General features: G+C 66.6%; 54 protein-coding genes (2 of these 54 running past the window's edge). 25 read left to right on the top strand and 29 right to left on the bottom strand.

Annotated elements, in window-relative coordinates; translation table 11 throughout:
- From ASE52_RS24490 to trpE, 9 genes are all read right to left on the bottom strand, one after another.
- Nucleotides 1-627: the 5' portion of a uracil-DNA glycosylase gene (locus ASE52_RS24490; RefSeq protein ID WP_057230082.1), read on the bottom strand. The gene continues 90 nt to the left of window position 1, outside the view; the window shows 627 of its 717 coding nt (coding positions 1-627); the start codon lies at nt 625-627; its stop codon lies off the left edge, out of view.
- 69 nt (nt 628-696) lie between these two features.
- Nucleotides 697-1,497: an indole-3-glycerol phosphate synthase TrpC gene (gene trpC / locus ASE52_RS24495; RefSeq protein WP_057229955.1), complete on the bottom strand. Its 801-nt coding sequence runs from the start codon at nt 1,495-1,497 to the stop codon at nt 697-699.
- A gap of 68 nt (nt 1,498-1,565) precedes the next feature.
- Nucleotides 1,566-2,192 (bottom strand): hypothetical protein, encoded by a 627-nt coding sequence (locus tag ASE52_RS25880; RefSeq protein WP_140426334.1) that lies wholly within the window; start codon nt 2,190-2,192, stop codon nt 1,566-1,568.
- Between the two features lie 115 nt (nt 2,193-2,307).
- Entirely contained in the window at nt 2,308-3,339 is a 1,032-nt protein-coding gene (gene trpD / locus ASE52_RS24500; protein ID WP_057229958.1) for an anthranilate phosphoribosyltransferase, read from the bottom strand.
- Between the two features lie 17 nt (nt 3,340-3,356).
- On the bottom strand, nt 3,357-4,022 hold the full coding sequence (locus tag ASE52_RS24505; protein WP_057229961.1) for a LysE family translocator: 666 nt from the start codon (nt 4,020-4,022) through the stop codon (nt 3,357-3,359).
- A gap of 8 nt (nt 4,023-4,030) precedes the next feature.
- A complete protein-coding gene (locus ASE52_RS24510) occupies nt 4,031-4,537 on the bottom strand; it encodes a DinB family protein (RefSeq protein WP_057229963.1) in 507 nt (168 codons plus the stop codon).
- Nucleotides 4,534-5,118, bottom strand: a complete 585-nt coding sequence (locus ASE52_RS24515) for an aminodeoxychorismate/anthranilate synthase component II (RefSeq protein ID WP_057229964.1) — start codon at nt 5,116-5,118, stop codon at nt 4,534-4,536. The genes ASE52_RS24510 and ASE52_RS24515 overlap by 4 nt, the downstream gene beginning before the upstream one ends.
- On the bottom strand, nt 5,115-5,450 hold the full coding sequence (locus ASE52_RS24520; protein ID WP_010466386.1) for a chorismate mutase: 336 nt from the start codon (nt 5,448-5,450) through the stop codon (nt 5,115-5,117). The genes ASE52_RS24515 and ASE52_RS24520 overlap by 4 nt, the downstream gene beginning before the upstream one ends.
- On the bottom strand, nt 5,447-6,946 hold the full coding sequence (gene trpE, locus ASE52_RS24525) for an anthranilate synthase component I (RefSeq protein WP_057230083.1): 1,500 nt from the start codon (nt 6,944-6,946) through the stop codon (nt 5,447-5,449). Before trpE ends, ASE52_RS24520 begins: the two co-directional genes overlap by 4 nt.
- Before the next feature lie 366 nt (nt 6,947-7,312).
- Here trpE and ASE52_RS24530 point away from each other — a divergent pair, with 366 nt between their 5' ends.
- Nucleotides 7,313-7,900, top strand: a complete 588-nt coding sequence (locus tag ASE52_RS24530; protein ID WP_010466388.1) for a chalcone isomerase family protein — start codon at nt 7,313-7,315, stop codon at nt 7,898-7,900.
- A 263-nt stretch (nt 7,901-8,163) separates the two neighbouring features.
- Complete coding sequence (locus ASE52_RS24535) at nt 8,164-9,813, top strand: methyl-accepting chemotaxis protein (RefSeq protein ID WP_057229966.1); 1,650 nt, start codon at nt 8,164-8,166, stop codon at nt 9,811-9,813.
- Between the two features lie 25 nt (nt 9,814-9,838).
- Here the strand turns inward: ASE52_RS24535 and gph are convergent, their stop codons facing one another.
- The 3 genes from gph to ASE52_RS24550 form a co-directional block, all read right to left on the bottom strand.
- Complete coding sequence (gph, locus tag ASE52_RS24540) at nt 9,839-10,543, bottom strand: phosphoglycolate phosphatase (protein WP_057229968.1); 705 nt, start codon at nt 10,541-10,543, stop codon at nt 9,839-9,841.
- A 138-nt stretch (nt 10,544-10,681) separates the two neighbouring features.
- Nucleotides 10,682-12,202 carry a hypothetical protein gene (locus ASE52_RS24545; RefSeq protein ID WP_057229969.1) on the bottom strand — a complete coding sequence of 507 codons (1,521 nt, stop codon included), beginning with the start codon at nt 12,200-12,202 and terminating at the stop codon, nt 10,682-10,684.
- Nucleotides 12,203-12,204: 2 nt separating this feature from the next.
- Nucleotides 12,205-13,554 (bottom strand): SPFH domain-containing protein, encoded by a 1,350-nt coding sequence (locus ASE52_RS24550; RefSeq protein WP_057230086.1) that lies wholly within the window; start codon nt 13,552-13,554, stop codon nt 12,205-12,207.
- 228 nt (nt 13,555-13,782) lie between these two features.
- On the opposite strand from ASE52_RS24550, the gene ASE52_RS24555 reads away from it, so the two are divergent.
- The 3 genes from ASE52_RS24555 to ASE52_RS24565 all read left to right on the top strand — a co-directional run bounded on the left by ASE52_RS24555 (nt 13,783) and on the right by ASE52_RS24565 (nt 17,173).
- Nucleotides 13,783-14,481 (top strand): response regulator, encoded by a 699-nt coding sequence (locus ASE52_RS24555; protein WP_057229971.1) that lies wholly within the window; start codon nt 13,783-13,785, stop codon nt 14,479-14,481.
- Complete coding sequence (locus ASE52_RS24560) at nt 14,478-16,652, top strand: HAMP domain-containing sensor histidine kinase (protein WP_057229972.1); 2,175 nt, start codon at nt 14,478-14,480, stop codon at nt 16,650-16,652. The genes ASE52_RS24555 and ASE52_RS24560 overlap by 4 nt, the downstream gene beginning before the upstream one ends.
- A gap of 128 nt (nt 16,653-16,780) precedes the next feature.
- Entirely contained in the window at nt 16,781-17,173 is a 393-nt protein-coding gene (locus ASE52_RS24565; protein ID WP_010466395.1) for a hypothetical protein, read from the top strand.
- Between the two features lie 68 nt (nt 17,174-17,241).
- Here ASE52_RS24565 and rpe read toward each other — a convergent pair whose 3' ends face one another.
- A complete protein-coding gene (gene rpe / locus ASE52_RS24570; protein ID WP_010466396.1) occupies nt 17,242-17,922 on the bottom strand; it encodes a ribulose-phosphate 3-epimerase in 681 nt (226 codons plus the stop codon).
- Between the two features lie 88 nt (nt 17,923-18,010).
- On the opposite strand from rpe, the gene apaG reads away from it, so the two are divergent.
- The 4 genes from apaG to ASE52_RS24590 all read left to right on the top strand — a co-directional run bounded on the left by apaG (nt 18,011) and on the right by ASE52_RS24590 (nt 23,131).
- Nucleotides 18,011-18,418 (top strand): Co2+/Mg2+ efflux protein ApaG, encoded by a 408-nt coding sequence (gene apaG, locus ASE52_RS24575; protein ID WP_010466397.1) that lies wholly within the window; start codon nt 18,011-18,013, stop codon nt 18,416-18,418.
- 162 nt (nt 18,419-18,580) lie between these two features.
- Complete coding sequence (locus ASE52_RS24580) at nt 18,581-20,596, top strand: site-specific recombinase (RefSeq protein ID WP_057229974.1); 2,016 nt, start codon at nt 18,581-18,583, stop codon at nt 20,594-20,596.
- A gap of 161 nt (nt 20,597-20,757) precedes the next feature.
- Complete coding sequence (locus ASE52_RS24585) at nt 20,758-22,017, top strand: cation:proton antiporter (protein WP_010466399.1); 1,260 nt, start codon at nt 20,758-20,760, stop codon at nt 22,015-22,017.
- Complete coding sequence (locus ASE52_RS24590) at nt 22,007-23,131, top strand: YbdK family carboxylate-amine ligase (protein WP_010466400.1); 1,125 nt, start codon at nt 22,007-22,009, stop codon at nt 23,129-23,131. The genes ASE52_RS24585 and ASE52_RS24590 overlap by 11 nt, the downstream gene beginning before the upstream one ends.
- A 24-nt stretch (nt 23,132-23,155) precedes the next feature.
- Here the strand turns inward: ASE52_RS24590 and ASE52_RS24595 are convergent, their stop codons facing one another.
- Both ASE52_RS24595 and ASE52_RS24600 read right to left on the bottom strand, forming a co-directional pair.
- Nucleotides 23,156-23,554: a tautomerase family protein gene (locus ASE52_RS24595; RefSeq protein WP_057229976.1), complete on the bottom strand. Its 399-nt coding sequence runs from the start codon at nt 23,552-23,554 to the stop codon at nt 23,156-23,158.
- Nucleotides 23,536-23,760: a hypothetical protein gene (locus tag ASE52_RS24600; protein ID WP_140426335.1), complete on the bottom strand. Its 225-nt coding sequence runs from the start codon at nt 23,758-23,760 to the stop codon at nt 23,536-23,538. Before ASE52_RS24600 ends, ASE52_RS24595 begins: the two co-directional genes overlap by 19 nt.
- Nucleotides 23,761-23,921: 161 nt before the next feature.
- Here ASE52_RS24600 and ASE52_RS24605 point away from each other — a divergent pair, with 161 nt between their 5' ends.
- The 5 genes from ASE52_RS24605 (at nt 23,922) to ASE52_RS24625 (ending at nt 27,347) form a co-directional block, all read left to right on the top strand.
- Nucleotides 23,922-24,830 (top strand): LysR family transcriptional regulator, encoded by a 909-nt coding sequence (locus ASE52_RS24605; RefSeq protein WP_057229980.1) that lies wholly within the window; start codon nt 23,922-23,924, stop codon nt 24,828-24,830.
- A 45-nt stretch (nt 24,831-24,875) separates the two neighbouring features.
- Complete coding sequence (gene thiL, locus ASE52_RS24610; RefSeq protein WP_057229982.1) at nt 24,876-25,859, top strand: thiamine-phosphate kinase; 984 nt, start codon at nt 24,876-24,878, stop codon at nt 25,857-25,859.
- Nucleotides 25,860-25,982: 123 nt separating this feature from the next.
- A complete protein-coding gene (locus ASE52_RS24615) occupies nt 25,983-26,186 on the top strand; it encodes a DUF2892 domain-containing protein (RefSeq protein ID WP_010466405.1) in 204 nt (67 codons plus the stop codon).
- 174 nt (nt 26,187-26,360) lie between these two features.
- On the top strand, nt 26,361-26,897 hold the full coding sequence (locus ASE52_RS24620; protein WP_057229984.1) for a sigma-70 family RNA polymerase sigma factor: 537 nt from the start codon (nt 26,361-26,363) through the stop codon (nt 26,895-26,897).
- Between the two features lie 96 nt (nt 26,898-26,993).
- Nucleotides 26,994-27,347 (top strand): hypothetical protein, encoded by a 354-nt coding sequence (locus tag ASE52_RS24625; RefSeq protein WP_010466407.1) that lies wholly within the window; start codon nt 26,994-26,996, stop codon nt 27,345-27,347.
- 34 nt (nt 27,348-27,381) lie between these two features.
- On the opposite strand, the gene ASE52_RS24630 is transcribed toward ASE52_RS24625, so the two are convergent.
- Complete coding sequence (locus ASE52_RS24630; RefSeq protein ID WP_010466408.1) at nt 27,382-28,356, bottom strand: TRAP transporter substrate-binding protein; 975 nt, start codon at nt 28,354-28,356, stop codon at nt 27,382-27,384.
- A 420-nt stretch (nt 28,357-28,776) separates the two neighbouring features.
- On the opposite strand from ASE52_RS24630, the gene ASE52_RS24635 reads away from it, so the two are divergent.
- Nucleotides 28,777-30,570, top strand: a complete 1,794-nt coding sequence (locus tag ASE52_RS24635; RefSeq protein ID WP_082607007.1) for a pectate lyase — start codon at nt 28,777-28,779, stop codon at nt 30,568-30,570.
- A 174-nt stretch (nt 30,571-30,744) separates the two neighbouring features.
- On the opposite strand, the gene ASE52_RS24640 is transcribed toward ASE52_RS24635, so the two are convergent.
- The 3 genes from ASE52_RS24640 to ASE52_RS24650 all read right to left on the bottom strand — a co-directional run bounded on the left by ASE52_RS24640 (nt 30,745) and on the right by ASE52_RS24650 (nt 34,474).
- Nucleotides 30,745-32,061, bottom strand: a complete 1,317-nt coding sequence (locus tag ASE52_RS24640; protein ID WP_057229987.1) for a ferric reductase-like transmembrane domain-containing protein — start codon at nt 32,059-32,061, stop codon at nt 30,745-30,747.
- 153 nt (nt 32,062-32,214) lie between these two features.
- Nucleotides 32,215-33,396: a hypothetical protein gene (locus ASE52_RS24645; RefSeq protein WP_057229989.1), complete on the bottom strand. Its 1,182-nt coding sequence runs from the start codon at nt 33,394-33,396 to the stop codon at nt 32,215-32,217.
- Between the two features lie 37 nt (nt 33,397-33,433).
- Complete coding sequence (locus ASE52_RS24650) at nt 33,434-34,474, bottom strand: NAD-dependent epimerase/dehydratase family protein (RefSeq protein WP_057229990.1); 1,041 nt, start codon at nt 34,472-34,474, stop codon at nt 33,434-33,436.
- 142 nt (nt 34,475-34,616) lie between these two features.
- Between ASE52_RS24650 and ASE52_RS24655 the strand changes: the two genes are divergently transcribed.
- The 7 genes from ASE52_RS24655 to ASE52_RS24685 all read left to right on the top strand — a co-directional run bounded on the left by ASE52_RS24655 (nt 34,617) and on the right by ASE52_RS24685 (nt 42,454).
- The gene (locus ASE52_RS24655) at nt 34,617-35,501 is read left to right on the top strand and encodes a LysR family transcriptional regulator (protein WP_010466413.1); all 885 of its coding nucleotides are present in this window, start codon (nt 34,617-34,619) and stop codon (nt 35,499-35,501) included.
- Nucleotides 35,502-35,840: 339 nt separating this feature from the next.
- Nucleotides 35,841-37,505, top strand: coding sequence for a DUF4139 domain-containing protein (locus ASE52_RS24660; RefSeq protein WP_241777098.1), 1,665 nt, complete (start codon nt 35,841-35,843; stop codon nt 37,503-37,505).
- Between the two features lie 164 nt (nt 37,506-37,669).
- The gene (locus ASE52_RS24665; protein ID WP_057229995.1) at nt 37,670-38,200 is read left to right on the top strand and encodes a phosphatidylglycerophosphatase A; all 531 of its coding nucleotides are present in this window, start codon (nt 37,670-37,672) and stop codon (nt 38,198-38,200) included.
- Nucleotides 38,197-38,724 (top strand): CinA family protein, encoded by a 528-nt coding sequence (locus tag ASE52_RS24670; protein ID WP_057229997.1) that lies wholly within the window; start codon nt 38,197-38,199, stop codon nt 38,722-38,724. The genes ASE52_RS24665 and ASE52_RS24670 overlap by 4 nt, the downstream gene beginning before the upstream one ends.
- A 146-nt stretch (nt 38,725-38,870) precedes the next feature.
- Nucleotides 38,871-39,776 (top strand): alpha/beta hydrolase, encoded by a 906-nt coding sequence (locus tag ASE52_RS24675; RefSeq protein ID WP_057229998.1) that lies wholly within the window; start codon nt 38,871-38,873, stop codon nt 39,774-39,776.
- A 217-nt stretch (nt 39,777-39,993) separates the two neighbouring features.
- The gene (locus ASE52_RS24680; RefSeq protein ID WP_057230000.1) at nt 39,994-41,880 is read left to right on the top strand and encodes a cyclic nucleotide-binding and patatin-like phospholipase domain-containing protein; all 1,887 of its coding nucleotides are present in this window, start codon (nt 39,994-39,996) and stop codon (nt 41,878-41,880) included.
- A gap of 85 nt (nt 41,881-41,965) precedes the next feature.
- Nucleotides 41,966-42,454, top strand: coding sequence for a nuclear transport factor 2 family protein (locus tag ASE52_RS24685; protein WP_057230002.1), 489 nt, complete (start codon nt 41,966-41,968; stop codon nt 42,452-42,454).
- Between the two features lie 154 nt (nt 42,455-42,608).
- Here the strand turns inward: ASE52_RS24685 and ASE52_RS24690 are convergent, their stop codons facing one another.
- From ASE52_RS24690 to ASE52_RS24700, 3 genes are all read right to left on the bottom strand, one after another.
- Complete coding sequence (locus tag ASE52_RS24690) at nt 42,609-43,046, bottom strand: hypothetical protein (RefSeq protein ID WP_140426337.1); 438 nt, start codon at nt 43,044-43,046, stop codon at nt 42,609-42,611.
- 144 nt (nt 43,047-43,190) lie between these two features.
- Nucleotides 43,191-44,753 (bottom strand): SulP family inorganic anion transporter, encoded by a 1,563-nt coding sequence (locus ASE52_RS24695; RefSeq protein ID WP_057230006.1) that lies wholly within the window; start codon nt 44,751-44,753, stop codon nt 43,191-43,193.
- A 130-nt stretch (nt 44,754-44,883) separates the two neighbouring features.
- Complete coding sequence (locus ASE52_RS24700; protein WP_057230008.1) at nt 44,884-45,741, bottom strand: YecA family protein; 858 nt, start codon at nt 45,739-45,741, stop codon at nt 44,884-44,886.
- Nucleotides 45,742-45,957: 216 nt separating this feature from the next.
- On the opposite strand from ASE52_RS24700, the gene ASE52_RS24705 reads away from it, so the two are divergent.
- The 3 genes from ASE52_RS24705 to ASE52_RS24715 are packed head-to-tail and all read left to right on the top strand — an operon-like array spanning nt 45,958 to nt 48,951.
- Nucleotides 45,958-47,700: an FMN-binding glutamate synthase family protein gene (locus tag ASE52_RS24705; RefSeq protein WP_057230010.1), complete on the top strand. Its 1,743-nt coding sequence runs from the start codon at nt 45,958-45,960 to the stop codon at nt 47,698-47,700.
- Nucleotides 47,697-48,509: a hypothetical protein gene (locus tag ASE52_RS24710; RefSeq protein ID WP_057230011.1), complete on the top strand. Its 813-nt coding sequence runs from the start codon at nt 47,697-47,699 to the stop codon at nt 48,507-48,509. Before ASE52_RS24705 ends, ASE52_RS24710 begins: the two co-directional genes overlap by 4 nt.
- 13 nt (nt 48,510-48,522) lie before the next feature.
- On the top strand, nt 48,523-48,951 hold the full coding sequence (locus tag ASE52_RS24715) for a GNAT family N-acetyltransferase (protein WP_057230013.1): 429 nt from the start codon (nt 48,523-48,525) through the stop codon (nt 48,949-48,951).
- A 333-nt stretch (nt 48,952-49,284) separates the two neighbouring features.
- On the opposite strand, the gene ASE52_RS24725 is transcribed toward ASE52_RS24715, so the two are convergent.
- From ASE52_RS24725 to ASE52_RS24755, 7 genes are all read right to left on the bottom strand, one after another.
- Nucleotides 49,285-49,770: a putative toxin-antitoxin system toxin component, PIN family gene (locus ASE52_RS24725; RefSeq protein ID WP_057230016.1), complete on the bottom strand. Its 486-nt coding sequence runs from the start codon at nt 49,768-49,770 to the stop codon at nt 49,285-49,287.
- Complete coding sequence (locus tag ASE52_RS24730; RefSeq protein WP_057230018.1) at nt 49,760-51,052, bottom strand: THUMP domain-containing protein; 1,293 nt, start codon at nt 51,050-51,052, stop codon at nt 49,760-49,762. Before ASE52_RS24730 ends, ASE52_RS24725 begins: the two co-directional genes overlap by 11 nt.
- Nucleotides 51,049-51,531 (bottom strand): thioesterase family protein, encoded by a 483-nt coding sequence (locus ASE52_RS24735; RefSeq protein ID WP_057230020.1) that lies wholly within the window; start codon nt 51,529-51,531, stop codon nt 51,049-51,051. Before ASE52_RS24735 ends, ASE52_RS24730 begins: the two co-directional genes overlap by 4 nt.
- Before the next feature lie 84 nt (nt 51,532-51,615).
- Nucleotides 51,616-53,205, bottom strand: coding sequence for an RNA polymerase factor sigma-54 (locus ASE52_RS24740; RefSeq protein WP_057230022.1), 1,590 nt, complete (start codon nt 53,203-53,205; stop codon nt 51,616-51,618).
- Between the two features lie 88 nt (nt 53,206-53,293).
- A complete protein-coding gene (gene lptB, locus ASE52_RS24745; RefSeq protein ID WP_057230024.1) occupies nt 53,294-54,037 on the bottom strand; it encodes an LPS export ABC transporter ATP-binding protein in 744 nt (247 codons plus the stop codon).
- A 65-nt stretch (nt 54,038-54,102) separates the two neighbouring features.
- A complete protein-coding gene (gene lptA / locus ASE52_RS24750) occupies nt 54,103-54,756 on the bottom strand; it encodes a lipopolysaccharide transport periplasmic protein LptA (RefSeq protein WP_010466430.1) in 654 nt (217 codons plus the stop codon).
- A gap of 108 nt (nt 54,757-54,864) precedes the next feature.
- Nucleotides 54,865-55,273: the 3' portion of a thiol:disulfide interchange protein DsbA/DsbL gene (locus ASE52_RS24755; protein ID WP_010466431.1), read on the bottom strand. Its footprint extends 248 nt past the window's final position; 409 of the gene's 657 nt are visible here — the last part of the coding sequence; the start codon falls outside the window, past its right edge; the stop codon is at nt 54,865-54,867.

Below are 55,273 nucleotides of genomic sequence, written 5' to 3' on the forward strand. Positions count from 1 at the left end.
TGACGGGTGGTTGGACGTGAGCACCAGGTGCCCCCGGTCCTGCGGAATCCAGGCGCGCTTTCCCTGGGCGTGCGAGCCCCAGAGCATGAACACCACCGGGCGCGGGCCTTCGGCCACGTGGCGGATGACGGCGTCGGTCAACTCCTCCCAGCCCTTGCCCGCGTGGCTCGCGGCCTGGCCCTCTTCCACCGTGAGGCCGGTGTTGAGCAGCAACACGCCATTCTTGGCCCACTTCACCAGACTGCCTCCGGGCTCGGGCCACGCCGGGAACGCGGTGCCCAGGTCGCGCTGCATCTCCTTGAAGATGTTGCGCAACGAGGGCGGCAACTGCACGCCCGGCGCCACCGAAAACGCCAGCCCCTCGGCCTGGCCCCGGCCGTGGTAGGGGTCCTGCCCCAGGATGACCACACGTACCTGCTCAGGCGGCGTGAGGTCCAACGCCCGCAGTGGCAGGGGCGGAAAAATCGCCGCCCCCGCCTGCAGCCGTGCTTGCAAGAACGCGAGCAACGCCTGCCCACGGGCACCGGCAAAAAAAGCGTTCACCAAAGGCTGCCAGCCCGGTGCCACAGGCCAGTCGGCGGGGTTGGCGCTTTGGAGCTGGGAGGGAGGCTGAGCTGATGAATTCATGGCAAAAATGGCCACCAGCGCTTTATGGACAGGCGCAAATAGCTATCAAAATAATAGTATTCATTCCCATCAGGCAAACAGCTTAGCCAGCGCCAGGCCCGGGTCATCCGCCCGCATGAACGCCTCGCCCACCAGGAAGGCGTGCACGCCCGCATCGCGCATGGTCTTCACATCCTGGGGCTTGAGGATGCCCGATTCGGTGACCAGCAGCCGGTCCGATGGCACGTCCTTGAGCATGGCCAGTGTGGTGTCGAGCGTGACCTCGAACGTGCGCAGGTTGCGGTTGTTGATGCCCACCAGCGGGGTCTTGAGCTTCAAGGCGCGTTCCAGCTCGGGGCGGTCATGCACCTCCACCAGCACCGCCATGTCCAGGCTGCGGGCAATGGCCTCGAAGTCGGCCATCTGGGCGTCGTCCAGGCTGGCCGCAATCAGCAAGATGGCATCGGCGCCCATGGCCCGCGATTCGTAGATCTGGTACGCATCCACCATGAAATCCTTGCGCAGCACGGGAAGCAAGGTGCTGGCGCGGGCTTGTTTCAGGTAGTCGGGCTGGCCCTGGAAGAACTGGCGATCCGTCAGCACCGACAGGCAGGCCGCGCTGACCTTGCCATCGCCTTCCATATAGCTCTGGGCGATGTCGGCCGGCTCGAAATCGGCGCGCAGCACGCCTTTGGATGGGCTGGCCTTCTTGATCTCGGCAATCACCGCCGCCTGGCCCTTGGCGATCTTGGCGCGCAAGGCGCCCTCAAAGTCGCGCGTGAGCACGCGGCTCTCGGCGTCGGCGCGCATGGCGTCGAGGGACAGGCGCTTTTTGGCGGCGGCCACTTCTTCGTGCTTGACGGCGACGATTTTGTTGAGGATGTCAGACATTGGTTGAACCTTCACGATATTTGCGGATGAAGTTGTCGGATAGGCGGAATCGCCCAAGCAGAACAATGCTAACGAGCACCATATGAAGCGCGCTTCGTCGCGGCTTTTTGCGCAAGAAGTGGTGCACCGGAGCGCCGAATGCCCAGTCGTTCCACTAAACGGTTCACACACCGGTTGAGTATCTCCACGTCCGCTGCATTGCCGCTCTGCAGCTGTACTACGGTGAGCGCCGCGATGGGTCCTTTGCGCGCATGGCGTAACTCCAGCTGGAACGAGAGACTTCGTTCTGAATCTCCGCCATTCAAGTAACACCCCAGGCTGTGCTCGGCCCCCAAATCAATGGCCTGCTGCTGAGCTAGGCCCACCGGCGTGAGCGTCCTTCGTTGAAAGTCAACCTCCCAACCACGCCTTCTGTCACGCTGCTGAGCTCTCCTGAATGACAAGGTTGCACCGGCAACGCAGCAGCATATTAATAGGCCACAGGCAAGCGCCACCATGCCGCGAAGATCAAGCAAGAATAACGCTTGCACCCACAGGACAACGCCCACCATCGCAGTACCCCAAAACACCGACCACGCGCCCACCCCCTGCCCAAGTAGCTGCAACGGGAGCCACACCCGAGGTTGCTGCTCAATGGCAGAAGCCCAAGTTTTCAAGCTGCGCTGGCGCACCAGCGGGCGCACGGTCTCATTCATAGCGCGCCTTTAGGCAACGTATACCTACACACCATTGATCGCCAACGTGAAGCGCGTCGCAAAGGATGCCCACGGACCAACTCAGGGCTCTGCTTCAGCTTCATTGAGGCAGCGCTCAGACCGCCAGCGCGTGCGTGCGCGTAACCACCTGCTCCAGCTTGGCCAGCGCGGCGCCCGAGGCAATTGCGGCGCGGGCCTTGGCCAGACCTGCGGGCACCGAATCGACCACATTGGCCGCATACAGCGCCACACCGGCGTTCAAGCAGACGATGTCCTGCGCGGCGCCGGGCTCGCCCTTGAGCACGCCGATCAACATATCGCGCGATTGTTCGGGCGTCTCGACCTTGAGCGCGCGGTTGCTCGCCATCGGGAGGCCAAAGTCCTCGGGGTGGATTTCGTATTCGGTGATCTGGCCGTTTTTCAGCTCGCCCACCAGTGTGGCGGCGCCCAGGCTGACTTCGTCCATGCCATCACGGCCGTACACCACCAGCGCGTGCTCGGCGCCCAGGCGCTGCAGAGCGCGCACCTGGATGCCGACGAGGTCGGGGTGGAACACGCCCATGAGGATGTTGGGCGCACCCGCCGGGTTGGTGAGCGGGCCCAGGATATTGAAGATGGTGCGCACGCCGAGCTCCTTGCGCACCGGGGCCACATTTTTCATGGCCGGGTGGTGGTTGGGCGCGAACATGAAACCAATGCCCACCTCGGCGATGCACTGGGCGATCTGCTCGGGCTTGAGGTTGATGTGGATGCCCAGGGCCTCCATCACGTCGGCACTGCCGCTCTTGCTGGACACGCCCCGCCCACCGTGTTTGCTGACCTTGGCGCCCGCTGCGGCGGCCACGAACATTGAGCAGGTGGAGATGTTGAAGGTGTTGGCGCCGTCGCCGCCCGTGCCCACGATGTCCACCATGTGGGTCGCGTCCTTGACGTGCACCTTGGTGCTGAACTCGCGCATCACCTGCGCGGCAGCAGTGATCTCGCCGATGGTTTCCTTCTTCACGCGCAGGCCGGTGATGATGGAAGCGGTCATGACCGGCGACAGCTCGCCGTTCATGATGAGGCGCATCAGGTGCAGCATCTCATCGTGGAAGATTTCGCGGTGCTCGATGGTGCGCTGCAGCGCTTCCTGGGGGGTAATGGGCATGGAATGTCTCCTGGTATTTATGCAGAGGGCTGGTCTGTGAAGGCCAGCTTAAGCCCGAAGCCGATGAACATGGCACCCGCCACGCGGTCCAGCCAGTGCATGCCGCGCTGGATCAATGTGGCGCGCCGTGCCATCCACGAAGCGGCCAGCGCCCAGCCCACATTGACGGGGATGGCGTTTACGTTGAACAGCACGCCCAGCAGCACAAAGGCCAGCGCCTTGTTGTCGGTGCCCGGAGCGATGAACTGCGGCACAAAGGCCAGGAAGAAGATGGCGACCTTGGGATTGAGCACATTGGTCCAGAAGCCCCCCAGGAACACCTTGCGAAGCGGTGTGTGGTGTGCAGGTGCCGCCTGCGCTGCCACCAGGGCGGCACTGCTTCCGCCCTCTGCAGCTGCCTTGGCAAACAGCATGCGCACGCCCATCCACATCAGATAGGCGGCGCCCACCCACTTGAGCACAGTGAACGCCGTCGCCGACGTGGCCAGCAGCGCCCCCACACCCACCGCAGCCGCGAAGATGTGCACAAAACATCCGGCCGTGATGCCCAGCCCCGCCACAATGCCCGCGCGTGTGCCGGACTTGAGCGCGTTGGTGACGATGTAAAGCACATCAGGCCCGGGCGTGAGGTTGAGCAACCAGCCTGCGGCAATGAACATGAGCAGTTGATGGATTTCAGGCATGGTGATGTCTACCAGCGGCGGCCGGGTTCCAGTCGGTGCAAGAAGGTCGTCAGCGAATCACGCGGAGGCTGCACCGCATGCGTGGCCAGAATACGGCCCGCAGCCCCCCGGTGGTAAGTGCCATGCACGACGATGTGGTTCAGGATCTCGCTGCGCGACATGCTGCCCGTGTCGCCATCGGTGAAGCGAAACGCCACACGTTCGGCAAGCTGCGCATCGCCCAGCCCGCCCACGTACTGCAGATACCAGTCGTCCGACGCGCGGATGGCTTGGCGCAAGGCATCGATCGATGGCGTTTCTTCGGTATTGGTGGCCGCATAAGCGGTCTGCGGGCGACCCGCCAGATGCGCAGCGAAGATCTGGTCCACCACATAGGTGTGGTTCAGGATGCGCACAAACAACCGGTAGTCATCCGCAGGCAATGCGGTTTGCGAGGCCTCGCCAAGCGCCAGCAGCTCCTCATTGGCCCAGCGCTTGTACCCATAGAGCTGCGCGAGGGGGTTTGGCGCAGTCATGCGCGCTGCTCCAGAAAGTTCTTCAGCATGGCGTGGCCGTGCTCGGTCAGGATGCTTTCGGGGTGGAACTGCACGCCTTCGATGGCCAGCGTCTTGTGGCGCACGCCCATGATCTCTCCGTCCTCCGTCCAGGCCGTCACCTCCAGCACATCGGGGCAGGTGGAGCGCTCGATGGACAGCGAGTGGTAGCGGTTGACGGTGAATTGCTCCGGCAGGCCTGCAAACACGCCCTTTTGCGTAGTAGTGATGACGCTGGTCTTGCCATGCATCAGCTGCTGCGCGCGGACGATGGTGCCGCCAAAGGCCGCACCAATGGCCTGGTGTCCCAGGCACACACCCAGGATGGGCAGCTTGCCCGCGAAGTGCTGGATCGCGGCGACCGAGATGCCGGCCTCGGCGGGAGAACAAGGGCCGGGCGAGATGACCAGGCGGTCAAGCTGCCCTGCATTCAGGCGCGCCTCAATGTCGGCCACGGTGATCTCGTCGTTGCGGAACACCTCGACCTCGGCGCCCAGTTCACCAAAGTACTGGACGATGTTGTAGGTGAAGCTGTCGTAGTTATCGACCATCAAGAGTTTCATGCGGCGCTCCCGGCAAGGGCGGGCTCGCGCAGACGGGCGAACTCGCGGTGTTCATAGGCAATGCAGGCTTCCATGAGGCTGCGGTAGATGGCTTCCATCACGTCGGCGTCGCCGCCTTCGGCCAGGGCCTGCTCGCGCACGCGGGCGACGATGGCCTCGATACGGGCTTCGTCGCGCACCTGCTCGGCGCCCTGCTTGATGCGCGCCGCTTGGGTCATGTAGCCCACGCGCTCCACCAGCAGGGGCACCAGCACATCGTCCAGCGCGTTCACTTCGCGGCGCACATCCTGCATGGTGGTGCAGGCCTTCACTTTGGCAATGGCGCGGGTCATTCCAGGCCCTCCTCGACCAGTTCGGCCGCGCGCAGCAGGGCACGGGCCTTGTGTTCGGTTTCTTTCCACTCCAGCTCGGGCACCGAATCGGCCACCACACCGGCGGCGGCCTGCACATACAACGTGCCGTTCTTGATGATGCCGGTGCGGATGGCAATGGCCACGTCCATGTCACCCGCGTAGCTCAGGTAACCACAGGCGCCGCCATACAGGCCGCGCTTGGTGGGTTCGAGCTGGTCGATGAGCTCCATGGCGTGCACCTTGGGTGCGCCAGTCAGCGTGCCCGCCGGGAAGGTGGCCTTGAGCACGTCGATGGCGGTCATGCCGTCGTTCAGGATGCCTTCGACGTTGCTCACGATGTGCATCACGTGGCTGTAGCGCTCCACCGCGAAGGCCTCGGTCACCTTCACGGTCCCGGTCTTGGCGATGCGGCCGATGTCGTTGCGCGCCAGGTCGATCAGCATCACGTGCTCGGCGCGCTCCTTGGGATCGTTGATGAGTTCGATCTCGGCAGCCTTGTCCTTCTCGGGCGTGGCACCGCGCGGGCGCGTACCGGCCAGCGGCCGGATGGTGATCTTCTGCCCGTCCGGCGTGCTCTCCTGGCGCACCAGGATCTCGGGGCTGGCGCCCACCACGTGGAAGTCGCCGAAGTCGTAGAAGTACATGTACGGCGACGGGTTCAGCGAACGCAACGCGCGGTACAGCGACAGGGGCGACTCGGTGTAGCGCTTGTGGATGCGCTGGCCCACCTGCACCTGCATGAAGTCACCGGCGGCGATCAGTTCCTTGGCCCGGTCCACCGCGGCCAGGTAGTCGGCCTTGGCGAAGTCGCGCTGCGCGGGGTGGCCCTCGGTGGGCTTGACCACCGGGGCACTCACCGAGTACTTGAGCTGCTCCTTGAGCTCACGCAGGCGCTTCTTGGCCTTGGCGTACGCCTCGGGTGTGGCCGGGTCGGCGTAGACGATGAGGTAGAGCTTGCCCGAAAGGTTGTCGATGACCGCCAGTTCCTCGCACTGCAGCAGCAGGATGTCGGGGCAGCCCAGGGTGTCGGGTGGGCAGGTGGTCTCGAGCTTCTTCTCGATGTAGCGCACTGCGTCGTAGCCAAAGTAGCCGGCCAGACCGCCGCAAAAGCGCGGCAGGCCGGGCCGCAAAGCCACCTTGAAGCGCTTTTGGTAGGCCTCGATGAAGTCGAGCGGGTTGCCCTCGGCGGTCTCGACCACCTGGCCGTCGGTAACGACCTCGGTGCGCGCCGCAGCCCCGAAGCCGCTGGCGCGCAGCAACGTGCGCGCGGGCAGGCCGATGAAGCTATAGCGCCCGAAGCGCTCGCCGCCCACCACGGATTCGAGCAAAAAGCTGTGTTTGCCGCCATCCTTGGTGTGCGCCAGCTTCAGGTAGAGCGAGAGCGGGGTTTCCAGGTCCGCAAAGGCTTCGGCCATGAGCGGAATGCGGTTGTAGCCTTCGCTGGCCAGGCTTTTGAATTCAAGTTCTGTGATCACGGGGAGAGCTCCCAGCTGTGGCAGCGCGTGCCCCCTGTGCAATGAATAAGGGGTGGCGCTGCGGTCCATTCAATCGGCCCCACCGCACAGGGTGAAGGCCACGGGTGCACGCTGGGGCGGTTGCCCAGGTGCTATCAGGCGTTCAAAGAGGCAGGCCGACGCCAGGGCCAGGCTCCCCGGTCGCTGCAACCTGTGATGAACACGTGATGAATGAACATGGGCCAAAGTGTAGCAAAGCTTTTTTCCCCGCCCGGTGTGACCGCCCTCAACGCGAGATCACACAACCACTCGAAAACCCTGTTGCGGGGCATCGGGAGCGCTGCAACAATTGGAAACGAACGAGCGTTCTTTTTTTAGGAGTTGCGCATGAAGTTCCTTCAGCGATGCGCCGCAGCGGCAGTGGCATGCCTGTTGGCGGCCGGTGCCATTGCCCAGCCCATCACCGTGGCCGACGTCAAATATGAAGAGACAAGCAGCCTGAGCGGCAGCAGCCTTCAGCTCAACGGGGCAGGCGTTCGCTACAAGGCCGTATTCAAGGTGTACACCGCAGGCCTGTACCTCGAAAAAAAGGCCAACACCCCGGCCGACATCATGGCCCAGAAGGGGCCCAAGCGCATGAGCATCACCATGCTGCGCGAGATCGACTCCACCGAGCTGGGCAAGCTGTTCTCGCGCGGCATGGAAGACAACATGGACCGCGCAGCGTTCTCCAAGCTCATCCCAGGCGTGCTGCGCATGAGCCAGATCTTCTCGGACCACAAGAAACTGCAAGCGGGCGACCAGTTCATGATCGATTGGATACCGGGCACCGGCACGGTGATCACGGTCAAGGGCAAGCCCCAGGGCGAGCCGTTCAAGGAGCCTGAATTCTTCAACGCGCTGCTGGGCATCTGGTTGGGCAACACCCCGGCCGACTGGAAGTTGAAGGACGCCCTGCTGGGCAAGCCCGCCTAAAAAAGCCTTGGGACAAACCCCGAAACAAAGTCCCCGGGGGCTGTCCCGCGTCCGACAGACGCACTCCCACCTCGGGAGTAGTCTTTGCATCAGGCAATCGCACCCGCACCAACCCGCCCCCACAACGGCACATCCCTGCGCGCAACCCGCAGCAACCGATGCCACGGCCTGAGCCACGCTTTTCGCGCTACCCGCGCCCCGCAGCGAGCCGTCTGTAACGCCACCTTTCTGCCTCCAGACACCTTTTTGCGCCAGCTACCACCATGAAACTCAGCAACCTTTCCGTCGGCCTGCGCCTGGGCTCGTCCTTTGGGGCCATCCTGCTCATCACGGCGCTGATTGCCGCCACCGGCATGTGGCGCATCGCCAGCCTGCAAGGCGCCAGCGAGCGCGTAGCCACCCAGGAGATCGAGCAACAGACCCTGGTGGAAAACTGGGCTTCGGACATCCGCCTGAACTGGGTGCGCACCGAGGCGTTTCTCAAGGCCATCGACCGTGACTACATGGAGAAGCTCACGGCCGACACGCAGGCCACATCCACCGGCATCGAGACGAAGGTCAAACGCATCGAAGGCCTGGTACAGGGCGACAAGAACCGCGCGCAGCTGGCCACCATCGCCGCTGCCAGCAAGGCCTACACCGACAAGCTCGCCGAAATCCGCGAGCTGCACCGTGGTGGCGAACCCAATGTGCCTGCGCTGGTGGACAAAGACCTGCGCCCCCTGGCTGACAAGTACCTCAAATCCCTCGACGATCTGCGCACCGCCATGGCCGCACAGCTGGCCGACAGCCAGGGTGACACCAGCACGCTGGCCAAGACCAGCCAGGTGCTGCTGGGCGTGGGCACACTGATCGCCGTGGCGCTGGGCGCACTGCTGGCCTTCACCGTCACGCGCTCCATCGTGCAACCCGTACAGCGGGGCAAGCAGGCGGCAGAAAACATTGCCGACGGCGACCTGACCCACCCCATCGAGGCCAATGGCAACGATGAGACCGGGCAACTGCTTCAGGCTCTGGCCACCATGCAATCGCGCCTGGCCACCATCGTTGGCAATGTGCGCCACAGCGCCGAAGGCGTCGCCACCGCCAGCGCCGAAATCGCCTCGGGCAACAACGACTTGTCGGCCCGCACCGAACAGCAAGCGTCGGCCCTGCAGCAGACCGCCGCGTCGATGGAAGAGCTGGGCTCCACCGTGCGCCAGAACGCCGACAACGCGCGCACGGCCAACCAACTGGCCATGAGCGCATCCACCGTGGCCCAACAGGGCGGCGACGTGGTGGCCGAAGTGGTCACGACCATGAAGGGCATCAACGACAGCAGCAAGAAGATCGCCGACATCATCAGCGTGATCGACAGCATCGCCTTCCAGACCAACATCCTGGCCCTGAATGCTGCCGTGGAGGCTGCGCGCGCAGGCGAGCAGGGGCGTGGCTTTGCGGTGGTGGCAGGCGAAGTGCGCAGCCTGGCTGGGCGCAGCGCGGAAGCCGCCAAGGAAATCAAGGGACTGATTGGTACCAGCGTGGAGCGCGTGGAACGCGGCACCGCCCTGGTGGACAAGGCTGGCGCCACGATGACCGAGGTGGTGGGTGCCATCCGGCGCGTGACCGACATCATGAGCGAGATCAGCGCCGCCAGCAGCGAGCAGAGCCAGGGTGTCTCCCAGGTGGGCGAAGCCATCACGCAGATGGACCAGGCCACCCAGCAGAACGCAGCATTGGTAGAGCAAAGCGCAGCGGCGGCCGACAGCCTCAAGACGCAGGCGGGACAGCTGGTGGATGCGGTGGCGGTCTTCCGACTCTCAGCCAGCGCCAGCCGCCACAGCGATGCAATGCCCGCCCCCGTGCGTGGCAACAGCGCCAGCGCCTCCCGGCTGGACTACCGCAGCGTGGCGCCGCGCCAGTTGCCCGCCTGAACACCCAAGCTCGACCGCGGCCAGCTCAGGCCAGCTGCGCCAGCGAATCCACAAACCCGTCGGCATCCACCGCCCGCACGGGCTGGCCGTGGTTATAGCCGTAGGTGACGAGCACCACGGGGCAGCCCGCCGCCCGTGCCGCCTGCGCATCGTTGCTGGAATCACCCAGCATCAGCGTACGCGCGGGGACGGTGCCCAGCGCTTCGCAGGTCTTGATGAGGGGCAGAGGGTCGGGCTTCTTGCGCTCAAACGCGTCGCCGCCAAACACGTTCTTGAAGTACCCGTCGAGCCCCTTGGACTTCAGCAGCGGCAGCGCAAAGTCCGTGGGCTTATTGGTCAGACAGGCCAAGTGCAGTCCCCGGGTGCGCAGCGCCTGCAACCCCACCTCCACGCCGTCGTACACCCCGGCAAACTGGCCATTGATTGCCAGATAGTGGCGCTGATAGCTGGCCCAGGCCGAAGGATAGATTGCTTCAATTTTTATAGCATCTTGCGCACCACCATCAAGCGCCAGCACATGCTTCAGCACTGAACGCAGCAAATGCTCCGAGCCCTTGCCCACCATGTGTTCGATGTGCTGGGCCCCAATGGCCGGCAGGGCCAGCTCACGAAGCATGCGATTGATGGCCTCATTGAAGTCCCCCATGGTGTCCACCATGGTGCCATCCAGGTCCACGATGACGGCGTCCACGCGGGACAGGAGAGAGGCGAACGAGGCGGAGTCGGTCATGGAGAGGATCACGGGCAAAAGAGTACGGAGATCCCAAGTGTAAATACGCCATGGCTTAGGCAAAACAGGGGTCAGGCACGCGGCTCACCCCAAGGCGATACGGCTGCGGCATTCCGATTTGCGCAAGTCCCATACGCCTCATCGCAAGCTCAGCGTCTGCCGCTTCCAGGCCGGGTCTTGCCAGCGCTGGAACAAAGGCAGTGCCGCCACATCCCCCGTCACCCGCTCGGTGGCCAGTCCGTCGAGCCGTACCACCTCAAAGCTCTTGCGGTAGCGCCCTTGGCCGCGCGCTTCGCGCGCCACCAGCATCTGCTGGCCGCCGGGCACCCAGCCCGCCCACTCGGCCACGCCGGTTTCGGGCGTCGCGGCGGCAGGCGGCAGTACGTCCGCCAGCCAGCCGCCTTCGGTCTTGCGCAACACCCACAGCTCCCGCCAGCCTTCCAGGGGCTGCACCGCCAGGGCCACCGCCGTGCCTTCTCGGTTGGTGCTGGCCGATGCGGCCCAGACCACGCCGTAGGTGCAGCGGCGCAGCAGCGGTGCCTTGGCGCTGTGCTGCGCGTCCACCAGCAGCACGCAAGTTTCGCCGGGGGCACCGGGTTCCGTGAGTAGCATGGGGCGGGTGCCCACAGCCGCTACCGGTGCAGCAGCAGGCACCAGCGCCCAGCGCACCGCACTCACCCGCATGGCGGCGTCGTTGTAGGCGCGCTGGTCTTCGTCGGGCAAGTCGGCCTTGCTCACGCCGGTGAATTCCGTCAGGGCGCGTGCGGCGGCAGCGGCCACCGCCGGGTCGGCCGCGTTTTTGCGTGCCTGCTGAAAGGCTGCAGCACCCCACACGCTGGCGCGGCGCATTTGCACCCGGTTGCGCAGGTAGCCAGGCAGGCCCGCCACGTCCACGCGCTCCAGTACCTCGGCCTGCCAGGTGGTGACCTTGGCACGCTCGTGTGCGGGCAGGTCGGGGTTGATGCATTCGGGGCGGGTCAGCGCCAGGACGGCACGGGCGCGCTGCTCGGCATCGGCCACGGGCATGGCCAGCAGGCGGCGAAAGGCCTCGCCCTCGTAGCAGACCTGCATGCGGCCTTCAACCTCATAGGTGGCAAAGCGCACGCCGTAGCCATTGGCCACGTCCAGGTGTGCCGACAACGTAGCGCCCGAGGCCTTGCCCGGCACGGCCACCGAGGCACGGCGAGCCAGCCGGTCGGCAAAGGTACCCAGGGCATCGAAGGCCTGGGCGCCCTCCACACCCGCCAGCGCCTTGGCAGGCGCGGCCTGCAGGTAAGCGGCGGTGAGGCCAATGCCCAGCGCCTCGGCACCCGGCGTTTCCTGCACAAAGCGCATCACGGCCAGCAGCGCGGGGCCTTCTGCCTCGGTCAGGGCCACGCGGCGCACATCGCTGGTGCGGATGAAGCCACCGCGCTCGCGCTTGTGGTCCCACACCTGCAAGTAGTCGAGGCGCTCGCCGCGCACTTCGAGCACTTCGCCCTGCCACAGGCTGGCCTGCTGCTGGGCACCATCGCGCGGTGCAGCGCGCAGGCTGGCCTGGTCCTGCACCACGATGGCACTGCCGTGGGCGCCGGGCGATGGCTGGGGGGCGGCCTCGGCCGCCACGGTCACTGCGGCGCTGGCCACGGCTGCCAACAAAGTTGCGAAGGTCGCGTTCATGTTCACTGCTCCACGGCTTGGGTGATGGTGGCGTCGTCGGCCACGGCAGCAGCCTGTGCAGCTCCGGCCTGGGCGTTGCGGTTGCCGCCCAGCAGCGCGGCACCGATGAAGTCGCCATTGGTGGGCGGGGGCGCGATGATGACCTGGATCTTGTCCGAGAGCTTGTCGGCCAGCGTCTTCTGGATGAGCAGCGGGTGTTTGGTCACTAGGGCGCCTTCGCGGGCCATTTGCTCGGCATTGACCTTGCCCACGCGGTCCATGCGGTAGGCCTCGGCCTCTGCCAGCTTCTGGCGGGCGTCGGCTTCGCCGTTGGCTTCGATGCGGCGGGCCTGGGCGCTGCCTTCAGCGGCTTTGACGCGGGCCACACGTTCGGCTTCAGCTTCGAGCTGGCGCTGCTCAATCTGGCGCTGCTTGAAGGGCAGCACATGCTTCATGGCCTCTTCCTGGGCCTTGGCGGCAATGACTTGCTCACGCGCGGCGGCTTCGGCGGCCACTTCGCGGCGCACCTTGTCGGCGTTGGCGTCCAGTTCGGTTTCACGCACGCGCTTGTCTTTCAGCTCCAGCGTGTAGCGCATTTTTTCGGAGGCCAGTTCTTCGGCCAGCAGGCTGTCCATGCCCCGGCGGTACTCGGCGGGCAGGTCCACCTTGCCGATCTGCAGGCTGCGCAGCGTCACGCCATCGGCAGCCAGGCGGGCGCGCAGTTCGGTTTCGATGATCTGTGCAATTTCGGCACGCTTGGACGAGAAGATTTCGCGCACCGTGTAGCGGGCAAAAACCTTGTAGACCAGGCCCTGCACCGCGGGCTCCACGATGTCGACACCCACGTTGTCGGGCAGGTTGCCGGCCTTGACGGCGGGCGAGTTGGGGTCCAGGGCGTAGCGCACGCTCAGGTCCAGGCCCAGCGACAGGCCTTCCACCGACTGCAGCGGCGCGCTGCCCGTGGCCTGGCGCATGGCTTCGGGGCGGTAGCTCTGGTCACGCAGCGAGAACACGCGCACCGTGTGCAGGCCGGGCACCACCCACACGCTGCCATCACGCCAGAGGCTCACGGCACCGGTGAACTGGTTCAGGCGCACGCCCAGGTCGCCTTGTGCCAAGTGCTGCACCGGCGGGTTGCGGTACACCATCAGGCCTGCGGCGGCCACCACAGCGCCAGCGGTCAGCCAGCGCACGGTGCGTGCGGTGGGCAGCAGATAGGCCCAGTTCAGTCGAGGGCCATCGGCACCGCATGCATCGGCCGCCACAGAGCTTTGCGATTCAGCGTCCAGCACGGGCTCCGTGCCTGCTTCGGACAACGGGGTAGAGCGACGGCCCTTCAGGGTCTGCACGATGCGGTTCCAGGTGGCTTTCATGGTGTTTCTCTCTCGGGTTGGTTCGGTGTTGTTGTCGTTTCTGAGCTGCCGCTGTGGCTTGCTCATTGAGGACCGATTGTTCGGATCCACCCCGGAAGCAACAATGCGGCGCAGCCCCCAGTGCGCTCACGCCGCCCGCACGAACCTTCCGGCCCCGGAAGAAAAACTCACACCGGCCAGAACCGGCCACCGGGATAATCTGCCCACCCTCTACTGCCCGCCCTGCCCATGACCCGCATTGCCGTGATCGAAGACGACCTGCCCACCAGCAACCAGTTGGCCGGGTGGATACGCAGCGCCAAGAGCGGCATCGTCATCGACCAGTGGTTCACCCGCGACGAGGCCGAGGCCGCGCTGGCCCGCGAGCACTACGACGCGGTGGTGCTGGACATCGAGTTAGGCCGCGAGCGCCATGCGGGCGTGGCCCTCATCAACGCTATCAACAAGCTGCGCCAGGGCACGCCGGTGCTGGTGGTTTCGGCCATGCCTGCGGCCATCTACCGCAGCATCATGAAGGCGCTGGACGCGTGGGACTACCTGCAGAAAACCACGTTCGAAGAGGCCGATTTCATCGAGACCTTTCTCGACATCCTGCGCACCACGCAGGCACAGGCCCCGGCCAGCGCAGCCCCCGCCCCGGTGGGCGATGCGCTGGTGCTGGACCCGCTGTGGCAGCGCACCCCCACCTGGCGCGGCGAGCGCATCAACCTGCCGCTCACGGCCCAGCGCATCCTGGCCACGCTGCACCAGCGCAGTGGCGAGGTGGTGTCGTATGACGAACTGTTCGAGGTGGTGAAAAGCGGGCGCAATCGTGACAACGTGCGCAAGCATGTGAGCACCATCCGCGAGGCGCTGCGTGAAGTCGATCCTGGGTTTGAGGGAATAGAAAACGTGCCCATGCGCGGGTTCCGCTGGACAGGCAAATGAAGCGCCTGCTGCGCCGCCCCACGCTGGAAATGCCCAAGTTGGGCCTGCCCGCGTTCCGCCTGCGCATTCTGGTGCGCAGTGTGTTCGTGCTGCTGGCCCTGGCCACGGTGGCGCTGAGCGTGGTGGTGCTCAAGGACGAGAAGGAGCGCGCCTGGCAGGCCTACCAGCACGGTTTTGTGCGCAGCCAGGCCGAGGTCATGGCGCGGCTGCGCCACCCCTCGGGCCAGTTGGCGCTGCTCAACGCCAGCCACCTCGGTCAGGGCGTGACGCCACTGGCGCCGCTGCTGCTGCCCTACGCCGCCATCGACTTTGACGACCCGCAAAAATCACAGCAAGCCGTGGAGATGGCGGGCTGCTCCGTGCAATACCCCGATGGCGCATCAGTGTGCGCGGCGATTGGCAACAACCCCTATGCGGGCGGCTTCATCTACCTGGTGGGCAGTTTTTATGCGGGCGAGCTGATACCCCGCGAGCGCGGCGCCTTGGTGCCCGCCGAGGCACACCGTGCACGCATCACCCTGGACATGCGGGGTGCCACCTACCGCTGGGTGGCGCCGTATGAGGCCATGCCCCCACAGGGCAGCGCGGCTGTGCGTGGGCGCCTGACGGGGTTTGTGGACAACGGCACGCCGCAACTCGACGCCCGCGCGCGGCCGGTGCGCGACTTTCGCGGCTGGCTGTGGCAAAACGGCCAGTGCCGCGACCTGCCGCCCCCATCGGCCAGCTCGCCCGCTGGCGAGGCCACCACCACTGACTGCCTGCGCCGCACCCACTACTCCATCCGCCTGCCGGTCGAGTTGTTCCGCGAAGCCCTGTTCCGCAAGGACGAGCGCCTGGTCTGGCCGCCGGAAGACTTGGGGCAGATGCGCGTGCGGGTGGAGATGCTGGCACCGGGCGAAGACAGCAAACCACTGTTTGACAGCGACGCGCCCGGCGCGCAGCTGGCCGCATCGCTGGGCGACCTCTCGCGCAGCCTGTTGCCGGGCGAACGTGTGCAGATCCGCAAAATGGGCAGCGACGAGGCCAGCGCCATCACCCTCAAGGGCATTGAGGTACAGGCCGAGCCGTCCGCGCCCTGGCTGCTGCGCCTGATCCGCTGGCTGCCGCTGGAGGCTGCAGGCGTGGGCCCGGCAGCGGCCACGCCCGCCGCCCCCACAGCACTGGACATTCTGGACACGCCCACGGGCAACTACGTGGTGAACTTCACCGGCCACCTGCGCGGCGTGGAGCAAGGCCTGGCCGCTGTGGCCACGCGCCTGTCGTGGTACCTGGGCGCGATGCTGGGCGCCATTGCGCTGGCCTGGCTGGTGGTGGAGGTGGGCCTGATCCGCCGCGTGACGGCCCTCACCCGCCGCGCCGCCGCCGTGTCGTACAACGTGCAGCCTGGCCACACCGGGCCCCGGCTGGGCGACCTGGATGTGTCGGACCTGCGCGGCTCGGACGAGCTGGGCATTTTGGCCGGGGGCCTGGCTGACCTGCTGCAGCGCGTGAAGGACGACCTGCAGCGCGAACAGCTGCGCGCCCAGCAAGAACGCGATATGTGGCACGCTGTGGGGCACGAGATCATGTCGCCCCTGCAATCGCTGATGGCGCTGAACGGCCCGCAAGACCCCGGCCACCGCTATGTGCAGCGCATGCAGCAGGCCATCCATGTGCTCTACGGCACGGCATCGCCCGCCGAGGCACTGCAGGCCGCCAATGTGCCCGAGGGGCGGCTGGACCTGGATGCCTTCTTGCGCAACGTGGCCGACAACGCGCACTTTGCGGGCATTCTGGATGTGGTGTACGACCTGGTCCCAGGCCACCCTGGCCCGGTCATCGTGCGGGCCGACGAGTTTGCGCTCGAAGACGTGGTAACCCACATCCTGCGCAATGCCGACCGCTACCGCCCCGCGGGCAGCCCCATCAGGCTGACGCTCACCGCGTCGGAATCCACCGCCAGCGCTACGCTGCACAACCAAGGCTCCACCATTGCAGACGAACTGCTGGAGCGGATTTTTGAGCTGGGCGTTTCCGACCCCGCCAGCCCCACCCCGCTGGGCGAGGGCGAGCACCGGGGCCAGGGGCTGTTTGTGGCCAAAACCTACATGGCCAAGATGGGCGGCACCATCAATGCGCGCAATACGGCAGATGGCGTGGCCTTCGTTCTGACCTTTCAGCGCCTGGGCTGACCAGGCCCGGAACGCGCGCCCCGCGCACGGCAGGGGGCGGCACTGTCCGACAGGGGCACGCCGCAGCGGGGCCTACCCTGCAGACATACGTTCAGACCACCGTCTGCGATTGCCCCAGGAGCCCTTTCATGAAACGCATTCCCTTTGCCACCTCCCTCTTCACCGCCGCCTTGCTGCTGGCCTGCGCAGGTGCATCCGCGCAAACGCCACCTCAAGACGCGCGGGCACGCTATGAGCAAGAGCGGGAAAAGTGCATGACCAACAACACGCAGGACAGCCTGGCCACCTGCCTTCGCGAGGCCAATAACGCGCTGGATGCTTCCCGCAAGGGCGATCTGAGCAACCCTGGAACCGCCGCGACCAACAACGCCACCCAACGCTGTGCGGCGTTCCAGACCGCCGCCGATCAGGCAGATTGCATGCGCCGCGTGCAGAGCAGCCCGGCGAGTGGCTCGGTGTCCGGCGGCGGCGTGTTGCGTGAATCGACCACAACGACGATCACCGTCCCTGCTCAGCAATAACCAGGCTCAATGCAGGCGTGGCCTGTCACAACGGCTGCCGGGCAAAGTCTGCCCAGCAGCTGAGGAACTCACCCCAGCTCTGAGCGCATCGCGTCGATGACGCCTTGATAGTCCGGCTTGCCAAAGATGGCGCTGCCCGCCACAAAGGTATCAGCACCCGCATCGGCCACCCGGCGGATGTTGTCGGCCTTGATGCCGCCATCCACTTCCAGGCGGATGTCCTTGCCCGAGGCGTCGATGCGCTTGCGCACTGCTTCGATCTTGCGCAGGGCTGAATCAATGAAGCTCTGGCCCCCAAACCCGGGGTTGACGCTCATGATGAGAATGAGGTCGATGTCGTCGATTACCCAGTCCAGCACATCCAGCGGCTCGGCCGGATTGAACACCAGGCCGGGCTTGACGCCCTTGGAACGGATGGCCTGGATGCTGCGGTGCACATGGCCCGAGGCGTCGGGGTGAAAGCTGATGTAGTCCGCACCGGCGTCGGCAAAGGCAGCGGCGAGGGCGTCCACCGGCTGGATCATCAGGTGCACGTCGATCGGCACGGCCACACCGGCGGCGGTCTTGGCATGGGGCTTGAGCGCCTGGCACACCATAGGGCCGAAGGTGAGGTTGGGCACGTAATGGTTGTCCATCACGTCGAAGTGGATCCAGTCTGCGCCAGCGGCAATGACATTGCGCACCTCTTCACCCAGGCGGGCGAAGTCGGCGGAGAGGATGGAGGGGGCGATTCGGAATGTGCGGCTCATCCCCCGATTGTCGCAAAGCGCAGAAGGTCTGGGGTTTTACCCCATGGACATGCACTTTTGGAGAATCTCCACGGTTACCATTCGCCCCATGCCAAAGTACCAGTTTGACGTGGAAGTGCTGCCCGAATACCTGCCCGAGCAGTCTGCGCCGGACACCGGGGTGTTCAGCTTCGCCTACACCATCACCATCACCAATTCCGGGGACGCGCCCGCGCAGCTGATTTCGCGCCACTGGATCATCAGCGATTCCCGGGGCCACACCGAAGAGGTCAAGGGCTTGGGCGTGGTGGGCCACCAGCCGCTGCTCAAGCCTGGTGAATCGTTCCAGTACACGAGCGGCTGCAGGCTGCGCACCGCCAGCGGCACCATGCACGGCACCTTTCACTGCGTGGCCGAAGATGGCGAGCCCTTCAATACCCCCGTACCCCTCTTTGTATTGGAAGCGATCAACCACGGCCCCTCGGGTGAGCCGCTGAGTGGACGGGTGCTGCATTGAGGAGTCACCCCCACGCTCCCCACTTCGTGTGGTCACTGCCCCCCGAGGGGGCCGCTTTTCATCTTGGGGCGGCCCGGCGATGAAGACTCACCCCCACGCTCCCCACTTCGTGTGGTCACTGCCCCCCGAGGGGGTCGCTTTTCATCTTGGGGCGGCCCGGCGATGAAAAACCGCGCCAATACCGACCTGGCCAGCCTGCTGGCGGCGCTCGACCCCACGGCCGGCCTGGCCCATCGCCACCTGTGGCTCATCCACCTGCTGGACTGGGTGCGTGGCCAGCGGGACTCGGTTCCGGCGTCCGTGGGGCGGGTGCAGCTTTTCATCGATGCCATCGCCGCTCGGCCCGACCTCCAGCAGCGGCTGCAGTCCTGGTGGGCTGCGCTGGTGGACCAGGTCGATGTCACCACCTTGCTGGCGGACTTTGGCTTTGCGCCCCGCACTGCGCTGGTCAGCGAGATCGCCGAGCGCCTGCGCACCAAGCTGCTGCCCGGCAGCCCCGAGACCATCGATGCCTCCGAGCTCTTCATGCTGGCCCTGCCCAGCGCTTTTGACGCCCAGTGGCTTGCGGCGCTCGACGAAGCCCAGCTGAACCGTCTGGTCGAACTATTGGCCCCTGCCGGTGGCAACGACAGCCCCGGCGGGGCTACGCGCTGGCACCGTGCCTTGCTCGACGCAATCACCTACTGTGCGGGGCAGATTCTCTCGACCGGTTTTGCCCCCGAGCTGCGGTTGCGCATGAGCGAATCCGCGCGCGAGGCTCAGCCCTTTCATGCACTGATCCGCGATGTGGAAAGCCTGCGCGTGGAGGTGCTGCATGCGCTGCGCACGCCTGACCGTCTCAACGAGTCGGCCCAGCGCCTGCGCGAGCGCCTGGAGGCCTGCCGCGCGGCGGCGGCCACCGTGTATGCGCATTTCGAAGACAACGGCATTTCGGTGGGCCTGGTGTTCCGCCTGCGGCAGCTGCGCGAGCGCATCCTGCGTGTGCGGGAACTGCTCGATTGCCTGCTGTCGGCCCAGCCGGCGGTCACGGCGGCGCAGCTCATGGCGCACCTGGTGATGGTGGGGCAGGAACGGCGCAGCCTGCGTGCGTTGCTGGCATCCAACTCCTCGCTGCTGGCGGCCAAGGTGGCAGAGCGCAGTGCCGAGACGGGCGAGCACTACATCACCCGCACGGGCACCGAATACCGCGCCATGCTGCGCAAGGCGGCGGGCGGCGGCGCCCTGATGGCGTTCACCACGCTCGCCAAGTTCGGCCTCTATGCGCTGGCGCTGTCGGCGTTCTGGGGTGGCTTCATGGCGGGCATCAACTACGCCGTGAGCTTTGTGCTGATCCAGCTGCTGCACTTCACGGTGGCCACCAAACAACCAGCCATGACGGCGCCGGCCATGGCGGCCAAACTCAAGGAACTGGGTTCGGGCAGCGCCATCGAGGCGTTTGTGGACGAGATCACCCACCTGGTGCGCTCCCAGGTGGCGGCTGTGCTGGGCAATGTGCTGGTGGTCTTCCCAGCCGTGCTTGCGCTCGCCACGCTGATTGCCCTGGCCACGGGCGGCCCAGCCATCAGCCTGAAGGAGGCCGAGCATGTGTTCGCATCCCTGCACCTGCTCGGGCCTTCGCTGTTCTTCGCGGCCTTTACTGGGGTGCTGCTGTTTGCGTCCAGCATCATTGCGGGCTGGACAGAGAACTGGTTTGTGCTCCACCGCATGGACTCGGCCCTGCACTACAACCCGCGCATCACGGGGCTGTTGGGCACCGAGCGCGCCGCGCGTTGGGCCCGCTTCCTTCGCGAAAACCTCTCGGGCCTTGCTGCCAACGTCTCGCTGGGTTTCATGCTCGGCCTGGTACCCGCGTTTGCCGCGTTTTTCGGGCTGGGGCTGGATGTGCGCCACGTCACGCTGTCCACGGGCCAGGTCGCGGCAGCCAGCGCCACACTGGGCCTGCAGGTCCTGCATTTGCCGGCGTTCTGGTGGGCCGTGGCCTCGCTGCCATTTCTGGGGGCCCTGAATGTGTCGGTGAGTTTCTACCTGGCCTTCAGCCTGGCGCTGCGTGCGCAGAACGTCAGCGGTGTAGACCGCTCGCGCATCTACGCAGCAATTCGCGCCCGCCTGCGCAGCGCGCCCCTGAGCTTTTTTGTGCCAGAGCGGACGGCCGGCGCGGGGGTATCGTCACAGGCCTGAACCCGGGCAACCGCCGCATCTGTCCTACACGGCCGGAGTGTTTCGGCCTGTAAATTCGGGGCACCAACGCCCAAGCGCACCCCCTCCCCCCTGCGGAGGGCCTGTGCGCCGGCCCTTTCACACCAACGGGCACCGCCCGTCTGACGCAGAGGTTCCATGACATGAATGAAATCCTGAGCTTCTGGGCGCAGTGGCTGCGCCCCTCAGCCGGGTTGCCCACGGTGCAATGGTCACTGCTGTTGGCCGTGGCGGCCATGGCAGGCTATCTCACGCAGCGCCATACAGGCCTGCCCAAGGTGCTCGGTTATTCGCTGGTGGGTACCGCCGCCGGGCTGGCCGGGTTCAGCGGGGCGGTGTGGCCGCTGCAGGGCATCGGCCTGTTCCTGCTGGAGCTGGGCATTGCCCTCGTCCTCTTTGAATGTGGCGGCCGCATTCCGCTGCGCTGGTTTCGCCACAACCCCATGGTGTTGGTGCAGAGCATTGCCGAATCGGTATTGACCTATTTTGCCGTGTACTGGGTGCTGGTCTGGCTGAACCTGCCCACCCAGGTGGCCGGCCCATTGGCCCTGGTGGCCTTGGCCGCCTCGCCTGCCGTGCTCACCCGCGTGGTGGCCGACACCCGCGCGGCGGGCCCGGTCACCGAGCGCGCCATCGTGCTCACCACCTTGTCCACGCTGTATGCGCTGACACTGGGCAGCGCCAAGGCCGAGCTGATCAACCGCCAAAGCCTTACCGTGGTGGAGACCGTGTACCCCGTGATGGTGGTGCTGGGAGTCTCCATCATCGTGGCCGCCGTGCTGGCCCTGGTGCTGCGCATGGCGCTGCGCTTCATGAGCCCCACGAGCGAAAACACCTCCATGCTTTTTCTGGCGCTGGTGGCGGCGGGCACCGCCGTGGCAGCGCACATGGGAGGCTCAGCCCCCCTGGCCGCGCTGCTGGGTGGCATGCTGCTCAAGCAGCTCAACCCCCGCCCCTGGGCCTGGCCGCGCCAGCTGGGCAACGCATCGTCGCTGCTCACCATGCTGATGTTCGTGCTGGTCTCCACCGTGGCTGCGCAGGCCGACTGGAGTGCCCCCGTGGCCGGCGTGGTGCTGGCCCTGATTGCCGTGCGCCTGGTGGCCAAGGCCACCGGCGTGGCACTGGGCAACGTGGGCAGCGGCGCGAGCTGGAAGCAGGCCCTGTGGGTGGGCTGCGCGATGACGCCGATGTCGTCAATCGCGCTCTTGATCGCCTCGCAGTTCGTGCTGGCCTCGCCCTCCACCGGCCATGTGATTGCCGGTGTGGCGTTGCCTGCCATTTTGCTGATGGAAGTCCTGGGCGCCGTGATTGCCACCGTGGCCATTTACCGTGCGGGCGAAAGCTCGAAACCCTGGGCGCCACTGACCCGTGGCCACAACGGAGAGAACAGCCGTGAGTCTTGAAGCCTTCAACCATTCCGAACCGCTGACGCTGGGCGTCGAGCTGGAGTTGCAGCTCGTCAACACCAACGACTACGACCTGGCCCCCTACGCCGAGGACATGCTGCGCCTCATGAAGAAAACCCCGCTGCCCGGCAGCGTGGTGCCCGAGATGACGAACAGCATGATCGAAATTTCCACCGGCATCTGCCACTCGGCCAGCGAGGTGCTGGGCCAGCTCACGCCCATCCGCGATGCACTGGTCAAGAGCGCGGACAAGCTCAACATCGCCGTGGTGGGCGGAGGCACGCACCCCTTCCAGCAGTGGCACGAGCGGCGCATCTACGACAAGCCGCGTTTTCGCGAGCTGTCCGAGCTGTATGGCTACCTGTCCAAGCAGTTCACCATCTTCGGCCAGCATGTGCACATCGGTTGCCCCGACGCGAATGCCGCGCTGCTCATGCTGCACCGCATGTCGCGCTACATCCCGCACTTCATCGCGCTGTCGGCATCGAGCCCCTACGTGCAGGGCCAGGATACGGCCTTTGACTCGGCGCGGCTGAACTCGGTGTTTGCGTTTCCGCTGTCAGGCCGCGCTCCCATGGCTCTGACCTGGGATGACTTCACCACGTACTTCGACAAGATGACGCGCACCGGCGTGGTCAAGAGCATGAAGGACTTCTACTGGGACATCCGCCCCAAGCCCGAGTTCGGCACGATCGAGATCCGCGTGTTCGACACGCCGCTGACCATCGAGCGTGCCGCCGCACTGGCGGGCTACGTGCAGTCGCTCGGCGCATGGTTTCTGGCCGAGCAGCCCTTCATGCCCGCCGAAGATGACTACCTTGTGTACACCTACAACCGCTTCCAGGCCTGCCGTTTTGGCATGGACGCGGTGTATGTGGACCCGGCCACCGGCGACCACATGCCGCTGCGCGAGCACATCCTCAAGACCATGGACAAGATCGCCGGGCACGCCGCCGTGCAAGGCGCTTCGAGCGCCATGCACATGCTGCGCACCGAAGCGGAAGCGGGCCAGAACGATGCGCGCTGGCTGCGCGAGCGCCAGCGCGAAGAGCAACTGCTGGCCGAGGTCAGCCGCCAGGCGGCGCAGCGCTTTCGCGGCGCGCCAGCCTGAACGCCTCGCCTCGCATCCGCACCTTCACGCCGCCAGCGCCAGTTTGCGCGCCTGCTGCGTGCGCCCGCCATAGCCCCAGTCGCTGGCGGGCAGCTCACGCACCACCACGTAGCTGGCGGGGGCCAGCGCGCCGTCACCAGCCAGCTGGCGCTGCAGTTCAGCAAACGCGGCCTGGATGAAGGCAGCCTTCTCCTCCTGCGTGTTCGTGCCTTGCGTGATGCTGATCTCCAGCAACGCCGTGGGCTGCTCGACCGGCACACCACCGATGTGCCAACGCGCAGCGGGCAGGTCGTCAATGACCACCGCCGTCACCTCACGGCGCTTGCCCAGCAGGTGCACGGTCAGGTCAGTCAGCGCGCTGGCCAGTTGCCGGTAGCGCTCGGGGTTTTGCAGCGGGGCCAGTTTTAGAACGAGGGTTGGCATGGTGTTTTCAGCTCCGGGGTGGAAGGGTTCGTTGGCGCGGCTTCATCCGTCCGCGCGAGGTGGAAAACCCGGCGGGCCATGCGCAGGAACCCGCGCGCCACCCAGGCATGGGCGGCGCGAATCGCCTCCTGGCGCAACTGCCGTGCGTGGCGCCTGGCCTCATCGTGCAGGCGCCGGTAGTCGTCGGGGTGCAGGTGGGGTTGCATGCGCATTCCTTTCGGGGTGAAGCCACTGTAGGCAGCGCCAGGCGCGGCGGAAACCGCCCACGGTGCAAGACCGTTTTGCACGGATCGCAAGGGTGTCTCTGCATGAATCGAGCGCGGCGATTCGTGCAGGGGCTCCCAGGCCCCGCCGTTACCATTGCCCGATGCGCGATATCCGCTTTGATGACATGCACCTGTTCGTGCGCGTGGCCGACCTGGGCTCGCTCTCGGCGGTAGCGCGCGAGCGCGATGCGCCCGTGAGCCAGGTCTCCCGCACCCTGGCGCGCATCGAAAAGGCTTGTGGCGCACGGCTGCTGCACCGCACCACCCACGGCCTCACGCTCACGGCCGAAGGGCAGACCTTTCTGGACTACTGCCGCCGCCTCACCGGCACGCTCGACGAGCTGGAGGGCGAGTTCGCCCAGCAAAGTGGCCAGCCCAGCGGCTGGGTGCGCGTGGCGTCCAGCTCGGTGGTGGCCGAGCACCTGCTGATCCCCAGCTTTGACAGCCTGCAGCAAAAGCACCCGCAACTGCGTGTGGAACTGGTGGTGGACGACCGCATGGCCGACATGGCGCAGGGCGGCATCGACATCGCCATTCGCACCGGCCCACCGCTCACCGACACCGTGGTGGCGCGACCGCTGGGCAGCTTGGCACGCGCCCTGTACGCCACGCCCTGCTACCTGCAGGCACATGGCATGCCAGAGCGCCCCGGCGATCTGCGCCAGCACCGGCTCATCACCAACAGCGCGGTGGCGTTTCTGAACCACTGGCCTTTCCAGATCGACGGTGCGCCCTATGTGCTGGTGGCCGAGGGCCACTGGCGCTCGGGCAGCACGGCCATCACAGCGCGTTTGGCGCTGCAGGGCCTGGGCATTGCACGCCTGGCCACGGTGGTGGCGGAGCCCCTGGTGCACCAGGGCCTGCTGGCACCGGTGCTGGCCGATTGCGTGGACCTGCAGCCCAGCCCCATCCACGCCATCACCCTCACCCGCAGGCACCGGCTGCCCAAGATCCAGGCCTGCATCGACCACTGGGCGCAGTGGTTTTCCGCCGCAGCGCCGAGCGCCTGAGCGGGTTCGCGCCGTTTATTTCCTCTGATTCTTTAGGACCGCACCGTGGGTGAATTCGACCTGATTGCACGTTACTTCACGCGCCCCGCACGCCCCGGCGGCGCCGTGGCCCTCGGCGTAGGAGACGACTGCGCACTGCTGGCGCCCGCGCCCGGCATGCAGCTGGCCATCTCCAGCGACATGCTGGTGGAAGGCCGCCACTTCTTTGCGGACGTGGACCCCGAAGCCCTCGGTCACAAGGCGCTCGCAGTGAACCTGTCGGACCTGGCGGCCTGCGGCGCGCGCCCGCTGGCGTTCACATTGGCCTTGTCGTTGCCCCGGGTGGATGAGGCCTGGCTCGCAGGCTTCTCGCGCGGGCTGCTGGCGCTGGCCGATGCCCACGGCTGCGAGCTGGTGGGCGGCGACACCACGCAGGGCCCGCTCAACCTCTGCATCACCGTGTTTGGCGAGGTGCCCGCCGGCATGGCCCTGCTGCGCAGCGGCGCACGGGCTGGCGACGACATCTATGCGAGCGGCACGCTGGGCGACGCCCGCCTGGCGCTGGAAGCCCTGCTGGGCCACACCCCCCTGCCCGCTGACGTGCTGGCCCGCGCGCGCCAGCGGCTGGAGCGCCCTACCCCGCGTGTGGCCCTGGGCCTGGCCCTGCGCGGCGTGGCCAGCAGCGCCATGGATGTGAGCGATGGGCTGCTGGGCGACCTGTCGCACATCCTCAAGGCCTCAGGCGTAGGGGCCCGGATCGACACGCAAATCACTTCAAAACTAATAGCTGCTAGCGCTTATCCATCAAGCGCTAGCTGCCTATTTGATGCTGAATTGATCCATCAATGCACGCTGGCAGGCGGCGACGACTACGAGCTGGCCTTCACCGCCCCGCCCGCACAGCGTGACGCGGTGGCTGCCGCGTCGCAGGCAAGCAGCACGCCCGTCACCCGCATCGGCACGGTGCTCGCCACATCTGGCCTGCAATTGGTGGATGCACAGGGCCAACCGGTAGACAAGCGCTACGCCTCGTTTGACCATTTCCGGTAGCGGGCAGCCGTGACCCGCAAAAAATTTTCCCAACCCATGAATCCTTTTGCGAAACCCGCGGCTCTTGGAGGTGGAGGCGCCCTGTGTTGGCACCTCCTTCAACCGACCAAGGAGCCAATTCCCATGCTGTACCGCAAGAACATCACCCGCCCCGAAAGCCTGCTGCGCGTTGTGGGGGGCGTCGCCCTCATCGCCGCGGGCCTCTGGTGGCTGGCCGCATCGCCGCTGGGACTTGCGCTGGCCGCCTCGGGCGTGGGCAGCATCCTGAGCGGCGCATTCGGCTACTGCCCCGCCTGCGCCATGGTGGGCCGCAAGCCTGTTGAGTGACATGAAACAACACCCCCCTGAGTCGCTTCGCCCCTTCACCCCCCCTCTCACGCTGTGCGTGGGCAGGGGCCCGCAGCCAGCGCGGCGGGGCGGCCCTTGCGCGGCTGCCCGCGCAGGGGTCGCACCGGTTTCACAGGCTGCGGGTGGCGCAATGCGCTGTGGAGGACCAAAACCATGACCGCACCCACACTCGCCCAGCTGCTGCCCGCCGCGCGCAGCGGCGACGCCGTGGCGATGGAGCAGCTGCTGCGCCTCACCCGCCCCGACATCCGTCGCTATGCGCTGCGCCATTGCGCAGCCACCACGGCCACCGACGACGTGGTGCAGGAGGCGCTCATCATCGTGTACCGCCGCGTGGGCGCGCTGCGCGAGGTGGCGGCGTTTGGTGGCTGGGTGGTGCGCATCGTGCAGCGCCTGTGCATGCGGCCGATGCTGGCGTGGCTCAAGGCCGAGCCACTGGCGCAAGTCGAAGACAACCTCGCCTGGTCGCACCGCCCCGATCATGAGCTGCGCCACGACCTGGCCCTGGCCATCGATTCGCTGCCACCGATCTACCGCGATGCCCTCCTGATGCGCGACTTCGAGGAACTCACGATCGAGGAGATGGCCGGGCGCCTGGGCACCACGCGCGAGGCGGCCAAGAGCCGGCTGCACCGTGCCAGGACCCTGGTGCGCGAGTACCTGCTGCCGCCTGCGCAGGCGGGTCGCTGAGGCCCCGTCAGGCAATCGGCCCTGCTGCGCAATAGTTCACGCAGCGGGCTCCGGGCTTGCGCGCGGCCCGTGCAACAAGGTGCAACATCGCACTCCATGGCTTATACCTACCTGTTCTTCCAGCCCGCAAGGTTGCCGCTGTCCACCGACGAGCTCTCACCCGACACGGTGCTGGTGCTGCGCGACATCGATCACATCAAAACATCGCTCGCGCAGATGGTGCCCGGCCTGGAATGGGCCCTGCCCACCTGGGGCCACGCCACGGTGCTGGGCCACGGGGTGGAATTCCATCTCCCCGAAGACGTGTCCGAAGGCCCGCTCGCCATGCACTGCTCGCTGCGCACCGACTACACCCCGTGGGTGCAGTCGCTCTGCGACGCGCTGGGCTGGCTGGCATTCGACGAGCGGCCGATGTGCCTGCAACCCCACGGCCCACCGTTCATGGCCTGAAAAGCCAGGCCTCACGCAAGCTCCGGCGCGAAGCCTACTTCGCAATGATGGTCAGCAGCTCCTCCCGCGTGGTCGGGTCGGCCATGTATTTGGAGTAAAGCGGGGCCATGCGCCGCACGAAGGGCGAGACGTCCTTCACGCGCACGAACTGCGAGCCCTGCTTGGCGGTGGTCTCCAGCGCCTGGGCCACGCGCTTGTTCCACAGCTCGCGCATCAGCAAGGCCGACTGCGCACCCGCGTCGGCAAAGGCCTTGCGGTCCTCGGCCGAGAGCTTGGCCCACAGCGCGGTGGACACCACCAGCGCCTCGGGCGAGATCACGTGGTTGGTCACATACACGTTTTTGGCCAGCTTGTAGTGGCCGGTGGACTCGTACGACGGCATGTTGTTCTCGGCGCAGTCGATGGTGCCTTTCTCGAAACCGCCCAGCACCTCCTTGAAGGGCATCGCCACCGGCTTCGCGTCGAGCAGCTTGACCATCTCGGTATAGATCTCCGACTGCTGCACGCGGATGGAAGCCCCCGCCAGGTCGCGGATGGTGGCGGGCGAGCGGTGGGCGCAGTAGAACGAACGCCCGCCACCGTCGTACCAGCCCAGCACCACAAAGCCGGCCGATTGCAGGTTGGCGGCAAAGCGCTGCCCCAGAGCGCCGTCCAGGTGGCGAAACATGTGGGCCGAGTCGGTGAAGAGGAACGGCAGGTTCAGCACCTTGATGCCGGGCACCGCATCGGACAGCGGGCCCGAGCTGAACTCGGCGATGTCGATCTCGCCGCTCTTGAGCATCTGCACGGCCTTGGGCTGATCGCCCAGGGTGGCGTTGGAGAACACCTCGATCTGGTAACGCCCCTGCGTGGCCTTGCCCACCTGCTGCGCAAAACTTTTCATGGCCTCGGTGACGGGGTAGCCGTCGGGGTGGATGTTCCACGCGCGCAGCTTGGTCTGGCCCCACGCAGCGCCTGCGCACAGCAACGCTGCCACCAACAACCCACCCACTCTCAGTCCCTTGTGCATGTCTGTCCCTCCATCCTGTTGTTGTGCGATGCATTGTTAACGTCATCATCTGACGTCGTACAAATAATCACAAATTTCTACACCGAACCCAAGGCGGCGCAGGCTCGCGCCCTCGTAGGTACAAAGGTCTCCAACTGGTCTTTGAAAAACCCGAATACTTCCAGTATTCATGCGGCTTTCAAAGGCTTTTCGACCCAACGCAACAGCCCCTTCGCGCCCGATTTTGCGGCTGCCTGGCCATCTGCCTGATTGGGGTAAACGCCAGTGATCGGATGAAAACACGCGCCCAAAATTCGCGCCAAGTTGTACGACGTCTGTTGTCAAGACGCCGTGTGGCCCGGGCCGATTGCCTTGGTGGCAGCAGGGCGCGCCCGCTTCTCCCTTTCCAGAACCCTTGCCATCCAACGAGGAGACATCCCAATGACGATGAAGCGCAGAGACTTCACCCTGAGTGCCCTGGCCCCCCTGCTGCTGAGCGCCTGCGGCGGCGGCAGCGACGACCCCGCGCCCACCTTTCCGCCCGGCCCCAAGGCCGACGCTGCCGACGCCCTGAAGCGGGCCACGCACTACATGGACGACACCGTGTCCTACCAGGGCGGCTACGTGTGGTCGTATTCGCCGGACCTGAAGCAGACCTTTGGCGAGATGGAGGCCTACCGCACCATGTGCTGGATCCAGCCGCCGGGCACGCCGTCGGTGGGCCATGTGTACCTGGACGCCTACCACGCCACCGGCGACGAACGCCACTGGCGCGCGGCCGAACGCACCGCCACGGCCATCATGGCCGCGCAGCACAGCTCCGGCGGGTGGAACTACATCCACGACTTCGCGGGCGAGGCGTCGCTGAAGAAGTGGTACGACACCATCGGCAAGAACGGCTGGCGGCTCGAGGAGTTCCAGCACTACTACGGCAACGCCACGTTCGACGACGCGGGCACGGCCGTGGCCTCGCAGTTTTTGCTGCGCATGTACCTGGAGCGGCGCGAGGCCCGCTACCTGCCGGCCGTGCAAAAGGCCATCGACTTCGTGCTCAACGCGCAGTTCGGTCCCGAGTACGGCGTGGCCCATGGTGGCTGGCCGCAGCGGTTCCCGCACTTCCCAGGCGCCGTCAGCAGCATGCCGCTGCCCAACGCATCGCAGTTGCCCGCCGGTGCCAAGGCCGGCATGGACGACGGCGACTACACGCTGCACGTGACCTTCAACGACGACGTGATGGGCGAGAACATCAAGTTCCTCACCCTGTGCGTGATGGCGCTGGGCGAGACGCGCCTGATCGCCCCCATCAACCGCGCGATGGAGTGCATGCGCCTGATGCAGCAGCCCGGCCGGCAGGCCGGCTGGGGGCTGCAGCACCTCTCCCGCGAAAGGGACGGCCGGCCTGCCGGCTCACCCGCCGGTGCCCGCAGCTACGAGCCCCGCTCGCTGGCCACGCACACCACGCAGACCAACATCCGCCAGATGTTCAACTACTTCCAGCTCACCGGCGACCGCAAGTACCTGGCGCGCCTGCCCGAGGCGATTGCCTGGCTCAAGAGCTGCCCGCTGCCGGCCGATGCCGCCACGGTGAACCCGCTGCTGGGCGGCGGCCGCACCCACCCCACCTTTGTCGAGCTGGGTACGAACGATGGCCTGTATGTGCACCGCTACGGCTCCAACATCCACAACGGCGCCTACTACTACGACAAGAACTACACCAACACCGTGAGCCACTACTCGGCCGGCCGGCCCATCGACATTGCTGGGCTGGAGGCCACGTACGCCAAGCTCAGCGGCATGACGGACGCGGCCGTGGCCGAGCTGGCGGCGCGCTCGCCGCTCAAGGTGACAGGCGGCGGCAAAGCGCTGCCCAAGTACTTCTCGATCCGCGAGGTGGACTTTCCGGATTTGTTCACTGGTGCGGTCATGGCCACACCCGCCGTGCCCGACACGGAAGTCGCCACGCTGCTGACCGAGCTGGGCACCCGCAACTACTGGACATCGCCCGTGCCCGAGATCGTGAACCCCTACCTGGCCGACGGCCCCACCGCCCCCTACACCGGCACGGCCTACCGCAGCAAGCACGTGGGCGATGTGTACGACACCTCGCCCTACCCGGCCGACAACCCGCCCGAAGTGCCGCCGTACGTGAAGAAGGACAAGCCCCAGTTCATCGTCACGGCCGAGTGGATACGGCGCATGGGGCGGCTGATCGCGTTCGTGGCACCGGTGGCGTGACCACTCGCTCTGCGCAGTTGCTATTATTTGTATAGCATTTTGCGCTTTCGCAGAAAGCGCTGGAGGGCAAAAGGGCTCACATCTCCCGCACCAGGACAGGCCGCGCGCCGGGGGAATGGACTGCAGCCAAATGCTGCCCGCACCGTGCTCGAGCGCTGGCGCGAGAAACCCGCCTCAGCGCATCTGGAACAGCTCCTGGTGAAAGCGCGCAGGCGAGCGCCCCAGGTGCTCCATGCCCCGGCGCACCGCCTCGGCAAAACCCTGCGGCCCGCAGAACCACACACTCGCCGCCGGGCTGGTGCCTGCCAGCAGCGCTGCCGGTGTCACGGGCCCGGCGTCGTCACTGTAGTGCGTCTCCAGCGTCACGCTGGGCAAGCGGGCGCACAGTGCGGCCATGCGGTCGGCAAACACCGCCTCGCCCGCATGGCGCACGCAGTAGTACAGATGCACCCGGGGTGCCAGCGCGGGTGTGGACTGCAGGGATTCGAGCCAGGCCATGAACGGCGTGGCGCCGATGCCTGCGGCCACCCACACCTGCTCCGGTGCGCTGTCGCTGCGAAAGTCAAAACAGCCATATGGCCCCTCGATGCCTACCTGCTGCCCCAGATGGACTTTCAGAGGCAACTGGCCCGTGTGGTCGCCCAACGCCTTGATGGCAAACCGCAGCACGCCATCGCCTTGGTCGGCGTTGAGCAGGGTGAACGGGTGCGCGCCCTCGGCCCGACCCACGGTGACAAATGCAAACTGACCGGCCGCATGCTTCCAGCCACTGGCGGGGCTGACCTGGCAGACCACCTCCAGCACCCCTGCCCCTTGTGGCGACACGCTCACCACGCGCGCTGTATGGCGGCGGCTGCGCCCGATGGCCCCGGCCAGCGAACGCACGGCACACAACACCCCCACCAGCGAGCAAAGGCCCACCAGAACACCTGCCGGCTGTTGCCACCAAGCAGGCGGCGTGAGCACCACGGCATGGAAGGCCAACACCAGGTACACCACGGCCAGCAGCTTGTGGAGGTAACGCCACACGTGGTACGGGAACCGCTGCCACAGCGTGATGACCAGCATGGCCGCCAGGAACCACACGGCCCACTCCCCCATCTCCTCGGCCAGGTGGCGGAAGGTGTTGAGCCACCAGTCAGCGCGCGGCGTGCGCACCGGGCGACCCACCCAGTCGGCCAGGAGGCTGCGCGAGAGCTGCAGCCCGTAGTGCACCAACCCCAGCACAATCGCGCCAATGCCCGCCCACTTGTGCAGGCGATAGCTCTTGTCCAGGCCACCGAGCGGTTTTTCCAGCCACGCGGGCCGCACGGCCAGCACCATGATCAGCGACATCAGCGCCCAGGCCGCCACGCCGGTGAGCAGGATCAGCTGGTTGCGCCACCACCAGACATCGCCCCATGCGGCCGGCGCAGGCTGGGGCACCCACAGTGCCAGCAGCCACGCTGTGAATGCCAGCGCCAGAGAGCCCCCCAAGACCTTCTTCCACATCACCAGTCCCAACTATTTGTTGCAATGCAGCAAATATAGAAACCCGCGATGAACGCCACCTGAACGGAGTGTGAAGAGGCGGCAAAGCGTGGTGGCTGGTGGCCGAGGGTTGATCTGCATCAGCAATCTGCGCGGGGGCGGCCATCCTCTGAGTCAAGTCCGCACAAAACGTGCAAGGGGCCTGCGGGGTGTGGCAGGCACCTCGCCTTCGGGGTAGCCGATGCGGCAGAACATCTGCACGGTGGCGTCCTGTGGCGTGCGCGGCGCGGGCAGCCCCAGCACCAGCTGGTGCACACGCTCGAAGTGCGGGGCCATCTCGGCAAACTCCTGCACGGCCTGGCTCATCGGGTGCATGCCCACGCCGAGCGCCGTGGCCTGCAGCTGCTGGCGCACATAGAGGCGGCCGGTGTGGACTTGGTCGCTGCGCGTGTTGGGGCCGGTGATCCACACAAAACCCATGGCCGTGCGGCTGTGCCCTTCAAAGCGGCCCATGGCGCTTTTATAGGCAGCGCTGCCTTCGACGGGTGGCGCCGAGCGGTCGAACATGCCCAGGGCCGACACCGCGCGCACGAACGGCGAGTTGAGCGAGATGCCGTCGCGGTGCTGCAGGATTTCCTCCGGCCCGACACGCGTGAGGTGGATGCTTTCCATCATGGTGCGCGGCGTGAGCAGCTCCACCCGGGCGGACTCCCAGCACAGCGTGCGCAGGGCGGGCAACTGGTCGGCGCTGACCGTGCCGCCGACGCCCAGCGGGGCACCAGCCTGGGCACTGCCCAGCAACTGGGCCAACAACTCGGGCGCCACTGGGCGGGTGGTGTCGAAATCTGTCTTGGGCGTGCGGCGCAGCAGCACCTGGGCGAACAGCGGATCGGGCGCGCCGCCGGGTTGGAGCGTGATGCGCGCCACGGGGCGGCTGTCCCAGTCCTTCAGGGCCATGGGCAACTCGCCCTGCGGCCACAGCAACACTTCACTGGCCACGCCCTGCTGGGCCAGCGCCATCACCAGCAGCTCCAGGAAGGCGCCATGGCCGATCAGGATCTGCCGCCCCAGGGGATCGGTGTGGGGCAGCACCCGCTCGCGGTCGGTGCGCAGGGTGATCACGCCCTCTTCGCGCAGGTCCACCAGCCAGGGCTGCAGGTTGTGCGGGTTGGGCGCGGTGATGGCGTAGGCCACGGCGCGGCGGCGCGCGTCGGTCTCGCCCACGGGGCCTTTCCAGGCCTCGACCGCCTCGGCGGGATAGTGCGAGCCCACGGCGCCACAAGCGGCCAGCGTGCCTGCGGTGGCGGCAGCGATGGTGCCCCCCCCGGCCAATCGGATGAAGTTGCGACGGTGCATGACAAGGTTCCTTGGGTGGGTGAATCGGTGGCGGGTTTCAGGCCAAAGCGGCGCGCGGCACCTGCGACGTGACCAGCCCCAGGTCGGCCAGCGCCTGGCGCACGGCCTGGTCGAACGGGGTGTGGGGCTCGTCGCCGATGAGGGCGCGCAAGCGGGTGTTGTCCAGCCGGTGGGGCGTGCTCCACAGGTAGCGCATGGCCGCCAGTGCGGCAAACGTGGGGGCCACTACCCCCGCCATGCGCAGCAAGGGCCATGGCAACTGGCCCACGCGCAGCGCACCGGCATCGGGCAACCAGCCCTGTTCTGCCGCAATGGCGGTGAAGCTGTGGAGCCACTGCTGCGCGGTGACGTGGTGCCCCGCGACATGCAGGCATTCAAACGCGGGCAGCCGGTCACGCTCTTGCGCCACGCGCACAAAGCTGCGTGCCAGGTCGGGCAGGTAGGCCCACGGCGTGGCCACATCCCGCGGTCCGGGCCAGGTGACGCGGCCCCGCGGCAGGTCCTTGGCGATGGCCTGGTCGATCCAGCTGCCGGTGCCGCTGCCAAAGAAGTCCCCGGCGCGCAGCACGACGGCACGCAGGTCGCCCCCTTGCGTGGCGGCCTGCAGGCGCTGCTCCAGCTGCACCCGCATCCGGCCCTTGAAGCCCGTGGCGGCCTGGGGCGTGTCTTCGCGCAGCACGGGCGGCATGCCTTCGCCAAAGTTGTAGACGTTGCCGGGCAGCATCAGCGTGGCGCGCAGCTGGCGCGAGACGGCAATCGCGGCCTCCATCAGCGCGGGGGCCTGCTCGCGCCAGGCCTTGTGCGTGTAGGCGGGGTTGAGCGCATGCACCACCACCTGGGCACCTTGCGCCTGGGCGGCCAGCGCGGCGGTGTCATCCACCGCCACGGGCATCCACCACACACCGGGAATGGCGGGCAGCGCAGGGCTGCGCGCGCCGGGCCGCACCTGGGCCAGCACCTGCCAGCCCGCCTGGGCAAAGGCGCGGGCGGCCGCCAGGCCCAGCCGGCCCCGGGCGCCCAGGATCAGCACGGTGGAGGGGTTGTCCGTGGAGGGGCGAGAAAGGGGATGGGTGGTCATGTCAGGGCTCCATTCACAAGGGATGGAGCGATTGTGAAAACGCAGGCACCGTTACACAATTGCCTAACCATTCATAGCAGCAATGCAAAATTGAATACCCCCAACCGCTCCGCGGTACCCACATTGCAGGCACGCTATCGCCATGAATCAGACCTTTGACTGGAGCCTGGTGCAGTCCTTCCTGGCGGCGCTGGACCAGGGCAGCCTGCTGGGTGCGGCGCGTGTGCTCAATGCCAGCCAGCCCACCATTGGCCGCCACATTGCCGAGCTGGAATCGCAGCTGGGGGTGGTGCTGTTCGAGCGCACGGGGCGCGGTTTATTGCCCACCGCCACGGCGCTGCGGCTGGCCGAATCCGCGCGCGCCATGGAGGCCAGCGCCCACCAGCTGGCCCGCAGCGTGTCGGGCGCCGAGGAAGGGGTGAGCGGCACCGTGCGCATCACCGCCAGCCAGCCTGTGGCCTGCGCACTGCTGCCGCCGGTACTGGCGCGGATGCGCCAGGTGCTGCCCGAGGTGCAGGTGGAACTGGTGGCCAGCAACCAGGTCACCAACCTGCTGCGCCGCGAGGCAGACATCGCCCTGCGCATGGTGCGCCCCGACCAGGCCAGCCTGGTGGCCAAGCGCATCGGCGCGGTGACGCTGGGCGCCTATGCCCACCGCGACTATCTGCGCCGCAAGGGCACGCCCCGGCAGCCGCCCGACCTGCTGCAGCACGAGCTGGTGGGCAACGACCGGCACGAGGACATCCTGCAGGGCTTTGCCGCCATGGGCTACCCGGTGGAGCGCCAGCACTTCGCGTTTCGCACCGACGACCTCATGGCCTACTGGGAGGCCGTGCGTGCGGGCCTGGGCATCGGCTTTGTGGGCAACTACCTGGCCCGCACCGACCCCGGCGTGGTGGCCGTGCTGCCCATGCTGCCCCTGCCCGAGCTGCCCATCTGGCTCACGGTGCACCGGGAGATCCGCACCAGCCGCAAAATCCGGGCGGTGTATGACTTCCTGGCGGAAGAGGTGCCAGGGGTGCTTTAAGAACCTGTTCAAGATCTTTTCAGGGTCGCGCAAGCGCCTTGCCGGGATGGGATGCAAGGCGCGGTGCGCAGTTGATAGCTTGGCTATCAACAAGCGCCGCAACGCCGCAGACCGCCCGGCAAGGCACTTGCCCGCAGGGTTGGAGTGAAATCGGGCGATTGGACGCCCCAGCTGCTTGCATGGGCACGAGCCCATGCGGCGCATCCAAGGCATCCACTCATCCCGATTGCACTCCAACGCGACCCCCGAAAAGATTTTGAACAGGTTCTAAGAACCTGTGCGCGGCCACGGTGGCTGCTAGCATCCCATTCCCTTTGTCCACCGCGCCCAAGGAGCCCCGTGATCCATTCCCCCCTTGCCTTGCACTTGCGCTCTCCACACCCGCTGCGGCCCCTGTGCCTTGTCGGCATGGCCCTGCTGTGCAACGCGGCCTCGCCGGCCCTGGCGCAGGACACCTCCCGCATTGCCCGCGTCACCGTCTACCCCGGCAGCGCCACCGTGGAGCGTGTGGCCAAGGTGCCCGCTGGCGCACGCACCCTCACGCTGGCCTGCCTGCCCGCGTCGCTGGATGCGCAAAGCCTGCAGATCAACGCCGACCCCGCGGTGCGTGTGGGCGAGTTCAATGTGCTGACCGAAGACCGCGACGTGGTGGCGGCCTGCGCCAGCCCGCTGGACGGCCGCATCCGCGAGCTGGAAGACCAGATCGCCGGAGTGAAGGCCGAGGCCTCGGCCCTGCAGCTGGTGGACGGCTACCTGCGCAGCGTGGCAAACACCAGCACCAGCGATGAGACGGCCCCAGGGCGCACCGCCATCCCCACATCCGCGCAGATCGCCGCCACCGCCGACGTGCTGCGCAAGTCCGGCCAGGACAGCTTCACCCGCAGCCACCAGCTCCAACGCAAGCAAGAGGCGTTGCAGCTGGCACTCAAACCCCTGGTGGCCGAGCGCGACCGCGTGGCCAGCCAGCGCGCGCGGGTGGTGTCGGTCACCATCAACCTGGCCACCGAGCGCGAGGCCGAACTGCGCCTGTCCTACCAGGTGCGCGGCCCGGGCTGGCAGCCCACCTACCGCGTCACGCTGGACGCCACCAAATCCACCGTGCTGATCGAGCGCCAGGCGCTGGTGGCGCAGAACAGTGGCGAGGACTGGGGCAACGTGCAGCTGACCCTGTCGACCGGCCAGCCGGGTCGGGCCACGCAGGGCCGCCTGCCGCGTGAATGGACACTGGATGTGGCCCCGCCGCCGCGCCCCATGCCCGCGACGGCCCCCATGATGGCCATGGCCCCGCCGGCCCCTTCGCCCGCCGCGCTCGCGCGCAACGCGGTCGAGGAGGACAAGCCCGTCTTCGACGTGAGTGCGATCGACAGGGGTTTCGCCACCGAATTCGCCGTGCCGCAGCGCATCACCGTGCCATCGAGTGGCCAGCGTGTGACGCTGGCGCTGGGCAACCACACGGCCCCCGCCACGCTGATCACCCGCACCGCCCCGGCCGTGGAAGAGGCTGCCTACCTGGTGGCCCACATGGCCCAGCCGCCGGGCGTGTGGCCGGCCGGGCCTGCGGGCCTGTACCGCGACGGCGCGTTTGTGGGCAACGGGCGCATCGACTTCGGCACGCCCAGCGCGGGCGCCCCGGTGGGCAGCACCAGCCTGTCGTTTGGCCGCGATGAACTGGTCACGGTACGGGCCGAGCCCGTGCAGGACCTGACGGGCAGCACCGGCTTTACCGGCTCGCGCACCGAGCGCAAGACGCGCCGCGCCTACAGCGTGGAAAACCGCCACAAGACCGGCATCACGCTGCAGGTGCTGCATGCCGCGCCGGTGTCACGCAACGAGAAGATCGAGGTCGAATCGCGCTACCAGCCCCAGCCCACCGACACGGCCTGGAACCGCACACCCGGCACCGTGGCCTGGCAGCAGGCGCTGGCCGCAGGTGCCACGACGCCGTTCAGCGCCGAGCACACCATCCGGTTCCCCAAGGATGTGGAGCTGCAAGAGCGCCAGTAAATGATGAGGCACCCCCTGAGGCGCTTCGCGCCTTCACCCCTCTCTCGCTGCGCGGGAGGGGGACGCACCCGGTGGCCTGGCAAAGCCAGTTCCACGGGTACGCTGGCCTTGTGCGCGCCAGTTTTATACGCCGTGGGTTGCACGAAGCACCGTTGATTGTTGATATGACCCCCAGCTCTCCTTCCGCCCACACACCCGCTCCTCGGCGCCCCACCGTGGCGTTCATGTTTTCTCACCCGGCCCACTTCATCGCCCTGGGTTTTGGCGCCGGGCTGTCGCGCGTGGCGCCGGGCACAGTGGGCACGCTGTGGGCGTGGCTGGCCTACCTGGTGCTGCAGCAGTGGCTGTCGGCGGCCGTCATCGGACTGGTGATCGTGGCGAGCACCCTGGTCGGCTGGTGGGCCTGCACCACCACCGCCCGCAACATGGCAGTGGCCGACCCTGGCAGCATCGTGTGGGACGAGGTGGTGGCCTTCTGGCTGGTGCTGTGGCTGGCGATGCCGATGGGCTGGTGGGGGCAGCTGGTGGCGTTTGGGCTGTTCCGCTTCTTTGATGCGGCCAAACCCGGCCCAGTGGGTTGGGCCGACAGCCTGTTCAAGGGTTTTGGCTGGCGCGGCGGCTGGGGTATCTTGTGGGACGACTTTGTGGCAGCCTTCTGTACGCTGCTGGCCATTGCAGTGTGGAGGTTCCTATGACAACCGCATCGCTATCGAATGAAGAGCTACTGGCGCTTGATACATCAGCGCTAGAGGCCAATTTGACACAGATTTCCCTGCAGCTGCTGAAACACAGCCACATGCTGGCCACCGCCGAGAGCTGCTCGGGCGGCATGATCGCGGCGGCCTGCACCGACCTGGCGGGCTCCAGCCAGTGGTTCGAGCGCGGTTTTGTCACCTACTCCAACACCGCCAAGGTCGAGATGCTGGGCGTGCCGGCCGCCATGATCGAACAGGACGGCGCCGTGAGCGAAGCCGTGGCCCGCGCCATGGCCGATGGGGCACTCACCCACTCCCAGGCACAGGTCAGCCTGGCCGTGACCGGCGTGGCCGGCCCCACGGGCGGCAGCGATGCCAAGCCCGTGGGCACGGTGTGGTTTGCCTGGTGCGTGAATGGAGAAACCCACAGCGAGATGCAGCACTTTGCAGGCGACCGCGCCGCCATCCGCACGGCCACGGTGCGCTATGCACTGCAGCGGCTGCTGGGGTTTCTGCTGGCATAGTGCCCAGCCTGAGGCGCGGCCTGCCTTCCCCCTGGGGTGCGACGCCCTCGCTGCAGGGCGGCCCTTGCTCGGCATCCCTGGCTGGGGCAGCACAACGGATTGCAGAGAAGACCTGACCCAACCTGTTCGTACCAACAACCTCCCCCATGACAACGACACCCCCCTGGTTTGACGGCTTCACCACCCACCGCATAACCACCTCAGGTGCGGAAATTTTTGTACGCACTGGCGGCACCGTGGGCGCTCCGCCCCTGCTCTTGCTGCACGGCTTTCCGCAAACCCATGCGCTGTGGCACCGCGTGGCGCAGCAGCTGGCGCGCGACTACTTGCTGGTCATGCCCGATTTGCGTGGCTATGGCGACTCGTCGCACGCCCCCGGCCTGCCCGACCACAGCAACTACAGCAAACGCGCCATGGCGCAGGACATGGCCGAGGTGATGACCGCGCTGGGCCACAACAGTTTCTACCTGTGTGGCCACGACCGGGGCGGCCGCGTGGCGCACCGCCTGGCGCTGGACCACGCGGCGCGTGTGCGCAAGCTGTGCCTCATCGACATTGCCCCCACGCTGGATATGTACGCCCGCACCGACATGGACTTTGCGCGCGCCTACTACCACTGGTTCCACCTGATCCAGCCCGCGCCGCTGCCCGAGACCATGATCGGCGGCAACGCCCGCGCCTACCTGCACGCCAAGCTGGGCGGCTGGGGCAGCGCAGGCCTGGCCCACATCGAGCCCCAGGCCCTGGCCGACTACGAGCGCTGCTTTTGCACGCCCGAGGCCATCCACACCGCGTGCGAGGACTACCGCGCCAGCGCGGACGTCGACCTCGCGCACGACCGCGCAGGCCGCGCCCAAGGCGAGAAGATCACGTGCGACACGCTGGTGGTCTGGGGAGAGCACGGCGTGGTCCACCGGTTCTTCGATCCGCTGGCACTGTGGCAGGCGCAATGTGCGGGCGTGGTGACCGGCCAGGCCGTGCCCGCAGGGCATTTCATCCCTGAGCAATTGCCCGAGGCCACGGCCAACGCGCTGAGCGCTTTCATGCGCTGACGACCGGTTCCACACCGGCCCTGCAGGGCAATCCCAAGGGCCGGCCGTGCATTTGTTCACGCGGGCCACAACCAGCGCCCCCTGAGAGGCAGGCACAGGTGCCCATGCGTTCCTAGAATCCGCCGCTTCGCACGCTGCGAAACCCATCGCGAACACAGCTTGTTCGCGAGCCCCGCATTCCGCAGCGCCCTCACCGTGCCTTGCCGATTGCGTGACCATGCCCCCATTTACCGCTACCCAGAATCAACTGCTCACCGAGCACCTGCACAGCTTTCTGCCAGGCATCGAACCCGAGGCACTGGAATTGCTGCGCGCCCAGCTGGAGTGGGTGGAGATGCCCGGTGGCAGCACGCTGATGGCCCAGGGCGAGCCCGGCGAGTCGATGTACCTCACGGTGAGCGGCCGACTGCGTGCCTATGTGCGCAGCGATGACGGCAGCAGCGGGCCACAGCGCCGTGTGGCCGACATGGGCCGGGGCCAGGTGATTGGCGAGATCAGCCTGTTCACCGATGCGCCCCGCGCGGCCACCGTGGTCGCCGTGCGCGACTCGGTGCTGGTGCGCCTGACCAAGGACGTGTTCAAGACCCTGCTAGCCAGCAGCGCCCAGGTGTCGATTGCGCTCACGCGCCAGATCATCCAGCGCCTGCAGTCGGGCACCGCAGCCAGCACGGCCGCACAAGAGCGCCCCGTGGCCATGGGCCTGCTGCCCATCAGCGCGGGCGTGGACCTGCAGGGCTTTGGCCAAAGCCTGGCGCGCCAGCTCGGCACCATCGGCCGCGTGCGGGTGGTGGACTCCGCCACCGTGGACGCCGAGCTGCATGCCCCCGGCATTGCGCAGCGCGAAGGCGCCGACGCCACGGCCAACCGCCGCATTGCCATGCTGCTCAACGAGATCGAGGCCCGCAACGACTTCGTGCTGCTGCTGGCCGACCCCGAGCCCACCCCCTGGACACGCCGCGTGAGCCGCCACTGCGACGAGTTGCTGCTGCTGGCCGACGCGCAGGCCGAGCCCGCCATCCACCCGATCGAAGAAAACTGCCTGCTGCGCCGCGCGCCCCTGGCCGAGGCCGCCGAGATCCTGGTGCTGCTGCACCCCGAAGGCACCCAGTGCCCACGCGGCACCCAGCAATGGCTGGACCGCCGCCCCGTGGCCGACCATGTGCATGTGCGCCCCGCCCTCGACCGCGACATGGCGCGCCTGGCCCGCATCCAGAGCCGCACCGCCGTGGGTCTGGTGCTGGCGGGCGGCGGCGCACGCGGTTTTGCACACCTGGGCATCTACCGCGCCTTGCAGGAAGAAGGCGTGGAGATCGACTGCGTGGGCGGCACCAGCATCGGATCGGTCATGGCCGCGTATGTGGCGTCCGACCAGCCGCTGGCGACGGTGATGGCCAACGCCCGCGAGGCATTTCGCACCAACCCCACGGGCGACTTCAACCTGCTGCCGTTGATGTCGCTCATCAAGGGGCGGCGCCTGCGCCACATCCTGCACGAGGCCGTGGGCCGGCTGGTGGGCTTCCCGGCACAGGTGGAAGACCTGTGGAAGAACTACTACTGCGTGGCCACCAACTATTCGCGCGCCAGCGAACACGTGGTGCGCCGAGGCAGCCTGGTGAAGTCGCTGCTGGCCAGCATCTCCATCCCCGGCGCACTGCCGCCCGTGGTGCACGAGGGCGACCTGCTGTGCGACGGCGGTACGTTCAACAACTTTCCGGTGGACGTGATGCGCAGCATGCGCGGCGTCGGCACGGTGATCGGCGTGGACCTGAACTTCCGCAAACCGCGCCGGATCGAGCTGGACGACATGCCCACCAGCTGGGCCCTGCTGCGCGACAAGCTGCGCCCGCGCGCCCAGCGCCGCTACAAGCTGCCCTCGCTGGCCAGCTACCTCATGCAGGTCACCATCCTGTACAGCATGTCGCGCCAGCGCCAGTCGCAACAGCTCACCGACCTGTACTTCAACCCGCCCATGGACCGCGTCGGCATGCTGCAGTGGAACCGCTTCGAGCAGATCGTGCAGCAGGGGTATGCACATGGCATTCAGGTGCTGGACGGGCTTGACGCCACGAGGCGCCGGCGCATCGGCGGGCTGCGCACCCGCTGAGAATGCACCGCACGGGACGGTCGCCCAAGCGGCATGCAACGGGCAGGCACCGGTGTAGCATGGGCGCCCTTGAGGAGGAGACCCCATGCACCCCAACGCCCAGACCCTGCAGCGCTTCTACACCGCGTTTGCGCAGCTTGACCATGCCACCATGGCCGCCTGCTACGCGCCCGACGCCACCTTTGACGACGAGGCTTTTTCCCTGAAGGGCCGCGAGCAGGTGGGCGGCATGTGGCGCATGCTGTGCACCGCCACCCAAAAGCCCGGCGCCGCCGAGCACTGGAAGCTCGCGTTCAGCGGCATTGAAGCCGATGCCAAGGGCGGCAAGGCGCACTGGGAGGCGCACTACCTCTTCAGCGCCACGGGGCGCAAGGTGCACAACATCATCGACGGCACCTTCACCTTCACCCCCGACGGTCTGATTGCCACGCACCGCGACCGCTTCAACTTCTGGAGCTGGTCGCGGCAGGCGCTGGGCGCACCCGGGCTGCTGCTGGGCTGGTCGCCATCGCTCAAGCGCAAGGTGCGGAGTACGGCGGCGGGGAATTTGAAGAAGTTTCTGGCGCAGGGGTGAGGGTACCGCCCGCTCGCGTGGATGAAGATCTGTTTGCATCAGCAGCCCAACGTGAAGTCAGGAGGGAGATGCGGTTTCAGAGTGCCCCTCCGCACCAGGGTCAGGCACACAACCAACCGGGCAATCAATGCCCAACCCACCAAAAACGCAAAAATCAACTTCTGCGCCAGGGAACGAAGGAAGCCAGAAGAAGAATGAGACCGGTAATTGCGGCACCGGTTGTATTGGCCGTGTGGTCATCGTATCGGACCAACTTGGGATTGTTGGAGACGTAGGTAATGACCACGTCTTGGCGACTGATCATTTTGTCGACGACCCACGCAGGGACGCCAGATGAAACCTCAACGCGCTCGCTATTTGCCGTCATGAAGTACGTCGTAATACCCTTGCTTTTGTATTCTCTGGGCGTGTTGTCGAAGAACGGACTCTCCTTCTTTCGCTTGAATGTTGTGGTTTTATCAATATAGCTATCGATGGGGGCCAACTGCGCTTTCAGCCCATACAACCGGAAGGCCTTGTTCTCGACATAGCACCCCCAGGACAGGCCAAACATGCCGATGGCGGCCAAAAAACAAACAATACGAATCAACACGATTCACCCCTCACGTTCATCTCATTTCCACTATTAGAAACCGGTTCGACAGGCTGCGGGGATGCAGCGTGAAGCCATTGCGCGCGAAGCACCTGCCCCCACCCTGAAGACTGCGATGCGCCATGCTGCCTTTGAGGCGGCGCCTTATTCTCCATGCGCTTCCCCGCCCTGCTGCGCCCTGGCAGGCGTCACATCGCTTCCCAAGCGATCGATTAGCACCGCACTGGCCTCGTTCAAGCCCAGCACCTGCACCGTGCAGCCATGGTGGCGCAGGCGCTGCACCACCTTGTCGAGTGCGGCCACGGCGGTGATGTCCCAGAAGTGGGCGTGTGTGACGTCGATGACCACCGCGCGGCCTTCGGCGCCCAGCACGTCGAACGCCTCGATGAACGCATCGGCCGAGGCAAAAAACACCTGGCCGGACACGCGCCAAGTGCGCTGGCCCAAGGCCGTGGCGCCAGCGCCATCTGCTTGATCGGCGCCATCCGCATCGTCCTGCACGCGCACCTCCAGCATGTGCGAGACCTTGAACGCGAAGAACACCCCGCTGAGCACCACGCCCACGGCTACGCCAGCCGCCAGGTTGTGGGTGGCGATGGTGACGGCCACGGTGGCCAGCATGGCGGCGCTGGACAGGCGCGGGTGGCGCACCAGGGCGCCGAGCGACTTCCAGTCGAACGTCTCGGCCGACACCATGACCATGATGGCCACCAGCGCAATCACCGGCACCTTGGACACCCAGTCTTTCAGCGCCACCATGAGGATCAGCAAAAACATCCCGGCAAACAACGTGGACAGGCGCCCGCGCCCGCCGTACTTCACGTTGCCCACGGCCTGGCCGATCATTCCGCAGCCCGCAATGCCGCCGAACAGGCTGGCCGCGATGTTGGCCACGCCCAGCCCCGCACATTCGCGGTTCTTGTCGCTGGGGGTGTCGGTCAGCTCATCGACCACGGCGGCGGTGAGCACTGATTCGAGGAGGCCCACCATGGCGATCGCCAGCGCGGGCAGGAGGATGATGCGCAGGGTGTCGAGCGACGCGGGCACCTGCGGCAGCGCAAACACGGGCAACGCATCGGGCAGCTTGCCCAGATCGCCCACCGTGGGCAGGTGCAGCCCCAGCGCCGATGCCAGCACCGTGAGCACCACCACGCAGATCAGCGGTGACGGAATGGCGGTGAGCGCAGGCCATGCCAGCCGCTGGCCCAGCCACGGCAGGCCGTAGATGAGCGCCAGCCCCAACGCCAGCGCCCCCCAGGTGGCCGTGCTGGCGCCGTGCAGGTGCGGCAGTTGCGCGGCAAAGATCAGGATGGCCAGCGCATTGACGAAGCCCGTGCGCACCGAGCTGGACACGAAGCGCATCAACACACCGAGCTTCATCAGCCCAAATGCCACCTGCACGGCCCCGGCCAGAAGACCCGCCGCCAGCAGGTAGCCCAGCCCGTGCGATTGCACCAGCGGCGCAGCCACCAGCGCCACCGAGCCCGCCGCCGCAGACACCATCGCAGGCCGCCCGCCGGTGAAGGCGATGACCAGGCTGATGACGAACGAGGCGAAGAGCCCCACGGACGGATCGACACCCGCGACGAAGGAGAAGGCGATGACTTCGGGGATGAGCGCAAACGTGGCCACGGCCCCGGCCAGCAGCTCGCGCGGAATGCTGGGCGCCCATTCGGCGCGCAGGCGGGTCAGGGTGGAAGGGTTCATACGGGGTGCCCTGCAAAAAGCAAAGCGCACCCGGAGGTGCGCTGCGAGGGATTTCAGATCAAAACAGGCTCTATCGCTTATCCATCAAGCGCCAATAGCTATTCGATCAATAGCAAATTACCCAACAAGATCAAGCCCCGTGGCACTTCTTGTACTTCTTGCCGCTGCCGCAGTGGCACGGGTCGTTGCGGCCGGGCTCGGGCGCCTTGCGCACGGTTTCCACGCGCGGGCCCATGCTCTTCCACAGCTGGCGCAGGTCGTACACGGCCCAGATGGCTTCGCCAAAGGCCTCGACACGCGCCTGGCTGGTGCTGGGTGGGCCGTCTTCGTCGTACATGCAGACCTCGGGCTTGCCCGTGTCGTCTTCGGTCAGGGCGACGATGCTGTCCAGCGCGTCGTCCAGCCACTTGGCGGCTTCCTTGTCGCGCGGGGCGGCCCAGTCTTCGGGCCAGTTCTCCACGGCAAACATGAAGCCCAGGGCCCACACCTGGCCGAAGGACGGGATCTCCTGGTCGTCGCCCATTTCGGCGCGCTGCTCGTCGGTCAGGCTGGCCACGGCGCCGCGCATGTCCATGGCTTCGGGCTGGAAGGTGCGGTCGTCGTCGAGCGTCTTCACGTCGGTGTCGAGCTGGGCCACGATCTCGGCCCAGCGGCGGTTCCACAGCTCTAAAAAGCGCGCCTGCTGGGCTGCGTCAGCAAAGGCTGGCAACTGCGGCAGCGGGTCGCCTTCGGCAACATCCAGCTCGGCGCCATCGCCCAGCAGCATGGGCAGGTATTCGGCCGGGGCGATGGGGCGGCGGCTGCAGATCAGCGCGGTCATGAAACCGTCGCAGAACTCCCACTGCGGGATTTCCTCGCCGCGCGAGCGCAGGTCGTCGAGGATGTTGTCGATCTCTTCCAGCTCCTCAGGGCCCAGCGCGGCGGCAGGGGTGCCCGTGGGGTCATCAAGATCGTCGGTGGCGGGGGTGGGGGATGTGGGTTCGGTCATGGGGAGCTCCGGTCGTCAAGCGAGAAAGCGGGGGCGGTAAAACATGGTTTTACTTTTATGATGCGCAGGCCTTGTGCCGTGGCGCTGGTGTAGCGGCGGAGGTACGGCGACCCGGGGTGGTGCCGGGCCTCAAAAAAGCCGCGCGCAACACGGCAACCCGATAAAAAGGCGGTCAGTGTAGCCCCCTCTCGCACCGCCACCAGAACCAGGACCCCCATGCTCCACCAACTGAACTCCCTGTACCCGGTGCGCTACACGGCCTTTGCGTTGTGCGTTTTCGGGCTGCTGCTGTCGCTGTTTGCGCTGGTGGCCTTTAGCGTGGGGCTGCCTGTGGTGCTGGTGTTCGCCGCCCTGGTGGCCCTGGGCGTGTACGACCTGCAGCAGTCGCGCCACGCCATTCTGCGCAACTACCCAGTCATCGGCCACATCCGCTTCATGCTCGAATATGTGCGGCCCGAGGTGCGCCAGTATTTCATCGAAAGCGACAGCGAGGCCGCGCCGTTCTCGCGTGCGCAGCGCTCGCTGGTGTACCAGCGCGCCAAGGGCGACCCGGACAACCGCCCGTTTGGCACCCACCTGGACGTGGGCGCGCAGGGCTACGAATGGGTCAACCATTCGCTCGCACCCACACAGCTGCCGTCGCACGACTTCCGCGTGTGGATCGGCGGCAACCCCGATGCACCGTCGCAGTCCGTGGCGCCTTGCACCCAGCCTTACCACGCGAGCGTGTTCAACATCTCGGCCATGAGCTTTGGTGCGCTGTCGGCCAATGCGATCCTGGCTTTGAACCAGGGCGCGAAAAAAGGCGGCTTTGCGCACGACACGGGCGAGGGCAGCATCAGCCAGCACCACCGGGTGCATGGCGGCGACCTGATCTGGGAAATCGGCTCGGGCTACTTTGGCTGCCGCAACCCCGACGGCACGTTCAGCGAAGAGCGTTTTGCCGCCAGCGCCACCGAACCCCAGGTCAAGATGATCGAGTTGAAGCTCAGCCAGGGCGCCAAGCCCGGCCACGGTGGCGTGCTGCCGGGCGCCAAGGTGACCGCCGAGATCGCGGCCGCGCGTGGCGTGAAGGAAGGCGAGGCCTGCATCTCGCCCGCCAGCCACAGCGCCTTCAGCAACCCGGTGGAGATGATGCAGTTCATCGCGCGGCTGCGCACGCTGTCGGGCGGCAAGCCCACGGGCTTCAAGTTCTGCCTGGGCCACCCGTGGGAGTGGTTTGCCATCGTCAAGGCCATGCTGGTCACCGGCATCACGCCCGACTTCATCGTGGTCGATGGCGCCGAAGGCGGCACGGGCGCGGCGCCCGTCGAATTCACCGACCATGTGGGCGCCCCGCTGCAAGAGGGCCTGCTGCTGGTGCACAACACGCTGGTAGGCGTGAACCTGCGCGACCGCGTGCGCATTGGCTGCGCGGGCAAGGTCATCAGCGCCTTCGACATCGCGCGCATGATGGCCCTGGGCGCCGACTGGTGCAACGCGGGGCGCGGCTTCATGATGGCGCTGGGCTGCATCCAGGCACAAAGCTGCCACACCGGCCACTGCCCCACGGGCGTGACCACCCAAGACCCGCTGCGCCAGCAGGCCCTGGTGGTGCCCGACAAGGCCACGCGCGTGGCGCAGTTCCACCGCAGCACATTGCATGCGCTGCAAGAGCTGGTGCAGGCCGCCGGCCTGCGCCACCCCAAGGACATCACCGCCCACCACATCGTGCGCCGCATCAGCGACACCGAGGTGCGCCTCTTGTCCAACCTCATCACGCGCATGCAACCGGGCGCGCTGCTGGGCCCGCTGGACGCGCAGCACAACGTGTTCCGCCTGTACTGGCCCCTGGCCAGCGCCCACAGTTTTCAGGCCAGCGAACCCGCGATGGAACCGTCCATTCCCCACCATGTGGAGCTGGTGCACGCAGCGGCGGCCGGCACCGCTGCCGTGGTGGCAGGGGATGCCGCCGTATGACGATGGACACCACACCACACACCATCAACTATGGCGCCCTGCTGCAGCAGCAGCTGGCCACGCAGCCCCACAACGTGATGGCCCATGTGCTGGGCGATGAACAGATCTGGATCAAGCGCGCGGGCCCCCCCCACGGCACGGGCCGCTACCGCGCCATGGCCGTGCTGGCCGCCCTGCTGCGGCTCCCGGTGCTGCGCCCCGTGCCCAACCTCGGCGGCCCCGCCGCCATTGCCACGGAGGTGCAACGCCTGCGTGACCTGGCCGCACGCGGCATCCGCGTGCCCGTGGTGCTGGCCGCGTTGCCCCAGGGTTTTGCCATGCGCCACCTGGGCCACACGGGCGAAGAGATCCATTCGCTGGGCAACGAGATCGACCATGCCGCGCAGGCGGGTGACACGGACACCGTGCTGGCGCTGTGGCAACAAGGGCTGGACACCTTGGCCCAGGTGCACCGCCAAGGCACCTGCCTCAGCCAGGCGTTTGCTCGCAACATGGTGCGCTGCCCCGATGGCGAAGTGGCCTGCATCGACTTTGAGGACGACCCCGCCGCCGTGCTGCCCCTGGCGGTGTGCCATGTGCGCGATGCGCTGTGTTACGCGCACTCCACCGCGATCTACCTGCACACCAGCGGCACGCTGACCGAGGGGCGCGAGCGCTGGGCGGCGTGGGTGGCGCAGGAGAGCGCGGAGATGCGGGAGGTCTTGGAGATCAGCGTGCGCCGGATGGGATGGATGCGGCGACTGCCCGCAAGCCGCAGGCTGGGGCGGGACTTGCAGCGGGTGCGGGCGGCGTATGACCTGTTGGCATGACAAGACTAGCGCGATGAACGACTACGAGATTTACACCCCCACAGCAGAAGAAGTCCACTCCGGCGTCCTCGGCCGCCGGATGCGGCAGTTCAACTACGGATTTGTTGGCGAATACGGCCAGACGCAGCCAGTGTGGGTAAGCGCACGTGACACCAAGGGTGAATTGCTGGGCGGGCTGCGCGGATTCGTGTTTCTGCAGTGGCTGAATGTGGAACTTCTGTTTGTCGACGAATCGGCCCGGCACCAAGGGCTGGGCCGAAGCCTGCTGGCTACAGCGGAACAGAAAGCCCGCGAGCTGGGTGCGCACAGCGCGACGCTGAGTACCTTTGAGTGGCAGGCGCGGGGCTTTTACCTCAAGCAGGGCTATGAGGAGTTCGGACACATCGACAACTACATCCAGGGCTTTCAGCTGGTGTACATGAAGAAGGTACTTGCACCTTGATGTCGCCGGGCAGGGCGACTGGATCTTCAGAAGCGCTAGACGAACCACAACCAGATGGCTACGCCCAGACACCCCAGCGAGAGCACAACAAAGGCCCAGTAGAGGCCAGGAATGCCACCGATGGCAGTGAACTTGTTCGCCTGCAACCCCTCCTGTTCAGCGCGTGACAGGGGGTCCACTCCGACAGCCCGACCGGAAGATGGCGGTACAGCCCAGATCGTATGGTCCGACGTTCGTTCGAACTGGCGCGCATCGAATGCAAGGTACGCGAAGAAGCCTGAGAGGACTAGAAAACCCAATGGTCCCATACCGATCCTTCCAGTGACGGCCGCATCAAGCCACCGCAGCGACGGACGCTTCTTCCAGCACCAATTCCGTCGCCACATCCGCGCCCAAGCTCAACAACCGCTTGCGCATACAGATCACCGCCTTGTCCTTGCTCAGCAAAATCGCCCGGTGCGCCGCCGCCAGGTCAATGAACTTCTGGTCATCCGCGTCCTTGCACACATAGGCCACCTTGGGCGCAACCTCCACCAGCCGCGCCTGCGCATCAAACGCTGCAAGCACCTGCGCGGCATCCACCCGGTAGTAGTTCATGCGCTCCACGATGTGCGGATAGGCCAGCACGCGCTCCAGTTCGTCGCGCATGACCTGCGTGGCAATCCATGACAGGCGCCCCTGGGCCAGCAGCGTGCGCAACGGCACGGTGCGCGGGTCGCTGAAGATCAGCAGGTCCAGCGCGACGTTGGTGTCCACCACCACGGGGCGCGCGGGCTCGCCCGCCGGGGCCTCGGCGGGCAGGCGCAGTTCAACCCGCATTGCCCGGGCCGTTTTCTGGCGCCGCCTTTGCAGCGCGGTCGCGCACGGCGCCCTTGATCATGTCGAAGCGGAACATGCGGCATTCGATGGGGCCGTTCCACATCGGCACGCGGCGCGACTCCTTCAGACGCATCTTGCCGGGCAGCTTGAGGTCGGGCGTGAGCATCCAGGCCGTCCAGCCGCTGTAGTTCTTCTTCCAGTGGGCGGCCAGCTGGCTGAAGAACTCGCCACCATCATCGGTGTGCGCAGCTTCGCGGCCCACGCTGGCGCCCAGGGCCCGCTCGGCCGCGCGTTCGTTGGCGTTCTGGCCTGCGGCACCGGCGGCGGCAATGCGCTCGCCATAAGGCGGGTTCAGCAGCATCACGCCGGGCTGGTCGCACGGCGGCATGCGCTGCAGGGCGTCGCCACCGCGCAGTTGCACGGCGTCGGCCACGCCCGCACGTTCGGCATTGCGCTGGGCAAAATCGACCATGCGGTGGGCCACATCACTGCCAAATATGGGCACAGCGCTTGTCTGTATTTCGCCTTCAGCTTCGTTTTTAATAGCAGTCCAGACATGGGCCTGGAACGGCAGCAGTTTCTCGAACGCAAAGCGGCGCAGCATGCCCGCCGGGATGTGGCAGGCGATCTGCGCGGCCTCGATGGCGATGGTGCCACTGCCGCAGCAGGGGTCATACAGCGGCTGGGGGTTGTCACCGTGCGGGTCCCAGCCGCTGGCGGCGATCATGGCGGCGGCCAGGGTTTCCTTCAGCGGGGCGTCGCCCTTGTCCTCGCGCCAGCCGCGCTTGAACAGCGGCTCGCCAGAGGTGTCGATGTAGATCGTGGCTTCTTCCGTGGTCAGGTGCAGGTGGATGCGCACGTCGGGCCACTGCGTGTTCACATCGGGGCGCACGCCGCTTTTGGCGCGAAAGCGGTCGGCCACGGCGTCCTTGACCTTGAGGCCCGCGAAGTTGAGGCTCTGCAGCGGGCTGTGCTGGGCCGTCACCTCGACCTTGAAGGTCTGGCGCGTGGTGAACCAGATTTCCCACGCCACGTCGCTGGCGGCGGCATACAGGTCGTTTTCAGAGCGGTAGGGGCGGTGCGCCAGCTGCACCAGCACGCGCTGGGCCAAGCGGCTGTGCAGGTTGAGCAGCAGCGCCTCGCGCCAGGACGCGCGCAGCAGCACGCCGCCACGGCCGACCAGCAGGTCTTGCCCCGTGAGGCCGGTGATGCCATGCACCTCGTCGGCCAGGAAGCCCTCCACACCGGCGGCGCAAGGGAGAAAAAGTTGGAGTTGATTCATGTCGATGGTGAGGATACGCGCTCGGAAAGTGCGTGTGAATCCGGCGTGCCCGCACGGGCCAGCAGCAACTGGCGGATGGAGTCCGGGATCGGCGCTACCTTGCGGTCGGCCTTGCCGATGAAAACGATGCCGATCTTGCCGCGCGCCACCTCGCGGCCCGAGGTCTTCTCGGTCATGCAAAAGACCAGGTCAAACCCATAGCGGTTGAAATCGGCAGGCGCCATCTCCACGCGCATGGTCTCACCATGGAAGCCCTCGGACTTGTACTGCGCCACGATGTCGCCGACCACGATGGACAACCCACCCACATCGGCCTCGGGGTAGCCGAGTGACTGGAAGAAGCGCACACGCGCTTCGGACACCAGGCTCAGCAGCTGCGCGTTGTCCAGGTGCCCGCCCTGGTTGACGTGGCTGATGTAGATCTGCATTTCGGTGGTGAATCCGAAGTGCGGGGGGAGGTCGAAGACGATGCGGGCCATGGCGGGGCGGCGGGTAGTAAAAAGACAATTGAACGGAAACACACAACCGGGCGCACACCCCTGCGTGCCCCTCAGCGAGTGGGCCTACAGCGCCTTGCGCAGATTCGCCGGCGCGATCTTGAGCGCCTCGCGGTACTTGGCCACGGTGCGGCGTGCGCATTCGATGCCCTGCTCCTTGAGCATCTCGGCGATCTGGCTGTCGGACAGGGGCTTGGCCGGGCTTTCTGCGGCCACAAACTGTTTGATGAGGGCGCGCACGGCGGTACTGGATGCGTTGCCGCCGGTCTCGGTGCCCAGGCCCGAACCGAAGAAGTACTTCAACTCGTAGGTACCAATCGGCGTGGCCATGTACTTGGCGGTGGTCACGCGGCTGATGGTGGATTCGTGCAAGCCCAGTTCGTCGGCAATGTCGCGCAGCACCAGCGGGCGCATGGCCAGCTCGCCGTGGGTGAAGAAACTCTTTTGCCGCTCCACGATGGCGCGCGAGACGCGCAGGATGGTGTCAAAGCGCTGCTGGATGTTCTTGATGAACCAGCGCGCCTCCTGCAGGCGCTGCTGCATGCCCTGGTGCCCTTCGCCGCCCTTGTGGCCACGCAGGGCGCCGGCATAGATGTCGTGCACGCGCAGGCGGGGCATCACGTCGGGGTTGAGCGCGACGATGAAGTTGTGCTGGCCGTCGCGCCCGTTGGCGCGTCCGGCTTTGCGCACGATGACGTCGGGCACGATGATGTTGCGCTCTACATCGGCAAAACGGCGGCCGGGGCGCGGCTCCAGCCGGGCAATGAGGGCCATGGCGGCGCGGGTGCGTTCCTCGCCGTCGCCACACAACTGCGTCAGGCGGCGGATGTCGCGGCGGGCCAGCATCTCCAGCGGCTGCTGGCACACGCGCAGTGCGGTCTGCACGGTGTCGGGGTCGATCTCGCTGTCTTCGTCCGCAGCCAGGGCCTTGAGCTGCAAGGTCAGGCATTCGGCCAGGCCGCGCGCGCCCACGCCCACGGGCTCCAGGCTCTGCAGCAGGCGCTGGGCGACGGTGAAGCGGTGCACCAGTTCCTCGATCTGCTCCAGGTCGTCGGGCCCGGCCAGGCCGATGGCCAGCTCTTCGAGCGGCTCTTCCAGATAACCGTCGTCGGTCAGCGATTCGATGAGGAAGCGCAGCGCGGCGCGGTCGATCTCGGAAAGGCGCAGCGCCAGCGCCTGGCGGTGCAAAAAGGCGGTCAGCGATTCGTGCGAACGCGCCAGTTCGGTGGCGTCGGCCTCGTCGCCTTCGGAGTCATTGCGGTTGCGGGCGGGTGCATCGCCACCCCACTCGGCATCGTTGGGCGCCATCTCTACCGTGCCGTCGCCGCTCCAGTCAGGCTCGTCAGCGCCAGCACTCGGCATTTCAGCATCATTTTGGCCCTCAGCGCTTGTACTGCTTGCGCTGGTAGCTCCTGAAAAAATAGCATCATCCGCACTGTAGTCGTCGGCCTGTGCGGGTGTGTCGGCCGCTTCCAGGCCAAACTCCTCGCGCGGAGCTTCGTCGGCATTGCGTTCGAGGAACGGGTTTTCGTCGAGCATCTGCTCGACTTCCTGCGAGAGTTCGAGCGTGGACAACTGCAGCAGCCGGATGGACTGCTGAAGCTGGGGGGTCAATGCGAGATGCTGCGAGACGCGCAGCGACAGTCCAGGTTTCATTGATTGAGCGTCGCCGGGCCGCCCCAAGGCGCGAAGGCCCCCTCGGGGGGCTGCGCAGTGCGCGTTGTGACAAGCGTGGGGGCCATGTCTACATGCGGAAATGTTCGCCCAGGTACACCCGGCGCACTTCGGCGTTGTCCACGATCTCGGACGGCGTGCCCTGGGCCAGCACGCGGCCGTCGCTGATGATGAAGGCGTGGTCGCAGATGCCCAGCGTTTCACGCACGTTGTGGTCGGTGATGAGCACACCGATGCCACGCGCCTTCAGGAAGCCGATGATGCGCTGGATCTCGATCACGGCGATGGGGTCGATGCCCGCAAAGGGTTCGTCCAGCAGGATGAAGCGCGGTTGCGTGGCCAGGGCCCGGGCGATCTCGACGCGGCGGCGCTCACCGCCCGACAGCGCCATGGCGGGCGAGGCACGCAGGTGGTCCACCCGCAGCTCCTGCAGCAGGGCCGTCAGGCGCTCTTCGATGGCGTCGCGCGCGAGTGGCTGGCCGTCCTCGCCACGCTGCAATTCCAGCACGGCGCGTACGTTCTCTTCGACCGTGAGTTTGCGAAAGATCGAGGCTTCCTGGGGCAGGTACGACAGGCCCAGGCGCGAACGCCGGTGGATGGGCATGTGGGCCACCGAATGGCCGTCGATGCGGATATCGCCCTCGTCGCTGCGCACCAGCCCTACGATCATGTAGAACGAGGTGGTCTTGCCCGCGCCGTTGGGGCCCAGCAGCCCCACGACCTCGCCCTTTTGCACCACCAGCGACACATCCTTGACCACCTTGCGGCTGCCATAGGACTTGGCCAGGTGCTGCACCTCCAGGCGGCTGCCCATCTGGGAATCAGGCCCCAAGCGGCTGCCCGCCTGGGCGTCAGGTCCGGTACTCACGACGGGCCCACTCACTTGGCGCCGCCGCCAAGGCTGTTGCTGGGGCGCAGTGCCGGTGCCGAGGCAGGGGGGGCCGCCTCGGGAGCCGCCACTGCAGGCGGCGGGTCTTTGGGTGCCAGCACGGCGCGCACTCGGCTGCCGGGTGCGGGGGCATCGCCTGCGGCGTTGGTGGTGGTGCGCTTGCCGTCCACCGAGAACACGTCGGTCAGATTGTTGTAGACGATCACGGCACCCGTGATTTCGTCGCTGAGCACCGCGCCCCGGTAGCGGCGCAGCTCGGCACGGGTGATGAAGCGCACGTTGTCGGCCTTGCCGTCGTACTCGATGACCTCGCTCTCGCCTTCGATGAACTCGTCGGGTGCGCCAGCCAGGGTGTCGCGTTTTTGCCGGAAGAAAGCGCGCTTGCCGGGTTCGGCAGTGACCACGCCGTACTGGTAGCCGTCGGCGTCTTGGCGCACATCCAGCCGCGCACCGCGCAGCACGATGGAGCCCTTGGTCATGACCACGCGGCCAGAGAAAACGCTGGTCTGCTTGAGTTCATCGTGGCGCAAAGCGTCCGCCTCGATGTTCATGGGCTTGGCGCGGTCGGCCTTTTCGGCGTGGGCCACACCCAGGGTGCAGGCCAGGGCCGCGAGCAGGAGGATCGGAAGGAGGCGATGGTTCATAGGGCACGAATCTTGCAATCATTGTAGCCACCCCGTCGCATTCCTCCATGAAAAAAGCCCGCAGGTGCGGGCTTTAACCAAGAGGACGGGGCGGTCGGCAGAAAACCGTCAGCCTTTGCGGGCCACCGCCGCCAGATGTTCCACCACCTGCAGCACGTTTTGCATGTTGCCGGCCATGGTGCCATCGGTGTAGAACTTGCCAGCCACGCCCATCGACGGCACGCCCTCTACGCCGTAGGCATCCTGCAGTTGCGACGCACGGCGAACCTGGTTGGACACAGTGAACGAGCCGTAGATTTCCTTGAACTTGGCGGCATCCACACCCTGCTGGGCCACCCAGGCAAAAATTTCATCGTCCTTGGCCAGCTTCTGCTTTTCCACATGGATGGCACGGAACACCTTGGCATGAAGGGCTTCGAGCTTGCCCATGCCTTCCAGGGCGTAGTAGAGCTTTTGCTGCGGCACGAAGCTCGCGTTGAAAGCCACGGGCATGCGGCGGATGGAGAGGTCCTTGGGA

The sequence above is a fragment of the Acidovorax sp. Root275 genome (genome assembly GCF_001428965.1).
Taxonomy (GTDB): domain Bacteria; phylum Pseudomonadota; class Gammaproteobacteria; order Burkholderiales; family Burkholderiaceae_C; genus Acidovorax; species Acidovorax radicis.

Excerpts from the sequence above, each read along its gene's own strand:
- ASE52_RS24645 (WP_057229989.1), bottom strand. The coding sequence starts at position 33,396 with ATGCACCGTCGCAACTTCATCCGATTGGCCGGGGGGGGCACCATCGCT.
- ASE52_RS24695 (WP_057230006.1), bottom strand. The coding sequence starts at position 44,753 with ATGAACCCTTCCACCCTGACCCGCCTGCGCGCCGAATGGGCGCCCAGC.
- ASE52_RS24655 (WP_010466413.1), top strand. The coding sequence starts at position 34,617 with ATGAATCAGACCTTTGACTGGAGCCTGGTGCAGTCCTTCCTGGCGGCG.
- ASE52_RS24515 (WP_057229964.1), bottom strand. The coding sequence starts at position 5,118 with ATGAAACTCTTGATGGTCGATAACTACGACAGCTTCACCTACAACATC.
- ASE52_RS24625 (WP_010466407.1), top strand. The coding sequence starts at position 26,994 with ATGGCTTATACCTACCTGTTCTTCCAGCCCGCAAGGTTGCCGCTGTCC.
- ASE52_RS24680 (WP_057230000.1), top strand. The coding sequence starts at position 39,994 with ATGCCCCCATTTACCGCTACCCAGAATCAACTGCTCACCGAGCACCTG.
- ASE52_RS24630 (WP_010466408.1), bottom strand. The coding sequence starts at position 28,356 with ATGCACAAGGGACTGAGAGTGGGTGGGTTGTTGGTGGCAGCGTTGCTG.
- ASE52_RS24565 (WP_010466395.1), top strand. The coding sequence starts at position 16,781 with ATGAAACGCATTCCCTTTGCCACCTCCCTCTTCACCGCCGCCTTGCTG.
- ASE52_RS24595 (WP_057229976.1), bottom strand. The coding sequence starts at position 23,554 with ATGCCAACCCTCGTTCTAAAACTGGCCCCGCTGCAAAACCCCGAGCGC.
- apaG (WP_010466397.1), top strand. The coding sequence starts at position 18,011 with ATGCCAAAGTACCAGTTTGACGTGGAAGTGCTGCCCGAATACCTGCCC.
- ASE52_RS24520 (WP_010466386.1), bottom strand. The coding sequence starts at position 5,450 with ATGACCCGCGCCATTGCCAAAGTGAAGGCCTGCACCACCATGCAGGAT.
- ASE52_RS24700 (WP_057230008.1), bottom strand. The coding sequence starts at position 45,741 with ATGACCGAACCCACATCCCCCACCCCCGCCACCGACGATCTTGATGAC.
- lptB (WP_057230024.1), bottom strand. The coding sequence starts at position 54,037 with ATGGGCAGCCGCCTGGAGGTGCAGCACCTGGCCAAGTCCTATGGCAGC.
- ASE52_RS24535 (WP_057229966.1), top strand. The coding sequence starts at position 8,164 with ATGAAACTCAGCAACCTTTCCGTCGGCCTGCGCCTGGGCTCGTCCTTT.
- ASE52_RS24650 (WP_057229990.1), bottom strand. The coding sequence starts at position 34,474 with ATGACCACCCATCCCCTTTCTCGCCCCTCCACGGACAACCCCTCCACC.
- ASE52_RS24505 (WP_057229961.1), bottom strand. The coding sequence starts at position 4,022 with ATGCCTGAAATCCATCAACTGCTCATGTTCATTGCCGCAGGCTGGTTG.
- trpC (WP_057229955.1), bottom strand. The coding sequence starts at position 1,497 with ATGTCTGACATCCTCAACAAAATCGTCGCCGTCAAGCACGAAGAAGTG.
- ASE52_RS24735 (WP_057230020.1), bottom strand. The coding sequence starts at position 51,531 with ATGGCCCGCATCGTCTTCGACCTCCCCCCGCACTTCGGATTCACCACC.
- ASE52_RS24605 (WP_057229980.1), top strand. The coding sequence starts at position 23,922 with ATGCGCGATATCCGCTTTGATGACATGCACCTGTTCGTGCGCGTGGCC.
- rpe (WP_010466396.1), bottom strand. The coding sequence starts at position 17,922 with ATGAGCCGCACATTCCGAATCGCCCCCTCCATCCTCTCCGCCGACTTC.
- ASE52_RS24555 (WP_057229971.1), top strand. The coding sequence starts at position 13,783 with ATGACCCGCATTGCCGTGATCGAAGACGACCTGCCCACCAGCAACCAG.
- ASE52_RS24580 (WP_057229974.1), top strand. The coding sequence starts at position 18,581 with ATGAAAAACCGCGCCAATACCGACCTGGCCAGCCTGCTGGCGGCGCTC.
- lptA (WP_010466430.1), bottom strand. The coding sequence starts at position 54,756 with ATGAACCATCGCCTCCTTCCGATCCTCCTGCTCGCGGCCCTGGCCTGC.
- ASE52_RS24710 (WP_057230011.1), top strand. The coding sequence starts at position 47,697 with ATGACGATGGACACCACACCACACACCATCAACTATGGCGCCCTGCTG.
- ASE52_RS24585 (WP_010466399.1), top strand. The coding sequence starts at position 20,758 with ATGAATGAAATCCTGAGCTTCTGGGCGCAGTGGCTGCGCCCCTCAGCC.
- ASE52_RS24705 (WP_057230010.1), top strand. The coding sequence starts at position 45,958 with ATGCTCCACCAACTGAACTCCCTGTACCCGGTGCGCTACACGGCCTTT.
- ASE52_RS24685 (WP_057230002.1), top strand. The coding sequence starts at position 41,966 with ATGCACCCCAACGCCCAGACCCTGCAGCGCTTCTACACCGCGTTTGCG.
- ASE52_RS24530 (WP_010466388.1), top strand. The coding sequence starts at position 7,313 with ATGAAGTTCCTTCAGCGATGCGCCGCAGCGGCAGTGGCATGCCTGTTG.
- ASE52_RS24740 (WP_057230022.1), bottom strand. The coding sequence starts at position 53,205 with ATGAAACCTGGACTGTCGCTGCGCGTCTCGCAGCATCTCGCATTGACC.
- trpD (WP_057229958.1), bottom strand. The coding sequence starts at position 3,339 with ATGCCCATTACCCCCCAGGAAGCGCTGCAGCGCACCATCGAGCACCGC.
- ASE52_RS24620 (WP_057229984.1), top strand. The coding sequence starts at position 26,361 with ATGACCGCACCCACACTCGCCCAGCTGCTGCCCGCCGCGCGCAGCGGC.
- ASE52_RS24640 (WP_057229987.1), bottom strand. The coding sequence starts at position 32,061 with ATGTGGAAGAAGGTCTTGGGGGGCTCTCTGGCGCTGGCATTCACAGCG.
- ASE52_RS24730 (WP_057230018.1), bottom strand. The coding sequence starts at position 51,052 with ATGAATCAACTCCAACTTTTTCTCCCTTGCGCCGCCGGTGTGGAGGGC.
- ASE52_RS24670 (WP_057229997.1), top strand. The coding sequence starts at position 38,197 with ATGACAACCGCATCGCTATCGAATGAAGAGCTACTGGCGCTTGATACA.
- gph (WP_057229968.1), bottom strand. The coding sequence starts at position 10,543 with ATGACCGACTCCGCCTCGTTCGCCTCTCTCCTGTCCCGCGTGGACGCC.
- ASE52_RS24510 (WP_057229963.1), bottom strand. The coding sequence starts at position 4,537 with ATGACTGCGCCAAACCCCCTCGCGCAGCTCTATGGGTACAAGCGCTGG.
- ASE52_RS24725 (WP_057230016.1), bottom strand. The coding sequence starts at position 49,770 with ATGCGGGTTGAACTGCGCCTGCCCGCCGAGGCCCCGGCGGGCGAGCCC.
- ASE52_RS24715 (WP_057230013.1), top strand. The coding sequence starts at position 48,523 with ATGAACGACTACGAGATTTACACCCCCACAGCAGAAGAAGTCCACTCC.
- ASE52_RS24600 (WP_140426335.1), bottom strand. The coding sequence starts at position 23,760 with ATGCAACCCCACCTGCACCCCGACGACTACCGGCGCCTGCACGATGAG.
- ASE52_RS24560 (WP_057229972.1), top strand. The coding sequence starts at position 14,478 with ATGAAGCGCCTGCTGCGCCGCCCCACGCTGGAAATGCCCAAGTTGGGC.
- ASE52_RS24545 (WP_057229969.1), bottom strand. The coding sequence starts at position 12,202 with ATGAACGCGACCTTCGCAACTTTGTTGGCAGCCGTGGCCAGCGCCGCA.
- ASE52_RS24665 (WP_057229995.1), top strand. The coding sequence starts at position 37,670 with ATGACCCCCAGCTCTCCTTCCGCCCACACACCCGCTCCTCGGCGCCCC.
- ASE52_RS24675 (WP_057229998.1), top strand. The coding sequence starts at position 38,871 with ATGACAACGACACCCCCCTGGTTTGACGGCTTCACCACCCACCGCATA.
- ASE52_RS24550 (WP_057230086.1), bottom strand. The coding sequence starts at position 13,554 with ATGAAAGCCACCTGGAACCGCATCGTGCAGACCCTGAAGGGCCGTCGC.
- ASE52_RS25880 (WP_140426334.1), bottom strand. The coding sequence starts at position 2,192 with ATGAATGAGACCGTGCGCCCGCTGGTGCGCCAGCGCAGCTTGAAAACT.
- ASE52_RS24615 (WP_010466405.1), top strand. The coding sequence starts at position 25,983 with ATGCTGTACCGCAAGAACATCACCCGCCCCGAAAGCCTGCTGCGCGTT.
- ASE52_RS24635 (WP_082607007.1), top strand. The coding sequence starts at position 28,777 with ATGACGATGAAGCGCAGAGACTTCACCCTGAGTGCCCTGGCCCCCCTG.